Annotated in this window: 47 protein-coding genes and 2 tRNA genes (2 of these 49 running past the window's edge); 27 read left to right on the top strand and 22 right to left on the bottom strand. The window is 59.7% G+C overall.

Features of this window, described 5'->3' with window-relative positions:
- Positions 1 to 479, top strand: partial view of a tyrosine-type recombinase/integrase gene (locus tag XX99_RS20445; RefSeq protein ID WP_050061270.1) — the end only. Its footprint begins 628 nt before the window's first position; 479 of the gene's 1,107 nt are visible here — the last part of the coding sequence; its start codon lies off the left edge, out of view; its stop codon occupies positions 477 to 479.
- A 68-nt stretch (positions 480 to 547) separates the two neighbouring features.
- Here XX99_RS20445 and XX99_RS20440 read toward each other — a convergent pair.
- Positions 548 to 622 (bottom strand) — tRNA-Phe (locus XX99_RS20440).
- 284 nt (positions 623 to 906) lie between these two features.
- Between XX99_RS20440 and XX99_RS20435 the strand changes: the two genes are divergently transcribed.
- Both XX99_RS20435 and XX99_RS20430 read left to right on the top strand, forming a co-directional pair.
- Positions 907 to 2,541: an adenosine deaminase family protein gene (locus XX99_RS20435; protein ID WP_082125779.1), complete on the top strand. Its 1,635-nt coding sequence runs from the start codon at positions 907 to 909 to the stop codon at positions 2,539 to 2,541.
- Between the two features lie 113 nt (positions 2,542 to 2,654).
- Complete coding sequence (locus tag XX99_RS20430; protein WP_050061269.1) at positions 2,655 to 3,932, top strand: glycosyltransferase; 1,278 nt, start codon at positions 2,655 to 2,657, stop codon at positions 3,930 to 3,932.
- Positions 3,933 to 4,029: 97 nt separating this feature from the next.
- Here the strand turns inward: XX99_RS20430 and XX99_RS20425 are convergent, their stop codons facing one another.
- Complete coding sequence (locus XX99_RS20425) at positions 4,030 to 4,230, bottom strand: cold-shock protein (RefSeq protein ID WP_050061268.1); 201 nt, start codon at positions 4,228 to 4,230, stop codon at positions 4,030 to 4,032.
- A 374-nt stretch (positions 4,231 to 4,604) separates the two neighbouring features.
- Here XX99_RS20425 and XX99_RS20420 point away from each other — a divergent pair, with 374 nt between their 5' ends.
- The 11 genes from XX99_RS20420 to XX99_RS20370 all read left to right on the top strand — a co-directional run bounded on the left by XX99_RS20420 (position 4,605) and on the right by XX99_RS20370 (position 22,029).
- Positions 4,605 to 5,840 (top strand): pyridoxal phosphate-dependent decarboxylase family protein, encoded by a 1,236-nt coding sequence (locus XX99_RS20420; RefSeq protein WP_231581533.1) that lies wholly within the window; start codon positions 4,605 to 4,607, stop codon positions 5,838 to 5,840.
- Positions 5,841 to 5,851: 11 nt separating this feature from the next.
- On the top strand, positions 5,852 to 6,784 hold the full coding sequence (locus XX99_RS20415) for an aldose epimerase family protein (protein ID WP_050061266.1): 933 nt from the start codon (positions 5,852 to 5,854) through the stop codon (positions 6,782 to 6,784).
- 33 nt (positions 6,785 to 6,817) lie between these two features.
- Complete coding sequence (galK, locus tag XX99_RS20410; RefSeq protein WP_050061265.1) at positions 6,818 to 7,975, top strand: galactokinase; 1,158 nt, start codon at positions 6,818 to 6,820, stop codon at positions 7,973 to 7,975.
- Between the two features lie 343 nt (positions 7,976 to 8,318).
- Positions 8,319 to 10,088, top strand: coding sequence for an alpha-glucan family phosphorylase (glgP, locus tag XX99_RS20405; protein ID WP_050061264.1), 1,770 nt, complete (start codon positions 8,319 to 8,321; stop codon positions 10,086 to 10,088).
- Between the two features lie 163 nt (positions 10,089 to 10,251).
- Positions 10,252 to 11,709, top strand: a complete 1,458-nt coding sequence (locus tag XX99_RS20400) for a UbiA family prenyltransferase (protein WP_231581532.1) — start codon at positions 10,252 to 10,254, stop codon at positions 11,707 to 11,709.
- 51 nt (positions 11,710 to 11,760) lie between these two features.
- Complete coding sequence (locus tag XX99_RS20395; RefSeq protein WP_050061263.1) at positions 11,761 to 13,095, top strand: FAD-binding oxidoreductase; 1,335 nt, start codon at positions 11,761 to 11,763, stop codon at positions 13,093 to 13,095.
- A complete protein-coding gene (locus XX99_RS20390) occupies positions 13,088 to 13,846 on the top strand; it encodes an SDR family oxidoreductase (RefSeq protein WP_050061262.1) in 759 nt (252 codons plus the stop codon). Before XX99_RS20395 ends, XX99_RS20390 begins: the two co-directional genes overlap by 8 nt.
- A gap of 369 nt (positions 13,847 to 14,215) precedes the next feature.
- The gene (locus XX99_RS20385; protein WP_050061261.1) at positions 14,216 to 17,497 is read left to right on the top strand and encodes an efflux RND transporter permease subunit; all 3,282 of its coding nucleotides are present in this window, start codon (positions 14,216 to 14,218) and stop codon (positions 17,495 to 17,497) included.
- A gap of 5 nt (positions 17,498 to 17,502) precedes the next feature.
- Positions 17,503 to 18,768, top strand: coding sequence for an efflux RND transporter periplasmic adaptor subunit (locus XX99_RS20380; protein ID WP_050061260.1), 1,266 nt, complete (start codon positions 17,503 to 17,505; stop codon positions 18,766 to 18,768).
- Positions 18,769 to 18,770: 2 nt separating this feature from the next.
- On the top strand, positions 18,771 to 20,246 hold the full coding sequence (locus XX99_RS20375) for an efflux transporter outer membrane subunit (RefSeq protein WP_050061259.1): 1,476 nt from the start codon (positions 18,771 to 18,773) through the stop codon (positions 20,244 to 20,246).
- Positions 20,247 to 20,496: 250 nt separating this feature from the next.
- On the top strand, positions 20,497 to 22,029 hold the full coding sequence (locus tag XX99_RS20370) for a DUF6798 domain-containing protein (protein ID WP_050061258.1): 1,533 nt from the start codon (positions 20,497 to 20,499) through the stop codon (positions 22,027 to 22,029).
- A gap of 236 nt (positions 22,030 to 22,265) precedes the next feature.
- Here XX99_RS20370 and XX99_RS20365 read toward each other — a convergent pair whose 3' ends face one another.
- Positions 22,266 to 23,258 carry an Ig-like domain-containing protein gene (locus tag XX99_RS20365; protein WP_050061257.1) on the bottom strand — a complete coding sequence of 331 codons (993 nt, stop codon included), beginning with the start codon at positions 23,256 to 23,258 and terminating at the stop codon, positions 22,266 to 22,268.
- A gap of 189 nt (positions 23,259 to 23,447) precedes the next feature.
- On the opposite strand from XX99_RS20365, the gene XX99_RS20360 reads away from it, so the two are divergent.
- The gene (locus XX99_RS20360) at positions 23,448 to 24,665 is read left to right on the top strand and encodes a glycine C-acetyltransferase (protein ID WP_050061256.1); all 1,218 of its coding nucleotides are present in this window, start codon (positions 23,448 to 23,450) and stop codon (positions 24,663 to 24,665) included.
- Between the two features lie 72 nt (positions 24,666 to 24,737).
- Here XX99_RS20360 and XX99_RS27400 read toward each other — a convergent pair whose 3' ends face one another.
- The 6 genes from XX99_RS27400 to XX99_RS20335 all read right to left on the bottom strand — a co-directional run bounded on the left by XX99_RS27400 (position 24,738) and on the right by XX99_RS20335 (position 29,636).
- Complete coding sequence (locus XX99_RS27400) at positions 24,738 to 24,962, bottom strand: hypothetical protein (protein WP_184085245.1); 225 nt, start codon at positions 24,960 to 24,962, stop codon at positions 24,738 to 24,740.
- Positions 24,963 to 25,002: 40 nt separating this feature from the next.
- The gene (locus XX99_RS20355) at positions 25,003 to 26,298 is read right to left on the bottom strand and encodes a dihydroorotase (RefSeq protein ID WP_050061255.1); all 1,296 of its coding nucleotides are present in this window, start codon (positions 26,296 to 26,298) and stop codon (positions 25,003 to 25,005) included.
- Positions 26,298 to 27,368, bottom strand: coding sequence for an aspartate carbamoyltransferase catalytic subunit (locus tag XX99_RS20350; protein ID WP_082125778.1), 1,071 nt, complete (start codon positions 27,366 to 27,368; stop codon positions 26,298 to 26,300). The genes XX99_RS20355 and XX99_RS20350 overlap by 1 nt, the downstream gene beginning before the upstream one ends.
- An 83-nt stretch (positions 27,369 to 27,451) precedes the next feature.
- A complete protein-coding gene (gene pyrR, locus XX99_RS20345) occupies positions 27,452 to 28,021 on the bottom strand; it encodes a bifunctional pyr operon transcriptional regulator/uracil phosphoribosyltransferase PyrR (protein ID WP_050061405.1) in 570 nt (189 codons plus the stop codon).
- 175 nt (positions 28,022 to 28,196) lie between these two features.
- Positions 28,197 to 28,865: a zinc-ribbon domain-containing protein gene (locus tag XX99_RS20340; RefSeq protein WP_050061254.1), complete on the bottom strand. Its 669-nt coding sequence runs from the start codon at positions 28,863 to 28,865 to the stop codon at positions 28,197 to 28,199.
- A 168-nt stretch (positions 28,866 to 29,033) separates the two neighbouring features.
- Complete coding sequence (locus XX99_RS20335; protein ID WP_156186106.1) at positions 29,034 to 29,636, bottom strand: hypothetical protein; 603 nt, start codon at positions 29,634 to 29,636, stop codon at positions 29,034 to 29,036.
- A gap of 254 nt (positions 29,637 to 29,890) precedes the next feature.
- Between XX99_RS20335 and XX99_RS20330 the strand changes: the two genes are divergently transcribed.
- Both XX99_RS20330 and XX99_RS20325 read left to right on the top strand, forming a co-directional pair.
- Positions 29,891 to 30,400 (top strand): MerR family transcriptional regulator, encoded by a 510-nt coding sequence (locus tag XX99_RS20330; RefSeq protein WP_231581531.1) that lies wholly within the window; start codon positions 29,891 to 29,893, stop codon positions 30,398 to 30,400.
- Between the two features lie 104 nt (positions 30,401 to 30,504).
- Positions 30,505 to 32,226: an alkaline phosphatase family protein gene (locus XX99_RS20325; RefSeq protein ID WP_050061251.1), complete on the top strand. Its 1,722-nt coding sequence runs from the start codon at positions 30,505 to 30,507 to the stop codon at positions 32,224 to 32,226.
- 94 nt (positions 32,227 to 32,320) lie between these two features.
- Here the strand turns inward: XX99_RS20325 and XX99_RS20320 are convergent, their stop codons facing one another.
- The 4 genes from XX99_RS20320 to XX99_RS20310 all read right to left on the bottom strand — a co-directional run bounded on the left by XX99_RS20320 (position 32,321) and on the right by XX99_RS20310 (position 38,860).
- The gene (locus XX99_RS20320; RefSeq protein ID WP_050061250.1) at positions 32,321 to 32,608 is read right to left on the bottom strand and encodes a hypothetical protein; all 288 of its coding nucleotides are present in this window, start codon (positions 32,606 to 32,608) and stop codon (positions 32,321 to 32,323) included.
- Between the two features lie 244 nt (positions 32,609 to 32,852).
- Positions 32,853 to 34,832 (bottom strand): tRNA uridine-5-carboxymethylaminomethyl(34) synthesis enzyme MnmG, encoded by a 1,980-nt coding sequence (mnmG, locus tag XX99_RS20315; RefSeq protein WP_050061249.1) that lies wholly within the window; start codon positions 34,830 to 34,832, stop codon positions 32,853 to 32,855.
- 79 nt (positions 34,833 to 34,911) lie between these two features.
- Entirely contained in the window at positions 34,912 to 35,076 is a 165-nt protein-coding gene (locus tag XX99_RS27395) for a hypothetical protein (protein WP_156186105.1), read from the bottom strand.
- Between the two features lie 241 nt (positions 35,077 to 35,317).
- On the bottom strand, positions 35,318 to 38,860 hold the full coding sequence (locus tag XX99_RS20310) for a TonB-dependent receptor (protein WP_050061248.1): 3,543 nt from the start codon (positions 38,858 to 38,860) through the stop codon (positions 35,318 to 35,320).
- A gap of 227 nt (positions 38,861 to 39,087) precedes the next feature.
- Here XX99_RS20310 and obgE point away from each other — a divergent pair, with 227 nt between their 5' ends.
- From obgE to XX99_RS20285, 4 genes are all read left to right on the top strand, one after another.
- A complete protein-coding gene (gene obgE, locus XX99_RS20305; RefSeq protein WP_050061247.1) occupies positions 39,088 to 40,137 on the top strand; it encodes a GTPase ObgE in 1,050 nt (349 codons plus the stop codon).
- A 246-nt stretch (positions 40,138 to 40,383) separates the two neighbouring features.
- Positions 40,384 to 40,983, top strand: coding sequence for a PadR family transcriptional regulator (locus XX99_RS20300; RefSeq protein ID WP_082125776.1), 600 nt, complete (start codon positions 40,384 to 40,386; stop codon positions 40,981 to 40,983).
- Entirely contained in the window at positions 40,980 to 41,213 is a 234-nt protein-coding gene (locus tag XX99_RS20295; protein ID WP_050061246.1) for a hypothetical protein, read from the top strand. The genes XX99_RS20300 and XX99_RS20295 overlap by 4 nt, the downstream gene beginning before the upstream one ends.
- A gap of 423 nt (positions 41,214 to 41,636) precedes the next feature.
- Positions 41,637 to 42,065, top strand: a complete 429-nt coding sequence (locus tag XX99_RS20285; protein ID WP_050061244.1) for an OsmC family protein — start codon at positions 41,637 to 41,639, stop codon at positions 42,063 to 42,065.
- 77 nt (positions 42,066 to 42,142) lie between these two features.
- On the opposite strand, the gene XX99_RS20280 is transcribed toward XX99_RS20285, so the two are convergent.
- Positions 42,143 to 42,376 (bottom strand): hypothetical protein, encoded by a 234-nt coding sequence (locus tag XX99_RS20280; protein ID WP_050061243.1) that lies wholly within the window; start codon positions 42,374 to 42,376, stop codon positions 42,143 to 42,145.
- 196 nt (positions 42,377 to 42,572) lie between these two features.
- On the opposite strand from XX99_RS20280, the gene XX99_RS20275 reads away from it, so the two are divergent.
- Positions 42,573 to 42,659: transfer RNA gene (locus tag XX99_RS20275), tRNA-Leu, on the top strand.
- A gap of 142 nt (positions 42,660 to 42,801) precedes the next feature.
- Here the strand turns inward: XX99_RS20275 and XX99_RS20270 are convergent.
- The 3 genes from XX99_RS20270 to XX99_RS20260 all read right to left on the bottom strand — a co-directional run bounded on the left by XX99_RS20270 (position 42,802) and on the right by XX99_RS20260 (position 48,067).
- Positions 42,802 to 45,282 carry a glycoside hydrolase family 2 TIM barrel-domain containing protein gene (locus tag XX99_RS20270; RefSeq protein WP_050061242.1) on the bottom strand — a complete coding sequence of 827 codons (2,481 nt, stop codon included), beginning with the start codon at positions 45,280 to 45,282 and terminating at the stop codon, positions 42,802 to 42,804.
- A gap of 71 nt (positions 45,283 to 45,353) precedes the next feature.
- A complete protein-coding gene (locus XX99_RS20265; RefSeq protein ID WP_231581530.1) occupies positions 45,354 to 46,436 on the bottom strand; it encodes an alginate lyase family protein in 1,083 nt (360 codons plus the stop codon).
- A gap of 197 nt (positions 46,437 to 46,633) precedes the next feature.
- Entirely contained in the window at positions 46,634 to 48,067 is a 1,434-nt protein-coding gene (locus tag XX99_RS20260; protein WP_231581529.1) for an MFS transporter, read from the bottom strand.
- Between the two features lie 127 nt (positions 48,068 to 48,194).
- Here XX99_RS20260 and XX99_RS20255 point away from each other — a divergent pair, with 127 nt between their 5' ends.
- The 5 genes from XX99_RS20255 to ruvX all read left to right on the top strand — a co-directional run bounded on the left by XX99_RS20255 (position 48,195) and on the right by ruvX (position 55,098).
- Positions 48,195 to 49,121 (top strand): alpha/beta fold hydrolase, encoded by a 927-nt coding sequence (locus XX99_RS20255; protein WP_082125775.1) that lies wholly within the window; start codon positions 48,195 to 48,197, stop codon positions 49,119 to 49,121.
- 102 nt (positions 49,122 to 49,223) lie between these two features.
- Positions 49,224 to 51,170 (top strand): hydantoinase/oxoprolinase family protein, encoded by a 1,947-nt coding sequence (locus XX99_RS20250; RefSeq protein WP_050061240.1) that lies wholly within the window; start codon positions 49,224 to 49,226, stop codon positions 51,168 to 51,170.
- Positions 51,167 to 52,750 carry a hydantoinase B/oxoprolinase family protein gene (locus XX99_RS20245; RefSeq protein ID WP_050061239.1) on the top strand — a complete coding sequence of 528 codons (1,584 nt, stop codon included), beginning with the start codon at positions 51,167 to 51,169 and terminating at the stop codon, positions 52,748 to 52,750. The genes XX99_RS20250 and XX99_RS20245 overlap by 4 nt, the downstream gene beginning before the upstream one ends.
- A gap of 43 nt (positions 52,751 to 52,793) precedes the next feature.
- Positions 52,794 to 54,662 (top strand): glycoside hydrolase family 35 protein, encoded by a 1,869-nt coding sequence (locus XX99_RS20240; RefSeq protein WP_050061238.1) that lies wholly within the window; start codon positions 52,794 to 52,796, stop codon positions 54,660 to 54,662.
- Positions 54,655 to 55,098 (top strand): Holliday junction resolvase RuvX, encoded by a 444-nt coding sequence (gene ruvX, locus XX99_RS20235; RefSeq protein WP_082125774.1) that lies wholly within the window; start codon positions 54,655 to 54,657, stop codon positions 55,096 to 55,098. The genes XX99_RS20240 and ruvX overlap by 8 nt, the downstream gene beginning before the upstream one ends.
- Before the next feature lie 80 nt (positions 55,099 to 55,178).
- Here the strand turns inward: ruvX and rplI are convergent, their stop codons facing one another.
- From rplI to XX99_RS20210, 5 genes are all read right to left on the bottom strand, one after another.
- Positions 55,179 to 55,637, bottom strand: coding sequence for a 50S ribosomal protein L9 (gene rplI, locus XX99_RS20230; RefSeq protein WP_050061236.1), 459 nt, complete (start codon positions 55,635 to 55,637; stop codon positions 55,179 to 55,181).
- A gap of 136 nt (positions 55,638 to 55,773) precedes the next feature.
- Positions 55,774 to 56,124: a 30S ribosomal protein S18 gene (gene rpsR, locus XX99_RS20225; protein ID WP_050061235.1), complete on the bottom strand. Its 351-nt coding sequence runs from the start codon at positions 56,122 to 56,124 to the stop codon at positions 55,774 to 55,776.
- Positions 56,125 to 56,220: 96 nt separating this feature from the next.
- Positions 56,221 to 56,682 (bottom strand): 30S ribosomal protein S6, encoded by a 462-nt coding sequence (rpsF, locus tag XX99_RS20220; RefSeq protein ID WP_050061234.1) that lies wholly within the window; start codon positions 56,680 to 56,682, stop codon positions 56,221 to 56,223.
- 74 nt (positions 56,683 to 56,756) lie between these two features.
- Entirely contained in the window at positions 56,757 to 57,401 is a 645-nt protein-coding gene (pth, locus tag XX99_RS20215) for an aminoacyl-tRNA hydrolase (RefSeq protein ID WP_260315470.1), read from the bottom strand.
- Between the two features lie 3 nt (positions 57,402 to 57,404).
- On the bottom strand, positions 57,405 to 57,671 hold the 3' portion of the coding sequence (locus tag XX99_RS20210; protein WP_050061232.1) for a 50S ribosomal protein L25. 420 nt of this gene lie beyond the right edge of the window; 267 of the gene's 687 nt are visible here — the last part of the coding sequence; its start codon lies off the right edge, out of view; it ends in the stop codon at positions 57,405 to 57,407.

Here is a 57,671-nt window from a genome sequence, read left to right as displayed (position 1 = left end):
GAATGCGTGCGTCGGAGATATTCGGGCTTTTGTGGTCGGATGTGATGTACAGCGAGGGCCTGTTGGCGGTAACGGCAAAACTGAAGGGCGGCAAGATGCGTTACGTCCCGATGTCGCCGGAGCTGGCCGCTGAGTTGCGACGCTATCCCGTCGTGATCAATGAGGATCGGATTTTTCCGCCGAAACCGGGAGCAACGAGTGGAAGGCAGCGATTGGAAGGAAGTTTTGAAGACCTGCTCGAAAGGGCAGGAATTCGGGATTTCAGGTTCCATGATCTGCGCCACACCTTCGCATCCTGGTACATGATGAACGGCGGCGATCTCTATGAACTCGCGAAAATCCTCGGCCATGCAAACATCAAGATGACCGAACGCTATGCAAAGCTGGGGCGGCAGCACATCGCCAGAACCGGCAACACGGCGAGGGAAATCTGGAAGCTGCTTGCGAAAGAAGAAAGCGTGCAAGCGCACATCGGCTGACGATGTACGTTATTTGTACGTTGACCTAAACCATCAACTCTTTGAATGCCGCTAAGTTATTTAGAATGTGGTGGCCAGAGACGGGATCGAACCGCCGACGCCGGCCTTTTCAGGGCCGCGCTCTACCACTGAGCTATCTGGCCTTGGGTGAACCAAGGGCGATCCGGGATCGATCGCGGGCGGGTAGTTCTGATGCTGCTGCGGCTCGGAACCCTTGGCGGTACCGGCTACTACGTCGCGTCAAACTGCCTCACGTAGTATAGCAAAAATACAAGGGTGCGCAGCGGGGTGCGCTGCCGAAGAATCCCTATCGCACCACACACGGCCCGAGCTGGGAAATCACCCCGCCCCAGCGCCTTTAAGACACTGTGAAAGCTCAACTATGCCATACACTTGGGGGAAGACTCTCGCACGGAGATGGCCTTCTATGCTCGCTGCCAAACTTCAGATCCGCGGCCTCTGCGCAACCGCTCTTTTATTCGGCGCCGCCTCTCTCCCGTTTGCCTTTCCCTTGTCGGCCTCTGCGGGCGTTAAGGCAGCGGCTCCCGCCGTTAAGTCCGCCGAGCCGACGGAAGCGCGCGCCTCGCAGGCCTTCGAAGAGGCCCGCAAACAAGGACCGCTCACCCTGCGCGCCTTCCTCTATCGCATGCCCAAGGGCGCCGACCTGCACAATCACCTCTCCGGCGCGATCTACGCCGAGACCTGGATTCGCGATGCAGGCGAAGATCATCTTTGCGTCGACACCAAGACTCTCTCCTTCGTAGCCCCCGAAAACGCAAAATCACGCAACGAAGAGAACAGCAAGCACTTCGAGCCTGTTTGTAAAGAAGGCCAGGTCGATGCGGCAACGGTTCCACAGAACCAGCACCTGTATGACGCCCTGATCGATGCTTTTTCCATGCGCACCTTTGTCCCCAGAACCGCCGATTCCGGGCACGACCACTTCTTCGACACCTTCGGCGAATTCGGTGGAACCCGCAAAAGCCACATGGGCGAGTGGCTGGACGAAGTCGCGACCCGGGCGGCCGCGCAGAACGAACAATATCTGGAGTTGATGCACACGCCGGATTTCAAGGAAGCGGCCGCGCTGGCGGCGAAGATCGGTTACAACTCCGACTTCGCTCAATATCGCCAGCAGCTTGTCGATGGCGGAATTCGGAGCAGCATCTCAGCCGCAAGCGCAGAGCTTGATACCGCAGAGGCCGATCGCCGAGTGCGCGAGCACTGCGGCCAGTTAGACGAACAGCCGGCCTGCAAGGTCAAGATCCGCTACGTTTACCAGATACTCCGTGCGCTTCCACCCGAGGTGGTTTTCGCACAAATCGTTCTCGGCTTTGAAAGCATAGCCGCCGATCCACGATTTGTCGGGCTGAATCTCGTGCAGCCGGAAGACGCTTATGTCGCGATGCGCGACTACAGCCTGCACATGCGGATGCTCGATGCAGTACACGGCTCTTACCCCGGCTCTCATATCAGTCTTCACGCCGGGGAACTCGCGCCGGGCATGGTTCCACCCGACGGTCTCACCTTTCACATCCGCCTCGCCGTCGAACAGGGCGAGGCGGAGCGCATCGGCCACGGCGTCGACATTATGTATGAGGACCATCCCTACGATCTGCTCAAGGAGATGGCCGCCAAACACGTCATGGTCGAAGTCAATCTCACCAGCAACGACGTGATCCTCAACATCAAAGGGGAGGACCATCCCTTTGAGATCTATCGCAGATACGGCGTGCCCGTCGCACTATCGACCGACGACGAGGGCGTCTCGCGCATCGACCTCACTCACGAATATGTACGCGCAGCAGTTACCTATCCACTCAGCTATCGCGACTTCAAAAAGATGGTGCGCACCAGCCTCGAACATAGTTTTCTGCACGGAGCCAGCCTCTGGCAGCAGGCAGTTCCGGAGACCTTGGACAAGCCGGTTGAAGCGTGTGCCGGGCAGCTAGGGAAGGAAACTCCGGCCGGTGCATGTGCGGAATTGATCTCGCAAAGCGAAAAAGCGCAGCAACAGTGGGAACTTGAACACAGGTTTCACACATTTGAGGCAAGCTTCTGATAGAGCATCTCTCCCGCGATACAACCTGGAGAGATGCCAGCGCAGCTTGTCTGCTGTAAAGAGCTGCTGTCGACAAATCTTGTAAGAACGCGGCAACAGGAAAAATCTTCTCGATGCGCATCGTCTTCTCCACTTTTGGGACATTCGGCGATATCAATCCGCTCATTGCTCTCAGCCTGGAGCTCAAACGGCGGGGTCACACTCCCGTCATCGCCGCCCCGGGCATGTTTCGCGAAAAGATAGAACCGCTCGGCATCGACTTCGCCGCCGTTCGCCCCGATCAGGACCCCAACGACAAGCGCATGGTGGAGATGATCTGGGATATCAAGAAGGGAACGGAGCGCGGCCTGCGCGAGTTTCTCTTTCCCGCCATCCGCGACAGCTACAAAGATCTGCTGGCTACGGTCGAAGCCCATGGCGGAGCCGACCTCCTGGTCACGGGCGAGTTGGCCTACGCCGGTCCAATTGTTGCTGAAAAGACCGGCATCCCCTGGGCTTCGTATGTGCTCGCGCCGCTCTCCTTCTTCTCGGGATACGATCCTCCGGTGCTGCCCCCCTATCCCACGCTGTCCAAGGTTCAATCGCTGGTGCCCGGCGTGGGCCATCTCGTTCCCCGCTTTGCGCGCCTGGTCACGCGTCATTGGCCGGCGCCGATATATGCGCTGCGCAAAGATCTCGGCCTGCCTCGCGGCAAAGATCCCATCTTTGACGCCAAGCACTCTGAACTTCTGGTTCTGGCGCTGTTCTCGCGCGTTCTCGGCGATCCGCAACCGGATTGGCCGGCCAGCACACGCATTACTGGTTTCGCGTTCTACGATGGCGACGCCGGCAACGTCGGTCTCGCGCCCGACCTCGAAGAATTTCTCGCAAGCGGACCTCCGCCGCTGGTCTTCACGCTAGGATCTGCAGCGGTCATGGCTGCTGGCGATTTCTATGAGGTCAGTGCCGCGACCGCCGACCTGCTCGGGCAGCGAGCCGTCCTGCTCACCGGCAGCGATCCGCAGAACCGACCCAAGCGTGCGCTGTCGAAGAACATCTGTATCGCTCGCTATGCGCCTTACTCGCGGATCTTCCCGCGCGCCTCGGTCATCATCCATCAGGGCGGAGTGGGCACCACCGCGCAGGGGCTCAAAGCCGGCCGTCCCATGCTGGTGATGCCCTACAGCCACGATCAGCCGGACAACGCCCGTCGCGTGCGTCATCTCGGCGTGGCAAAGGTCATTCAACGCAAGGAATACCGGCCGGAAGCGGCCGCGCAGAAGATACAAAAGTTGTTGGAAGACGCAGCTTACACCGAACGCGCCGCAGAGGTGGCACGTGTGATCGCGGAAGAAGATGGTGTGCGCACGGCATGCGATGCCCTGGAGAGAGCAGCCCGCACAAAACTTTAGCTATCTCGCGTACGTCAAAGGCGAGCGAGCGCCCGCCCCTGCCGGTCGATCTTGCTTACGTTTTTCTTGCTACCGTTTTTTTAACTGTCTGCGTCAATTAGAGAGGCTGGACATCCGATGCTTGCCAGCCTTTCGGCCCCTTAACGACGTTAAACTGCACTGCCTGCCCTTCTTGCAAACTCTTAAAGCCATTCGAATTGATGGCAGAGAAATGCACGAAGACATCCTCCCCGTTCTGGCGGGAGATGAAGCCGTAGCCCTTAGCGTCGTTAAACCACTTCACAGTACCTTGTTCCATCTGATGCTTATTCCTGGAGTGAATTGCGCTGGAGTGAATCGGAGACAAAACTGGCTGTGTCTTGCGACAGGGCAGACTACTTTTTCCCGGTTCGAAACTAACGCGACAGTAGTTTAGCAGACTTTACAAGCCCTCCGGCAAGCATCGCGATTCCCCACATCCCTCTATAAATAAAGGTAATCGCCACCGGCACAATTTCACACCGGTTCCTTATCTATCCAATTTGCGCGCGCTTCTCTATCCTGTCTGCAGATATGCCAGAAGACGTCGCGCTCCACCTCCTGTCCGCCGCTCTACCTCGACTCAGAAGCGAATTCTCAGCTCTACCAAAGGCTCCCTTCGACGGCGGCACACTTGCAGAAAATCTGGAGGCCATGTCCTCCGTGTTGACCGAGGTATCGGGGCGCATGGGTGACAACTATCCCTATTTTCATCCTCTCTATGCCGGCCAGATGCTCAAGCCGCCGCATCCCATTGCGCGCGCCGCTTATGCCATGGCCATGGGCATCAATCCCAATAACCATGCGCTCGACGGAGGACGCGCCAGCTCTCACATGGAGATCGAAGCCGTCCGTGAGATCGCCGCGATGTTCGGATGGGAAGAATATCTGGGGCACCTCACCAGCGGAGGCACCTTCGCCAATCTCGAAGCGCTCTGGGTAGCCGGCCTGCTCGCTCCCAGCAAAACCATCGCCGCGTCCGAGCAGTCCCACTACACGCACAGCCGCATCAGCGCGGTACTCAAGCTGCCCTTCCAGAAGATTCCCGTCGACGCACTTGGGCGAATGGATATTGCTGCGCTCGAATCCGCGCTACAACAAGGCGAGATTGGCACAGTCGTGGTGACGCTTGGGACGACAGCTCTGGGGGCCGTCGACCCTTTGAGCGAGATTCTCGATCTGCGCCGGAAATATAACTTTCGCATTCACGTCGATGCCGCCTATGGAGGCTATTTCAAGCTGGCCTCGAACCTCGACGAAGACGCGGCGCGAGCCTTCGCGCGAATCTCCGAGACGGACTCCATCGTCGTCGATCCGCATAAGCACGGCTTGCAGCCCTACGGCTGCGGATGCATCCTCTTTCGCGATCCTGCAGTCGGCCGGTTCTACAAGCATGACTCGCCTTATACCTACTTCACCTCGAGCGATCTGCATCTGGGCGAGATCAGCCTGGAGTGCTCCCGCGCAGGCGCATCTGCGGTTGCGCTCTGGGCCACGCAGCAGCTTCTGCCGCTGGTTCGCGCGGGCAACTTTGCCGGCGGTCTCGAGCGCTCACGGCTCGCGGCGCAGTCTCTTTCTGCCAGGCTCGAAGCCGATCCGCGCTTCATCACCGGCCCTCGTCCCCAATTGGATATCGTGGTCTGGGCTATCCAGACGCCCAGCTTGGAAGAGTCTTCGCATCGCGCCCAGAAAATCTTCGACCGGGCCGCGCAGCAGGATTTGCATCTGGCTTTGGTACAGTTGCCGGTAGCATTCTTTGGGACGGAACATTGGCCGGGCAGAGACGAATCCGAATCCGTCACATGTCTGCGCTCCGTTCTCATGAAACCGGAGCACGAGGCCTGGATCGGCGAAATCTGGCGTCGTCTTCTCATCGCTGCTGAAAATTAGTTGAGGAACAAATGGGCAACGAAATCGAACGCGTCCTTTTGAAAACGGATACATTGGCAGCCGTCATACTGCCGGCGATGGGTGGAAAGATCGCTTCCCTGCAAAAAAACGGGATCGAACTCTTCCAGCAGCCGCTCCGCCCCTATGCGCTCCGAACCCTGACCATCGGCTTCGAGGAAAGCGATGCCAGCGGATTCGACGAATGCCTGCCCTCCGTCGCCGCATGCCGTATTGAGACCGCCTCAGGCGCCGCCGAGATTCCAGACCATGGAGAATTCTGGAGGCTGATTCACACGGCGGAATCGCTCTCGCCGGCAACCGTCCGCCTGACTGCAATTGGCTCGGCGCTTCCGATCCGCTTTGAGCGCAACATTCATCTCGACGGGGATACGGTGCGCATCGACTACTCAGTTACGAACACGGGCGAGCACGCCATTCCTTATGTCTGGTCCGCCCATCCGCTCTTCGCTGTCGATCCCGGAGATGTCCTCACTCTGCCGCCGTCCGTAAAACAGGTCACCGTCGAGGGCTCGGCACGCAACCGGCTCGGCACGAACGGAACGGTTCATCCATGGCCGTCTACGACCCTAACCGATGGAGCCGCGGCCGCGCTCAACATCGCGAAAGACGCCAGCGAAGAGATCGGCGACAAGCTATTCGCCGAGGCGCCGGTGGAAGGCTGGTGTCTGCTCGAGCGCAAGACCGCCAATCTGCGCATCCGCATCGATTTTGATCCTGCAAAGCTCCCCTTTCTCGGTCTCTGGCTCTGCTACGGAGGCTGGCCTGACGGCCAAGCTGAGAAGCAGAACTGCATCGCCATCGAGCCCTGCACAGCGCTGGGGGATTCTTTGGAGTTGGCCATCAAGAACGGGCATAGCCGCACTTTAATTCCGGGTCAGGTCGACTCTTGGGGGATGACAATTACGACGAGTGTTGTATCGTAAGGGCCGGGATCTAACTTCTCAAGGCGTGATGAAATGCGAGATGTAAACGCTACCAAAGACTTGCACGCGCAGCGCTTCCACCAGGCTCCCGCGATGTTCGCCGCCCCCGGCCGGGTCAATCTTATCGGCGAACACACCGATTATGCCCAGGGCTTCGTGATGCCTGCAGCCATAGATTTCGCCACGCTGGCGGCCATCAGCCCGCGCGATGATGGCTCGATCATCATTGCTTCGGAAAATTTCCACGAAGAAGTCACCCATAAACTCACTGCCCTGCCTAAAGAAGCTGCGCATCACTGGAGCGACTACCCGCTTGGCGTCCTGAATATCCTTCGCAGTGTAGGAGTCGAGCTCCCCGGCTTCAGCCTCACCCTCAGCGGAGACGTTCCGCTCAATGCCGGACTCAGCTCTTCTGCTTCGGTCGAGGTCGCGACCATCGTCGCCGTGCTTAGCCTTACTGCGGCAGAGATCCCTCTACCGGAGATGGCCAAGCTATGCCAGCGCGCGGAGAATGAATTCGTCGGCGCCTCCACCGGCATCATGGATCAGTTCATCGCCTGCTGCGGTGCCGAGGACCACGCGCTTCTGCTGGACTGCCGCAGCCTGTCCTTCCGGCTGGCTCCGATTCCGCCCGACATCAGCATCGTCATCTCCAACTCCATGGTCAAGCACTCTCACGCCGGCGGCGAATACAACATCCGCCGCGCCGAGGTGGAACAGGGCACGCAGATCATTCACCGACACCGGCCCGAAGTCGGCTTCCTGCGCGATGCCACCCTCGAAGACCTGAAGCAGTGGGGATCGGAGATGCCGCCTAGCGTGCTTAAGCGCACCCGCCACATCATCACCGAAGACCTTCGCACCGTGGCCGCTGCCGACGCTCTCGAAGCCGGCGATCTCAAGACTCTCGGCCGCCTCATGTACGAGGCGCATGCCAGCTACCGCGACGACTTCGAAGCCAGCTGCAAAGAGGCCGACATCCTGGTGAAATTGGCAGCCAAAGAGCCCGGCTGCATCGGAGCACGGCTCACCGGAGGCGGATTCGGAGGCTGCACCGTGAATCTCGTCGAACGGGAATACACCGCCGGCTTCATCGAAAGCCTGCGCAAGGGTTATCGCGAGGCCACAGGCATCGAAGCCGACATCTATAACTGTCACGCTTCGGCGGGAGCCCACCGCATCGGTAACTGAATGGCGAAGTACCGAACGGTGATTGCAAGGCCCGATCATGCCGCGAAAGTAGTAGTTCCTGCTCCGGCAGATCCGCGTTTTTTCATTCTGTGCTCCAGAGCCGCTTGGTAAAATCACGAAATTGCACCTTGGCTCGCCAAATGGAACCGTATTCCTCCGGGAATACCGACGAGGGCCAGCCCGTTGTATTGGTAGGATGCGACGACAATACGCTCGATCCGTCGCTGGTTGATCGGTCCGATCGGAGCATCCGGTCGTGATCTGAACTTTTTGTGCATGTCCTGAATGCGCAAGGACTGGATATGCACGTTTTAGTAAAGGTTTGCGGAGATTGAAAACAAGCATGCGCCACGCTCAATTGCAACAAATTGCTGCACTCGATAACTCGGAAGATCGCGGTATCGTCGCCTATTTTTCGATGGAAATTGCCGTTGAGCCCACCATGCCCACCTACAGCGGTGGCCTCGGGGTGCTGGCTGGCGACACGCTCCGGGCCGCAGCGGATATGGGCCTGCCTCTGGCCGCAATAACCCTGGCTCATCGTCAGGGGTATTTTCGCCAGCACCTGGACGCCAGCGGCATCCAGACAGAAGAGTCGCAGCCCTGGGACATTGAAGCTCTGCTAACGCCGCAGTCACCCACCGTCACAGTGAAGATTGAAGGCCGACCGGTGGTGATCCGGGCCTGGCGTCATGACGTGATCGGCGTGACTGGTCACACCATCCCCATCTATTTCCTCGACACAAATGTTGAGCAGAACGACCCGCGCGACCGCGAGCTGACCGATCACCTCTACGGAGGCGACGGAGACTATCGCCTGCGCCAGGAAGTAGTGCTCGGGATCGGCGGAGCGCGCATGCTCGAAGCGCTGGAATATCGGCCGGTCGTTTACCACATGAATGAAGGCCATGCCGCGCTGCTGACCATTGCGCTGCTCGAAAAACAGCTCTTCGGCTCGCCCCTAGAAGCGGCCGACGAGAAGACCGTGGAATCGGTTCGCAGGCGCTGCGTCTTCACCACGCACACTCCGGTCCCGGCGGGTCATGACCGTTTTTCCGCCGAGCAATCCAATCGGATTCTCGGCGTCGAACGCACCAAGGTCTTCGAGCGCCTGGGCTGCTTCCACGATGACCTGCTCAACATGACCTACATCGCGCTGCGCTTTGCCCGCTACGTCAATGGCGTGGCCATGCAGCACGGCAAGGTCTCGCGGGAGATGTTCCCCGACTACAAGATTGACGCCATCACCAACGGCGTCCATGCTGCAACCTGGACCGCGCCGTCCTTCCAGTCCACCTTCGATCGCCATATGCCGCGCTGGCGGCAGGATAACCTCTCCCTGCGCTATGCCATTGATATCCCGGAAGCGGAGATCGAACAGGCTCATCAGGACGCAAAAAGCGTTCTGATCGCGGCCGTCAAGGAGCGCACCGGCGTCGAACTCCGTCCCAATATCTTCACCCTCGGCTTCGCCCGCCGCGCAGCCACCTATAAGCGCTGCGACCTGCTGTTCACCGATCCCGAACGCCTCGTCAAAGCAGCCCACGACTTCGGCGGCCTGCAGATTCTCTACAGCGGCAAGGCGCATCCCGCCGATGAGCCGGGCAAGGCCAAGATCCGCCGCGTCATCGAGCTAGCACAAGAGCTGGACTCTGCCGATCTGACCATCGTTTATCTCGAAAATTACGAGTGGATTCTGGGCGCGCTGCTGACTGGCGGCGTCGACCTCTGGCTCAACACGCCGAAGCGCCCCTACGAAGCCTCCGGCACCAGCGGAATGAAGGCTGCGCTCAACGGCGTCCCCAGCCTGAGCATCCTCGACGGCTGGTGGATTGAAGGCTGGATCGAAGGCGTCACCGGATGGGCCATCGCCGACCATGACGACGACGCGGGCGAAGCGGGCTCTCTCTACGATCATCTCGAACAGGTCATTCTGCCCCTTTACTACCACCAGCCGGAGCAGTGGAAACGCATCATGCGCTCGACCATCGCGCTCAACGGCTCGTTCTTCAACACTCAACGCATGATCGAGCAGTACGTTCTGAACGCATACTTCCCCGAGCAGCGCATGGACCACTCGGCTGCCGCATTGGAGCCGATTCTGGCTCGTTAAGAGCCCAGATCTCTATGCTGACCGTCGCCACCTTCGGAGCCTTGCAAGAATTGATCACCGGATCACACGGCCTGAAGGGAGTTCTGCGGCCTGGGAACAGCCGGCGGGATGACGGTCGGCGCATCTCGGCCTCGGCAACTGCAGCGCAAAGGGAGCTCCGAGCGTGAGCCAGACCCTGTTGGAAGAAAAAGTTCCGACCGCTTCGCAGCGCGCCCTGTGCGTCGATCTCGACGGCACACTAGTCAAGAGCGACACCCTGGTCGACTCCCTTCTGCTGCTGGTTCGCACCAACCCCCTAGCCGCCCTACGCGTCCCATTCTGGCTGAAGGGCGGCAAGGCCGCACTGAAGGCTCGCGTCTGCTCTCAAGTGCAGCTCGATGCCGCACATCTTCCCTACAATCGCGGATTGCTCGAGTTCCTGATCCTGCAGCACAGCCAGGGCCGCAAGCTGTACCTCACTACCGGCGCGGACGGCAGCCTCGCCCGGCAAATCGCCACTCACCTCGGCATCTTCGAAGACGTACTGGCAAGCGACGGTGCAACCAACCTCACCGGGCACAACAAGCTGCAAAGCCTGCAGCAGCGCTTTGCCGGGGAGGGCTTCGACTACATCGGCAACGCCCGGCCCGATCTGCCCCTGCTCAGTCACTCCGGCGAAGCCATGGTCGCCAACCCCGATCATGCGCTGCAGGGCCTGCTAAAAAAGCACAACGTTCCGGTAGCGCATCGCTTCGACGACCGCGCTCCCTTTTCGAAGACCTTCCTGAAGACCATCCGGCTGCACCAGTGGGCGAAGAATGTGCTCATCTTTGTCCCGGTGCTGCTGGCTCACGCATTGCGACTCTCGCTCATCGGCGACGCCGTCGTGGCCTTCCTCTGCTTTAGCCTTTGCGCCTCGGCCACGTACATCGTCAATGACCTGCTGGATATCGAGGCCGACCGCCATCACCCGAAAAAGCGGAACCGTCCCTTCGCAGCCGGGGATCTGTCTCCGGCTGCCGGAGTCGCCATCTCGCTTTCCTTCCTGCTCCTGGCCTTTGCCGGAGCCGCTCTGCTGCCGCGTGGATTTGTCGGATGGCTCTTTACCTATCTCATCACCACGCTCTGCTATTCGCTCTACCTCAAGAGAGTGGTGCTGGTCGACGTCATCCTGCTCTCCGGCCTCTATACCCTGCGCATGCTCGCCGGAGGAGCGGCGACCCATGTTGCCTTCTCGCCCTGGCTGGCCGCGCTCTCCGTCTTTCTTTTCCTCTCGCTGGCCATGGTCAAGCGCTTCAGCGAGTTGCAGAATATCCGCGCTCAAGGCAATGTGCTCTCGAATGGCCGGGGCTATCTGCTGGTCGATATCGAGCAGCTGCGCAGCTTCGGCACCGCCAGCGCCTACGCGGCGGTAGTCGTCTTCGCGCTCTACATCAACGGAAAAGACGTTGTGGAGCTCTATCATCACCCCACCCGGATGTGGCTGATGACCCCGCTGATGATCCTGTGGCTCAGTCGCGTCTGGCTCCTGGCCTCGCGCGGCGAACTCAACGAGGACCCCGTCATCTTCGCCGTCACCGACCGCATGAGCCTGCTCATCGGAGCAGCGATCGCGATCATTGCCGTCCTCGCCGCCTTTTAAGCGCCTGTCATTCCATCCGTGTAACCTCAATACAGGAATAGGAATACACCCATGGCGCGATCCAACCCACGACCTCGCTTCGAAAGCTGGGGCAGATATCCCACGCTGGATGCGAAGCTGGTCCCACTGAACTGGACCACCGATTTTCCCCTGCGCAATCCGCCCTCGACTCCTCAGCTGCCGGTAGGCGCGGGGCGCAGCTACGGCGACGTCTGCCTCCTCGAGAACGGAACTCTGCTGCAGACCCGGGGGATGGATCGTCTGCTTGCCTTCGATCCCGCAACCGGCATTCTGCGCTGCGAAGCCGGCGCGACCCTCGCCGAAATTCTGGATTTCGCCGTTCCCCGCGGCTTCTTTCTGCCGGTTACCCCGGGAACGAAATATGTGACTGTCGGCGGGGCCATCGCCAATGACATCCACGGCAAGAACCACCATCTGGCGGGCAGCTTCGGCTGCCATGTCCTGCGCTTCGAGCTGATTCGCTCCGACGGCTCGCGCTTCCTTTGCAGCCCCACCGAAAATCAGGAGTGGTTCGCGGCCACCGTCGGCGGCATGGGATTGACCGGCCTCATCGCATGGGCCGAAATCCGGCTGCGCCCCATCGTCTCCCGCAAGATCGACTATCAGGGCGACAAATTCGTAGGTATCGACGAGTTTCTGGCGCTCTCGCAGAGCGCAACCGCCGAATATACGGTGGCCTGGATCGACTGCGTCTCGACCGGCAAGAATTTTGCCCGCGGCATCTTCATGCAGGGTGACCACGTTGCGGAACCGGGACCGCTCGAAAAAAGCAGCGAGCCTTGGCTGACCTTCCCCGTCGACCTGCCGGAGTTCGCACTCAACCGGTTCACCATGTCCGCCTTCAACACCGCCTACTATCACAAGCAGCTTTCCAAGCAGAAGAGGACCAAGGTCGATTACGAACCGTTCTTCTATCCACTCGACAGCGTCCTCCATTGGAACCGCATGTACGGGAAGAACGGCCTGGTGCAGTTCCAGAATGTGCTTCCCCACGCCTCCGGACGAGAGGGGATGCTGCAAATCCTCAAAGCCATCACCCGCTCCGGGCTGGCCTCGTTCCTGGCGGTCATCAAGTTCTTCGGCGAGACTCCTTCCGTGGGAACGATGTCCTTCCCCATGCCCGGCATTATGCTGGCGCTCGATTTCCCCATTCGCCCCGAGGTCAGCTTCGATCTCCTGGAGCGGCTGGCCGAGATCACCCTCGAACACGGAGGACGAATGTACTCTGCCAAGGATGCGCGCATGACGGCGGAGCAGTTTCAAGCCTTCTATCCGCAGTGGCAGGATTTCTCGCGCTACATCGACCCATCCTTCGATTCGGCCTTCTGGCAGCGGGTGACGGGACGGAGACCGATCGATGGTTGAAAACCGCGCCCTTCCCTCGAAAATTCTTGCTCTCGGCGCGACCTCCGCAATTGCCGAAGCCACGCTCCGGCTCTTCGCGGCCCGCGGCGCAAGCTTCTTTCTCGTGGCGCGCAACGCCGACAAGCTGGAAGCCGTCGCCGCCGATCTCACCACCCGAGGCGCAGCCGGTGTCACCACCCACATTATGGATCTCGACGACACGGCCGCTCATCCCGCCATGCTCGGCCAAGCTGTCGAAGCGCTCGGCACGATCGAGTTGGCATTGCTCGCCCACGGTGTGCTTGGCGACCAGGCTGAGGCAGAAGCCAGCTATCCCGCCGCCGAAGCTGTCCTCGGAACCAATTTCATGGCGCCCGTTTCGATGATCACCTGGCTGGCAAACTACTTCGAAACTACCGGCCAGGGTACTCTCGCCGTCATCTCCTCTGTCGCCGGCGACCGGGGACGCAAGAGCAATTACGTTTACGGAGCATCCAAGGGCGCGCTCAACATCTTCCTCGATGGAGTGCGCAATCGCATTGATCGCAGCGGAGTGCAGGTGCTCACCATCAAGCCCGGCTTCGTAGCCACTCCGATGACCGCGCATCTGCCTCCGAATGCCCTCTTTGCCCATCCAACGGCGGTCGCCCGGGGCATCTTCAGGGCTATCGAAAAGCGTAAAGATATCGTTTATGTCCCGGCATTTTGGGCCGTCATCATGCTGATCATTCGCTCAATACCAGAGCGCATTTTCAAAAAAATGAATCTTTGAATAAGATCCAGTACCGGTAACAATTACTTCTCTGTTCGGAATCGCCGGACATGGTACTCGCATCACTTAAATGCCTGGGTAGAGGCTCTTTGGTCTGGAGTCTTTCCCTGCATCTTGATCGTCTAGTGAATACGTCAAGCTGGCTTTAGGTCCGATGATGGTGCTTGCATTAAGCTACTTACTTTAAGAGACGGGAGAGTGGCATAAAGGTATCGGCGTTTAGGTTTCGACCGCGTTACCGTGCCATTCCTGTTAGCGAACCGCTCTTCACGTACTTTCCATCGTCGTCGCGAATTTGAACATGGCGCTGCCCGCCGGTGATTACCGGTAAGTGTCTCCGCCAAACGTCTTGGGAGAAACTGAAACGATATGTGGATAGTCCGCCTCGCACTGCGAAGGCCTTACACATTTGCCGTTCTTGCCCTGCTGTTGATGGTCCTCGGCCCTCTGGCTGTCGTGAACACCCCGACCGATATCTTTCCCAACATCGATATCCCGGTCGTCTCCGTTGTCTGGCAGTACACCGGCCTGTCGCCGAACCAGATGGCGAACCGCATCGTGTACCAGAGCGAGCGCACGATGACGACCACCGTCAACAATATCGAGCACATCGAATCGCAATCGATGAACGGTATTGGGGTCATCAAGATTTTCTTCCAGCCCCACGTGGATATCGGCAACGCCGTCGCCCAGGTCACGGCCGTCAGTCAGACTCAGCTGCGCCAGCTTCCCCAGGGCACCACGCCGCCGCTCATCATTCAGTACTCGGCCTCCAGCGTGCCTATCATTCAAGTAGGACTTTCTGGCCAGGGGCTGACCGAGTCGCAGCTCAACGACCTCGGCCTCAACTTCATCCGCACCCAGATGGTCACAGTGCAGGGAGCCGGCGTTCCCTATCCCTATGGCGGTAAGCAGCGCCAGGTGCAAGTGGATATCGACCTGCCCAAGCTCCAGGCCAAGGGTCTTTCTCCCTCGGATATCGTCACCACCATCAACGCGCAGAATGTCATTCTGCCCTCCGGAACCGCCAAGATCGGCCCCTTCGAGTACCTGGTCGAAACCAACAGCGCTCCGGATAAAGTCGCCGAGCTGAATGATTTGCCCATCCGCTCCGTGAACGGCGCAATGGTCTACGTTCGCGACGTGGCACACGTGCGCGACGGCTTCCCGCCGCAGACCAACATCGTTCGCGTCGACGGCCAGCGCGCCTCTCTGCTCTCGGTCATCAAGACCGGAGATTCCTCGACGCTATCAATCGTCGAAGGCGTGCGCGCCAAGCTCGATACGCTCAAAAATCAACTGCCCCCAGCCCTCAGGATGCAGCCGCTCGGCGATCAATCGATCTTCGTCCGGGCTTCAATCAGCGGCGTGGTGCGCGAGGCGATCATCGCTGCCTGCCTCACCGCAATCATGATCTTGGTCTTCCTCGGCAGCTGGCGCAGCACGGTCATTATCGCCGTCTCCATCCCGCTCTCGATTCTGTCTTCGTTACTCGTCCTGAGCGCGCTCGGCGAGACCATCAACATCATGACCCTCGGCGGACTCGCGCTGGCCGTCGGCATCCTGGTCGACGACGCCACCGTCGAAATCGAGAATATCAATCGTAATCTCGAAGAAGGCAAGGCCATCGAGCAGGCCATTCTCGATGGAGCCGCGCAGATTGCGGTCCCCGCGCTGGTCGCGACCATCTCCATCTGCATCGTCTTCGTGCCCATGTTCTTCCTCAGCGGCGTAGCACGCTACCTTTTCGTGCCGCTTGCTGAGGCTGTCTGCTTCGCCATGCTCGCGTCCTATCTCCTCTCGCGAACCGTTGTGCCCACCATGGCCAAGTACCTGCTACAGGAGCATGACGAAGAAGCTGAGCACCGCAAGAAAACCAGCCGCAATCCCCTGGTCCGTTTCCAGCAGGGCTTTGAGCACTACTTCGAGAAATTCCGCGGCGGTTATCGCCGCATTCTGGAGCTATGCCTCGCGCACGCTGCCGTATTTCTGACCTCTTTCCTGATCTTCGCCGTCGTCTCCGCCGTGTTTCTCTATCCGTTCCTTGGTCAGGACTTCTTCCCCTCCGTCGACAGCGGCCAGTTCAAGATTCACGTCCGCGCCCACACCGGCACGCGTATTGAAGATGTTGCCGATCTCTGCGACCAGATCGATAACACCATCCGCGAGACCATCCCCAAGAACGAAGTCGAAACCATCATCGACAACATCGGACTTCCCTACAGCGGTCTGAATACTTCGTACTCCAACTCGGGAGCCATCAGCTCCGCCGACGCCGATGTCTCCGTGCAACTCTCCGAAAAACACGGCCCCACCGACGCCTACGTGCAGAAGCTGCGCAACATCCTCAACCACCGCTTTCCCGGTGTCACCTTCTACACTCTGCCGGTAGACATGGTGACGCAGATCCTCAACTTCGGCCTTCCCGCACCTATCGACGTCCAAATCGTCGGCAGGGACATGTACGGCAACCGTGCCGTGGCCGAACAACTACTGAACAAGATCAAGCATGTTCCGGGCATCGCTGACCTGCGTATCCAGCAGCCCTTCGACAATCCCGAGCTGATGGTGAATGTGGACCGCACCAAGGCCAGCCAGCTGGGGATGCGGCAGACCGACGTTGCGGGTGGCCTGCTCACTGCAACCAGCGGCAGCTTCCAGACCGCTCCAAACTTCTGGCTAGATCCAAGCACCGGCGTCAGCTACAACATTGCCGTTCAGTCCCCCCAATATCTGCTCGACAACCTGCAGGACGTCAACAACATTCCGCTTACCCCGGCCAACAGCAATAGCTCAACACTTTCGGCCGCCCCTTCGCCGAATGGTGTGGTAGCGACACCGGCCAGCGTGCCGATGGGCGGCCAGCCGGTGCAGATTCTGGGCAACGTGGCGTCGATTACTCCACTGACTGAACCCGGCACCGTAACCCACTACAACATCGCGCCGGTCATCGATATCTATGGCAACGTCGTCAACACCGACCTTGCCAGCGTCGCCACGCAAATCGACAAAATCCTCGACGGAGCCAAGAAGCAGCTGCCGCGCGGTTCGCAGATCGTCGTTCGCGGCCAGGTTTTGACCATGCGCAAGTCGTTCATCGGCTTGATTGGCGGGCTGGTCTTCTCGATCCTGCTGGTCTACCTGTTGATTGTGGTCAACTTCCAGTCCTGGCTCGATCCGTTCATTATCATCTCGGCTCTCCCGGCTGCCATCTCGGGTATTATCTGGTTTCTATTTCTCACGCATACCCGCCTCAGCGTTCCGGCGCTTACCGGAGCCATCATGTGCATGGGCGTTGCCACCTCGAACTCGATTCTGGTCATCAGCTTCGCTCGTGAGCAGCTTGAAGAGACCGTAGGCGATGCGCATGCGGCCGCCCTGAGCGCGGGCTTCGTCCGCTTCCGCCCCGTCCTGATGACTGCTCTCGCTATGATCATCGGCATGGTGCCGATGGCTCTCGGTCTCGGTGACGGCGGCGAGCAGAATGCCCCCCTGGGACGCGCCGTTATCGGCGGCCTGCTATTTGCCACCGTATCCACTCTGTTCTTTGTGCCAACCTTTTTCAGCGTCTTGCACGGCCGGATCGAACGGCGTCGCCGCGAACGCGAAGCACGCCACAAACACGGCCAGATTGCCGCGTCGGAGAACTAAAACTCATGAGCCAACAGCCAAATTCGGAAAAACAGAGCAAGCAGGCAGGGCAGCCCACCACCCCCCACGGCGGTCACGGTCCGGCGCAGGAGGAACGTCCGCCTATTTCCGGCGGCAAGGCGCTGGTGTTGTTGTTGGTTGTGGTCGTCGTCGCTGTCATCCTGGCCGTCACCGGCATCGTCCCTCGTCTCCGTGCGCGGACCACGCTCCAGCAGCAGACCGACGCTCTGTCCGCACCCGATGTGCTCGTTCAGAAGCCTACCCAGGGACAGCCTACCCAGGAACTGATTCTTCCCGGCACAACCCAGGCTTACACCGATTCGCCCATCTACGCCCGCACGAACGGCTATCTCAAGAAATGGTACTTCGACATCGGCGCGCACGTGAAGCAGGGACAACTGCTTGCCGTGATCGAAAGCCCGGAGGTCGACCAGCAGCTCGCCCAGGCCAAGCAGGACCTGGCTACAGCTCAGGCCAACGCCTCCTACGCTCAGACACAGGCTGCGCGCTACCAGGGCTTGCTCAAAGACAACGCCGTTGCCCAGCAGGACACTGACAACTTCACCACCCAGGCCAATTCGACCACCACGCAGGTCAAGTCCGCCGAGGCCAACGTTGCGCGGGTCGAACAGTTAGTCGGCTTCGAAAATATCTACGCACCATTCGATGGCATCATCACCGCCCGCAACGTCGACACCGGAACCCTCATCAATTCCGGCGCCGGAAACGCCAACAGCGGCGAGCTCTTTCACCTGGTGGCGCAAAACACTCTGCGTATTTATGTAAACGTGCCCCAGACCTACGCCTACTCCACAGTCCCCGGAGTCGCCGCCCAGCTCACACTTACCGAGAAGCAAGGCAGCACCTTCGAAGGTAAGATCGTCCGCACCGCCAAGGCCATCGACCCCACATCACGCACCCTTCTGGTCGAAGTCGATGTGGACAACCGCAAGGGCGAGCTCTATCCCGGGGCCTACATGCAGGTTCACTTCAAGCTGAATAATGCGCATCCATCGACCATCATCCCTGTTTCGACGCTTATGTTCCGCTCCGAGGGCCTGCGCGTTGCCGTCGTGAATAACAACATCGCCAAACTGGTGCCCATCAACATCGGGCGCGATGATGGCAGGTCGGTTGAGGTCTCGTCCGGGCTTCAGGACTCCGACGAAGTCATCCAGAACCCACCCGACTCCCTGATCGATGGCGAGCAGGTACATATCGTCCAGCCTCGCAAGGCAGGCGAAGCGCAACAACCAGGCGGAGGCAAGTGAGAATGAAGCCGATCCGCCTAATCTTCTTGGCCCTCCTGCCGGCCACGGCCGCGGTTCTGATCTCCGGCTGCACGGTGGGGCCGAACTACCAGCGTCCCGCTGCGCTCGCCGGTCCGGGAGCGCCCGCGCTTCCCACTGCTTACAAGGAAATCCCTCCGCCGAATCCCCCTAACGGGACCTGGAAACCGGCGCAGCCATCCGACGCCGCCTTGCGCGGCAAGTGGTGGGAGATCTACAACGATCCTCAGCTCACTGGGCTGGAAGATAAGGTCGCGGTTTCCAATCAGACGCTCAAAGCCGCCTATGAGCAATATCTGCAGGCGCGCGATCAGGTCCGCATAGCCCGGGCAAATTACTATCCAACCGTAAGCGCCGGGCCTAGCGTCTCCCGTCAGAAGACCTCTGCCAATCAGCCCAGCATTGCCGTAGGCCGTACCTATAGCGCCTACGCCATCGAGGGACAGGTTTCATGGGAGCCCGATCTCTGGGGACAGATCCGGCGCACCGTCGAACAGGCGCGCGCCAATGCCCAGGCCAGTGCCGCCGACCTCGCCAACGTCGAGCTCAGCCTCCGCTCCGAATTGGCGGAAGACTACTTCGAACTGCTCGGCCTCGACACCCAGAAGCGGCTCCTCGATAACACAGTGACAGCCGATACCGACTTCCTGAAGCTTACCCAGGTCCGCTTTAAAGGCGGAGTCGCCACCGATGTGGACGTCGCGCAGGCGGAGACTCAGCTGGAAACAGTACGGGCGCAGGATATCGATGTTGGCGTCGCCCGCGCCCAGTTCGAACACGCTATCGCCACGCTCATTGGGACGCCGGCATCGAGCTTCTCGCTCTCGTTTACACCGCTCGACCTGCCCTTGCCCACCATCCCCTCCGGAGTGCCTTCGGAGCTGCTCGAGCGCCGGCCGGACATCGCCGGCGCGGAGCGGCGCACGGACGCAGCCAACGCCCAGATCGGCATTGCTATCTCCGCTTACTATCCCAATGTTCAGCTTGGAGGCGCCGGCGGCTTTTCCAGCGATATGGCCGGAACCTGGGTCCAGGGCCCCAGCTCGCTCTGGTCCCTGGGTGGTTCGGCCGTCGAGCTGCTCTTCGACGCGGGCCGGCGGCACGCGATCACCGACCAGGCTCGCGAAGCATACGAGGGGCAAACGGCCAATTATCGTCAGAGCGTGCTCAATGCCTTCCAGGAAGTGGAAGACAACCTCGCAGCCCTTCGCATCCTGCAGGACGAGTCGGTCACCCAGGCGGCGGCCGTCAATTCCGCCCGCCGCTCTCTCCAGATCAGCACCAACCGCTACAAGGGCGGGGTGACGACCTATCTCGAGGTTCTGACCGCGCAGACCACCCAGCTCGCCGACGAACGTACCCAGGCTGATATAACCACGCGCCAGTTTGCTGCCAGCGTCCAGCTCATTAAGGCGCTTGGTGGGGGATGGGATACGTCGCAACTGCCGAAGTTTAACTAACCTGTTATGAACGATCTGACGCGTTTTGCCCTCGAAAACGCGCAATAAGCCCCAGCCGGTCTCGACTTGTTCTTGAGGGGTGCCTGCCGCAGGCACCCCCTGGAAAAAATCTTTCCAGTTTATCCAACCATTAGGTTGTCGCCTGTATTCTGCGTCTTAGGGAGTAATTTGAGCGTCGCTCTTAAGGGAACATGAGCAGCGCCAAGCAACGTCATTACTCTGCCGAAAGGAACCTTTCGAGGCCCGCGCATTGACAACCCCCGACCTTGTAGCCCACCGGCCGCTTTCTTCAACCCGAACCATCGTCATCAGCCAGAGCGCTCTGCTTTGGATCGCGGTCCTCACCCCCATCGCCCTGTTCGTGCACGGATACCATCCCTTTGCCGACGATGCTGGCATCTACGTCTCCGGAATCCGGAAGCTGGCCGATCCGGGCCTTTACCGTCCTGACGCGCCCTTCGTCCTGGCTCATACCCATCTCTCTCTCTTTGCGCATGTCGCGGCCTTGACCCTGCGCATCACTCGTCTGCCGCTTGAGTTCATACTCTTCGCCACCCACCTGGCCTCGATCTTTCTTTACCTTCTGGCCTGCTGGACTCTCGCTGAGCGGGTCTTTCCCCTGCTCACGCAGCGCTGGTGCGCCGTCGCTTTGGCGGCCGCGTGCTTCACGCTGCCGGTGGCGGGCACTTCCCTTGCCCTCATGGATCCGTATGTGACGGCCCGCTCGTTTTCGACTCCGATTGCGTTGCTGGCGCTGGCCTCCGCTATCGATCGCCGATGGTCGCGGTGCGTGGTCCTGCTGCTGGCAGGGGCGATCCTTCATCCCCTCATGACGGCATATGCCGCCGCATTCATCCTGCTCTTCTTCCTGGTCGACTTCGGAATCCCTCGCGCAGCGTTTCTGGTCTGCATGCATGCCGTCACCGCCGCTGCATTGGTCTATTTCCTGACCCGTCACCTCCCCGAAATGCCGGCGTACCGGGAAGCAGTGCTCAGCCGCCGTTATCTTATTCCCGGACGCTGGACCGCGATGGAGGATCTCGGCCTGGGCATGCCTATGATTCTTTTTGCCTTGGCCGTGAGCCGGCAAAAAACGAATCCGCTGCTGCGCAAGCTCAGCCTCTGTGCATGCCTCCTAGGAATATCGGCGACGCTGATTGCGTTCGTCTTCATTCATCCGGCTGGATCGCTCGTGCTCGCCCGCCTCGAACCGCTGCGCGCCTTCCACATGATTTATGCCGTCGGAGCCATTCTCCTCGGCGGTCTGCTGGGCAGCGTATTCTTCTCCTCCCATCACGGCCTTCGTGCCCGGGGAATGGCGCTCGCCCTGCTCTCGGTGGTGGCCGCTGTCTCCTATCTCGCCCAGCGTGGCGCCTACCCTGCGTCCGCGCATGTGGAGCTGCCCGGCAGCTATCCGAAGAATCCCTGGCAGCAGGCCTTCCTCTGGATCCGCGCCAATACTCCGTCCGACGCCGTCTTCGCCGCCAATCCCGACCTGGTTTTCATCACTGGAGAAGACGCTCAGGGCTTTCGCGCGACCGCCGAACGCAGTCTGCTCGCCGACGACAAGGATGAAGGCGTCGTGGTGGTCTTTCCCTACCTTGCAGGAGTGTGGGCGAAGCAGCGCGATCCGCAGGAAGGAATCGACACCATGACGGATGCCGAGCGCATTGCCAGGCTTCGCCCCGCCGGGGCCGACTGGGTGCTGCTGGCCCGATCCGCCGAGACGTCGATGCCTTGCCCCTATCGCAACAGCGTGGCGCAGGTCTGCCGCCTGCAGTAAGGCCGGATTCTAGACTCTTAGAGCGACTATGCAATTGGCCTATTGAACCAAGACCGGATGTGATCCTGCGCAAGCACGCTCGGTTGCAATACAGGCGGTTGGCGCACAGTCGCACATTTGGCATTCGCCCGGGCAGGCGGGCATCCGGCCGACCGGCAAAACCCCGCACCAGCATCCGGTTTAACGCAAAAGAAAAAGGCCACCGCAGGATCGGCGGCCTTTTTCTTTTGCCGGTTTTAATTAACGGTAAGCGTCAGGTTGATGGTGTGGCTAGTGACACTGGTTCCATCGTTTCCATACGCGGCTAGCGTCATGGTGTAAGTCCCCGCCGCGATGCCGGGGTTGGCCGCCGGAGGCTTGTTCAGGTAATCATAGCGAACATTGCAGGCGCTTAGCCCGAAACCGCTCGCAGCCAACAACGCGACAAATCCCAGCGCTCGCAATCCGGCCCAGCCGGAGCGCTTCCGCAGGGCGCCGATGCCGAGCAGCGCAAGTATCCCCGGCAAAACCACGGCATACGCGACATGCCCTGAAGAGTTGCGCTGCTGCTCCGACGGATGAACGAGCAGCGTCGTCTTCCCAGCGGCGCCCTGCGTCTGAATCTGCAGGGTGCTGGTGGCAACTGCTCCGTTGGCCGGAATCACAGTCGTCGGGCTGAAAACGCAGGTCGAAGGAGCTGGGTTGCCAGAGCAAGACAGCGTCACCATCTCGGAAAAACCATTGATCGGGGTGATCGAAATCACCGTCGTTCCAAAGCCGCCCGGGCTGACGGTCAACGAGCTAGGAGTTGCCGTCACCGTGAAGTCGGGCACCGCGGGCGCAGCAGTCGCCTGCGCCGTGACGGCCGCGGACGAGGAAGCGTAGTTTGCACTGCCCTGGTAAACCGCGGTAATGCTATTTGCCGCTGGAGGAAGAGAGTCCACCGTCAGGGTTGCCGCTCCGTTCTCAACCACCGCGGAGCCGATCGAGCCCTTGGCCGACTCGAAGCTCACCGTGCCGGTGTTGACGGGACTTCCCGAGACGTCGGCAACCTTGGCCGTGAATACCGTCTGCGGTGAATCGGATGCACTCTGTTGTGCTGTCGAGAGCTGGATGCGCGTCGCAATTTGCGCCCAGGCGTTTGCCCCTGTGCACGTCCAGGTTGAGATCATCAATGCTGCCAACGCCAGGCCCGCGCCCTTGATTCCGGTTCGCGTGCAATTGCCATGCCTCAACCACTGCAAATTCATTCTTCGGATTCTCTGCTCTCTCTCAAAACGTCCGGCCAAAGGTTAGACGCGGCCAGACATTCATTGTATCTGAGCGCAAGCTCCGGCGATCAACTCAGACTGCGTCCGGGCGACCCCGCCTTGCAGCTCATCCCCCCGGCCAAGGTACGATGACAGGTTGGTACTTTCTTTGACGAAGGCGGTTACGTTATGGCATCTACGCTCTCTTCACGGCCCCAGCTTCAGCACCTGACCGCGCAGCTCGACGAGCTCAGGCAAAAGGGAACCCATTTCCGTCTTCGCGTCCTCGACGATATGCAGGCGCCGATCTGCACCTACGATGGCAAACAGGTCATCAACCTCGCGTCGAATAATTATCTCGGCCTGACCGCAGATCCGAGGCTCCGCGAAGCAGCCATCCAGGCCACCAGGGACTACGGCGTCGGCTCGGGAGCCGTCCGCACCATCGCCGGCACCATGAAGATCCACATGGAGCTGGAGGAGAAGATCGCCCGCTTCAAGAATGTCGAGGCCTGCGTGGTCTTCCAGAGCGGCTTTACCGCCAACGCCGGCACCGTCTCCTCCATCCTCGGCAAAGAGGACTTCATCATCTCCGACGAGCTGAACCACGCCAGCATCATCGACGGCGCGCGCCTCTCCCGCGCCAAGATCAAGGTCTTCCGCCACAAGGATGCGGCCCACGCTGAAGAGCTGCTGAAAGAGATCCAGAACGAGCCCGGACGCAAGCTCATCATCACCGACGGCGTCTTCTCGATGGACGGAGATATCGGCCCGGTGGACAAGCTTTGCGACCTGGCCGAGAAGTACGGAGCCATCATGATGGTCGACGACGCTCACGCCTCCGGAGTGCTGGGAAAGAACGGCCGCGGATCGATCGATCACTTCCACTGCCACGGCCGCGTGGATATCCAGGTCGGTACACTCTCGAAGGCCATCGGCGCACTGGGCGGCTATGTCTGCGGATCAAAGGATCTGATCGATTTCCTCTATCACCGCGCCCGGCCGTTCCTCTTCTCGACCTCGCATCCGCCGTCCGTCACCGCGACCTGCATCGCCGCCTTCGACATCCTCGAGCAGGAGCCAGAGCGCATCGACCGCCTCTGGGAGAACACCCGCTATTTCAAGCAGGAGCTGGCGCGCCTGGGCTTCGATATCGGCGGAGTATCTACGCCTGCCAGCGAGACCCCGATCACGCCCATCATTGTCGGCGACGGCCGCCGCACCATGGATTTTTCACGCGCCCTCTTCGACAACGGCCTCATGGCCACTGGAATAGCCTTCCCCACCGTTCCCGAAGGCAAAGCCCGCATCCGCACTATTATGACCAGCGAACATACCCGCGGGCAGATCGATCAGGCTTTGGACATTCTGGACAAAACCGCGCGCAAGCTCGGCATTCTCGTCTAATCACTCACTTCGGGTGCCCCACATCTCGATTTTGAGATATGGGAGACAACAGAGGCCTGCCTTGGCTCACCATCAATACAAAGAGCTGACAACGATCAGCCCGATCCCGCACATGGTCCACCGCTCGCTGTGCGGCAGCACCGACGCCACGATCAGCAGGCCCACGCCCACCGCAAACGCTGCCCGGGTTAAAGGATTGTCTTCTTCGTCCTGCAGCTGGGTTGAAATCGCCGATATAAAATTTTTCATATTGCCGTCCTCACTGAAACAAGGATGGCATCCGCCCAGCAGCGGCATAAGAATCAATTGTCACGAATCGAGGCTGACAAACGTCAGGTCAGCTGCGCCGATAGACGACTCGACCCTCGCTGATAGTTGTCAGCACCTGCCCCGTCATTTCCCAGCCGTCGAAGGGCGTGTTCTTCGACTTGGATCGCGAATCGATTGCCTTGAAGACCCACTTCTTCGCCGGATCGAAGATTACGACATCGGCGAAAGCGCCCACCGCCAGCGAGCCGCGCCCCTTCAGGCAGAGCACATTCGCCGGCTGCGTGCTCAGCAGAGAGATCACGCGGCCAAGAGGCATCCGGTGGCGTCCATGCAACACGGAAATCGAGAGTCCTAACGCCGATTCGAGTCCGGTAATCCCATTGGGCGCGCGCTCGAACTCCTGCTCTTTCTCGTGCGCCGCATGCGGAGCGTGATCCGTGGCAATCGCATCCACTGCGCCTTCGAGAATTCCTTCGATCATCGCCGCGCGGTCGGCCTCCGCGCGCAGCGGCGGATTCATCTTGGCCCGCGTGTCGTATTGGCTCACCGCTTCTTCGGTCAAAATAAAGTGATGCGGAGCGACTTCGCAGGTCACGCGCAAGCCATTGCGCCGTGCCCGCTTCACCGCATCCAGCGCTGCCTTCGTCGAAAGATGGGCCACATGCAAATGCGCCCGCGCATCCTTCACCTGCGCCAGCAGCCGCAGATCGCGCTCCACCAATCCTGACTCGGCCTCGATGGGCATGCCGCGCAGCCCCAGCTTGAAAGCCAACGCGCCGGCATTCATCGAGCATCCGCCGGTGAGCCGCGTATCCTCCGCGTGCTGGATGACCGGAAGATTCATGCGAGCCGCTGTAGTGAGAGCCTCGCGCATGATGGCATCGCCGAGAATCGGCTTGCCATCGTCGGTGACGGCAACCGCTCCGGCCGCCTTGAGCGAGCCATATTCTGTTAACGCGTCGCCCATCGATCCTCGAGTTGCCGCCGCAATGGGAAATACGCGAATCGAGGCGCCGCGCTCCGGAGCAAGGATCCACCGCGTGGTCTCCGGAGAATCGTTCACCGGCACCGTATTCGGCATGGCACAGACGGTGGTAAAGCCGCCGGCAGCCGCAGCAGCGGTGCCGCTGGCAATCGTCTCTTTGTATCCCTGTCCCGGCTCGCGCAGATGTACGTGAATATCGACCAGCCCCGGCGCAACCACCAGCCCTTTGGCATCGATGATTTCAGCCCCGGCGTGCTTGATCTTGCCGGGCGCATCCACCGCCGACACGCGGCCTTCGTTCAGCAAAATGTCGCGCGGCGCATCCACGCCACTCGATGGATCGATCAGATGTCCGCCCCGAATGAGAATCGCTGCCATTACCGTCCCTTACCCTTCCCGGTTTTGGCAGCTTCGCCCACCGCGCGCAAAACAAGCGCCATGCGGATCGCAACCCCGTTTTTCACCTGCTGCTCGATTCCCGACTGCGGACCGTCCGCCACTTCACTCGTGATCTCAAGCCCGCGAATCATCGGCCCGGGATGCATGATTACCGCCTTGGGCGCGTGCGCCGCAATGCGCTCCGCATTCGCCTGATAGCGCGACGTGTATTGTTCGAGATCCACAGACAATCCCGCCAGCCGCTCTTTCTGAATGCGCAGCATCATTACCACCTGCGACTGCTCCAGCGCCTTGTCGAAGTCACGCTCGATCGATACATTGTGGCTCATCCCCGCAGCCGTCTCCGGCAATAGCGGTGTTGGCCCGCACAGCAGCACGCGTGCGCCCAGGCGCGGCAGCAGCAGCGCATTCGACCGCGCTACGCGGCTGTGAAAGATGTCGCCGCAGATCGTGACCGTCACGCCGTCCAGCAATTTGTCTGAGACTTTCCCATTCTTCTCCAGTCGCTGCAGAATGGTGCGCAGGTCGAGCAACGCCTGCGAGGGATGCTCGTGCATGCCATCTCCGGCATTCAGCACCGGCAGGCCCGTCTCCTGCGCCAGCAGGTAAGGCGAGCCGGAGAATGGACTGCGCAGGATGATGCACTCCGCACCGAGAGCGCGCAGCGTGATGCCGGTATCCTTCAGCGACTCGCCCTTTTCGATGCTCGAAGACTGTGCGCTTACCAGCGATGTGTCCGCACCCAGAGCCTTCGCGGCCAGCTCGAACGAAGTCCGTGTGCGCGTGCTCGATTCGTAAAACAGCAGCGACACGCGCCGCTTGAAAAGCCGTTCCGCGCGCCGTATGGCAGGCTCAGCCTCCAGCTCATCCGCCGATTCGAGAATGGAAGCGACGTCTTCGAGAGACAGATCGGAGATCGAGAGCAACGAGCCGGGATGAATCGAAGCGGAATGGATGATCGCGGGAACCTCCGCATGCTTAACCGATGGAGCAGGGACGGCTTTGGCGCGCACAGCGGCGGGTTTGCGGTTTTCAGTCAACGTAGACATGAGGCAGCATCGGTCCTTTAGGGTCGGAAGACCCGGGCCATCAAAAGGGCCGTTTCTATTCGGCCCCAACAACACATCGCGAATTAATCCGTGCGTTCGACGAGAATCACCTGCTCGTCGTTGTCGATCTCGCGTAGCTTTACTTCGATAATCTCGCGGCTCGTGGTCTGCACCTTGCGCCCGACGAAGCTGGCTTCGATCGGCAGCTCGCGATGACCGCGATCGATCAGCACCAGCAGCTGCACGCGGCGCGGACGGCCATGATCGAAGAGCGCATCGAGCGCGGCGCGAATGGTGCGTCCTGTATACAGCACATCGTCCATCAGGATTACGTTGCGGTCCGTCACGTCGAAACCCAGAGAGCCCGGCGTAACCACCGGCCGCGTGCCATGGGTGGATAGATCGTCGCGATAGAAGCTGATGTCGAGCACGCCGGTATCGATCTTGCGCTTCTCGATGCCGCCGATCAGCGTCGCCAGGCGTTCTGCAATGGGCACGCCGCGGCGCTTGATCCCCACCAGGCCCAGGTTGTCGGCGCCATCGTTCTTTTCGATAATCTCGTGAGCCAGACGAACGAGTGTGCGCTCGATCTCCGAGGCCGACATGATTCGGCCCTTCTCTCGCAATTGAGGTGCAGGTTTATTTTCGGACATAGATGGCTCTTGCCGGATGATACGGTCCTGGCGGCAGGTGGGCAAGTCCGCCGCTTCGGGGATCTCAAACAGGCTGTGGGAAATCGTCCTCTGAACGAAAAGTGGCCCCGCCTGCTTGGATGCCGGCAAGGGTGTTCCTATCTGGGCAACTAACAGGAATGAAGCGGAAAAAAGGTTACGAGCTGCGTTCGGCGCGGTTGCCGAGCGACGCGATCCTGGCGCCGATTGCGCCGCCAGCCGCGGAGAACAACAGCATCGCAATCGCCGAGCCCACTGCTCCCATCAGGGCGATGGCCGCCGCTCCGTCGGGAGTAAGCCAGAAATGGACGAACCAGGGCATGACCGCAGCCGCCTCGGGATTCGAACGGCTCAGTTGTTCCGTCAGCTGCTGCCCAACCTGGTGAAAACGGCCATCGATCACGCCGCCGTCGTGCAGCCAGTAGCGTTGCACCACCAAAGTCAGGCCGTCAAAGGCTGTGCTTGCAAAAGCCGCCATCACACCCAGCAGAGCGCCGATGCGCCAGCCGGTGCCGCTCGCCGGGGGACGGCCGGTCCGGCGGCGATAGATGGATACCGTCGCGATTCCACCGCCGATAACCCACAACGCACCGAAATCCAGGAGTGAAGTAAGCACGCCAACCGGAATCGCTACCAGCACCGCCGAGGCGATGACATCTTTCCAGAGAACCGTGCTGGGATCGCGGCCTATCGATTGGCTCGAAAGCGGGCCTGCCTGAGTAACTTCGTCTGAAGGCTCATAGCGTAGCTGAGGCGCACCGCAATGCGGGCAGAACAATTCCGAGGAATTGATGGCTGTACCGCAGCGATGGCAAATCGAGTCCACACTTTGACCCTATCTCAGCGCGCCCGGGAGCGCAATGCGCATAGCCAGGGCAGTCCCAGCGCCACAAAACGAAAATAACCTCGACGGTTCCGCGGAATTAACGCGGCAGTCTTAGGTCGATGGTGATCTTCAATGCGGGAGCGTTTCAATTGCTCATGCAAGACCGTTTCAATTGCTGTCTTTCGAACTCTCGTCGAGCCCCGTCGGCAGCTGCAGCTCCACCAGAGAAAAGCGCGTGCCCGAGGTATCGCTCTTCTGCACCGCGAAAATGTGCTGATGACGCTTGGAACCGGCCTTCAGCGACGTCATCGACCCGTCGTCGGAGATCTTCACCTGCGCGCTGCTCTTATCGTCGGAGCAGTCCAGGCCTTCATGCGTGACCGTCGGACTACCCACCGCGTGGTTGCCCTCGCATTCCACCACATCGCCATACCGGCCAAGTGCTTTCTGATAGAAGGCGACCACCTTGTCCTGGGGATCGGAGGTCTTGTACGTCACTACCTTCACGCGCAGCTGCCACTCGCCGAAACCCATGTGCACATCGGCGGCCTTGTCTCCGTCTTTATCGGCGGCTATTTGAGCGCCGGGATAAGCAGGCAGGCCAACGTCGGCAGCCGCTGTCTTATCGGTGCGGACATGCAGCCCACCTAGCGGCGTATCGATCTTCACATTCTTGTCTTTGCCGTCATCGTTCTTATCCACCTGAATCCGGCAGCCGGCTGTGGCCAATAGAACCAAGGCTGCAATCGTTGCAATTCCACGTTTCCCCATTCCGCCAATCTCCTGCCCCGCAAAATCTTCTGCACGAGGATACGCCAAGCCGCCTTCACCCGTTCCAATCATTTCGCAGCGCATTCGGCTCCGAGCCGACCGGCTCCATATCCGCCGAATCCTCCGTGTCTCCACATAACCCTTGCAGAATGTATCTGTCGTTGGCCTATACTTTGGAGAAAGCGGCTGGTCGGAAACGAGACATGGGCTGCCGCAAGCCGGTCTCTTGATTGCAACGATCGAGCTATATCCGATTGAGCTCTACCCAGGTGCAGATGGCGAAACACGCGTCCCCGCGGCAAGGCGATTCCGAATCCCCCATACCCGACAAGCTCTATTTCCGCATCGGAGAAGTGGCCAAGCTGTGCGGCATCGAAGCCTATGTGCTGCGCTTCTGGGAGTCGGAGTTTCCGCAGCTGCGCATCAACAAAAGCGGCACCGGGCAGCGTCTCTATCGCAAGCGGGATGTAGAGCTGGTGATGCGCATCAAGCGACTTCTGTACTCCGAGGGATACACCATCTCCGGAGCGCGCCAGGTTTTCGCCTCCGAAGTCAAAGAGCCTAAAAAAAAGGCGCAAGCCGAGCTGCCTCTGAAGCAAGGTAGCGAAAAAACCACGGAAGCCAAGCTGACAAAACTCCGCTCCGAGCTCAAAGAAATCCTCGGCATGCTCTCCGCACCACCTGCAAAGACTGGCCGTCCCACGGCCCCCCAGCGCGAGCCCAGATCGCCGCGCGAAAGCGGTCCCAGCCTCTTCGATCGCTAACCTGCCTGATCCCAACGGCAGCATCCGGTGATTCGCAAAGAATTTATAGAAAAGTAACCCCAGCGTATTACTGCGGGGACTGATACTCCTCGTGGAGGTTTGACATGAGGGTACTCACGCTCGGAATGCTTGGGGCAGCGGCAGCATTGACGCTGGCGTCCGCAAACGCCGCAATGGCAGCAAATGGCAACGAGGTAGGCTCGGAACAGGTCAAGCATGTGCTGCTGATAAGCGTCGACGGCATGCACGCGGTCGATTTCTACAACTGCAGCCATGGCATCGCTGGCGTGAATGGCGGCGAGCCATATTGCCCGAATCTGGCTTCCCTGGGCCATACGGCGATCAACTACTTAGCCGCTTCGTCCGCCAAGCCTTCCGACTCTTTTCCTGGAATCGCCGCACTCGTCACCGGGGGCTCTCCAAAGTCGACCGGCCTCTACTACGACGTAGCCTACGATCGCTCGCTTGATGGCCCGGAAATCGCCACCGGCACCGGATTGGCCGCGGCAACCTGCACCCCTTACGCCATCCCCGACGGCACCACCACCGACAACGATCAGGGCATCGACATCGACGACACCAAGCTGAACGGCGGAGCGCCCGGCGCCTCGCTCACCGACGGCGGCATCGCCTCCATCGACCGAAGAAAGCTGTCACGCGACCCGGCAAACGGATGCGCGCCTGTCTATCCCTGGAATTTTGTCCGCACCAACACCATCTTTGGCGTCGTGCATAAAGCCGGCGGATACACGGCCTGGATCGACAAGCACCCCTCTTACGCAATGGTCAGCGGCCCTGGCGGTAATGGGCTGAACGACTACTACGCGCCGGAAGTAGACTCCACCGTCGTGGCGCTACCCGGCGTCAAGACCTCCGAAGGCGCTTCCTGCGCCACCATCCGCGATACCAGTGGCGCCTCTTCCTGGACTGCCAGCTTTCAGAACATCCAGTGCTATGACGCGCTAAGGGTCAATGCTCTGCTCAACCAGATCGCCGGAAAAAACCACAATGGCGCGTCAGCCGAGACACCCACCGTCTTCGGCATGAATTTCCAGGCCCTCTACGCGGGTGAAATTCTGGTCGAGCCCGGTGTCGGCAATGGCGGCTACAAAAATGCTGCCGGTCTGCCCGGCGGGGAGCTGCTCAAAGAGATCGAGTTCGTCGACGCCTCCATCGGCGACATCGTCGGAGCCCTGAAGGATCGCGGCATCTACGACGACACGCTCATCATCGTCACCGCCAAGCATGGCGAGTCGCCGATCGATCCCGCTCTCTATCAGGCGGACACCACCAATACACCGGCTACTCTGCTCGGAAGTGCGATCCCGTTTTCCGAATCGCCGCTAAACCCCACCGGGATCGGCGCTACGGAAGACGATGTCTCAGTGCTCTGGTTGAAAAAGGGCGCAAGCGTCGACGCGGCCGTGAGCCTGCTCGAGAAAAATGGACCAGCCATCGGCCTGGGTCAGCTTTACTACGGTCCGTCCCTGGCTCTTAACTTCAACGTGGGAGGCACCGGGCCCGGGGAGGATCCACGCACACCCGACATCATCGTCACCCCGAACGTCGGCGTCACCTACGTGGGAGGATCAAGCGTTCTGGGAGACCACGGAGGCTTCGCACATGACGACACCAATGTCGTTCTGTTTGTCGAGCACCCTCGCTTCAGAGCCCAGACCGTGTCTTCTCCTACAGCAACCGCTCAGATCGCGCCGACCATCCTCAAGGCGCTGGGTCTCGATCCGAAAGCGCTGGACGCGGTGAGAGCGGAAGGCACGGCGGTATTGCCCGAGGTGGACGAGCAACTCGCGAAGGATCGCTGGTAGGAATTTCCGCCCTTAACTGAAAACCGGCTGGCCACGAATCGGGGCCAGCCGGTTTAAAAACCTGGCAAAGATGTCACGCAACAAGTCGGAATAGTTATCTCATCGACCCGGCGTGAATCTCGTGCTCCATCCCATCGTTGGTTTCGATCGTGCCGGTGGTCATAAACCGCTCCATGGCCTTCATCGCGCAGCCCTGACCGCACAGGTGATACATCTCGGAGTTGCGGCTCTCTCCCGCATTCCAGGGAAGCAGGGTGAAGCGCAGGCTCGGCTGGCCTTCTTCAAAGCACGGCACATCGCCCAGGATCACCATCCACCAGTGATTCGCTTCGCCTTTCTTTTTCCCGCAGATATCACATGTAAACGAAACATCCCAAGTCATTCCCGGCCTCCACCAAACGCACCACCCGCATTTGCCGCGGGAGTGCACCAATCCTGATCTATTACAGCCGATTTCCGGCCGCCATGCACTACCAATGTGGGGGATGGACTTGCAATTTAATAAAGCCTGCCCAACGTACTGTGGATATCAGCGCAGACTATTACCGATAACTTAGCTAAGTCAGTTACTTGCCGGCCAGAAGGATCTCAGAAGGATACAAGCAGTGGCTGCTGCGAGAGAATTTTCAGGGCCGGGTTCCGGCCAGACGCTTCCCTTGTATCTCGATGTAAACATTGACGAGCGTTAGCGCCGCAGGAGTAACTCCGGGAATGCGGCTGGCCTGGCCGATGGTCGCAGGCCGTACGCGCACCAGCTTCTCCTGCATTTCGCGCGAGAGTCCGCTCACCGAACCGTAGTCGAACCACGCGGGAATCGCGCGCTCTTCCGCCTTCTTCAGCTTCTCGATCGACTTCTTCTGCTGATCGAGATAGCCCGAATACTTGATCTCCGTCTCCACGGACTTGATCTCGTTACGGATCTGCGCCGGCAAACCGCCGTCTGCCGTTCTATCCAGCCACGAGGAAAAAATCTCATCGGACGACGCTGCAAGCTCCTCGCGGAGCAAGGGGAAGATCGCTTCAATCGTAACCTCGGGACGCTTCAGCATCTGCGCATATGATTGGCCGGTAATGCTGCCCAGCGAAACGGCCTCCGGCAGCAGCAAGGCAATCCGTTCCGGATTTATCTTCCGCGTCGCCAGCAGTTTTTCGAGAGCCACGGCGCGAGCCTGCTTGGCCTCGTATTCCGTCCACGCTTCATCGCCGATAAGCCCCAGCCGTCGTCCATGCGGCGTCATACGCCGGTCGGCGTTATCGATGCGCAGGTGCAGGCGGAACTCGGCACGCGAAGTGAACATGCGATAAGGCTCGTTCGTGCCCTTGCTGATCAGGTCGTCGATCAGAATGCCGGTATAGGCCTCGGTGCGGTCGAGCGTGAATGGTGCGCGGCCTTGGACCATCAGTGCGGCATTGATCCCAGCCATGATGCCCTGGCACGCGGCCTCTTCATAGCCTGAAGTGCCATTGATCTGTCCCGCCAGATACAGCCCGTGAAACTTCTTCACGCGCAGCGAACGGTCCAGCTCGGTGGGATCGATTGCGTCGTACTCGATTGCATAACCCGGCCGCAGCATCTCGGCCTTTTCAAGGCCAGGAATCGAGCGGACGATCTCAGCCTGCACATCCATCGGCAGCGAGGTCGACATGCCGTTCACGTAGACCTCGTGCGTGTTCAGCCCTTCCGGCTCGAGAAAAAATTGGTGTTGCTCCTTATCCGGAAACTTCACCACCTTGTCTTCGATGGACGGGCAATAGCGTGGGCCAGTGGCCTGAATCTGCCCCGAATACATGGGCGAGCGCAGAACATTTTCGCGAATGATGCGCAGCGTCTCCGGCGTCGTATAGGCGATGTGGCAGGAGATCTGCCGCTGCGGAATTTCGCGCGTGCGAAAGCTGAACGGCGTAGGATCGGCATCGCCCGGCTGCTCTTCAAAGCGGCTCCAGTCGATGGTGCGCCCATCCAGCCGCGGCGGTGTACCCGTCTTCAGACGGCAGCCTCGCAGCCCGAGACCCTTCAGCGCCTCGCCCAGCAAAACCGCAGCCGGCTCGCCGCTGCGTCCTGCAGGATAATTTTCCTCGCCGCAGTGGATCAGGCCATTCAGAAATGTTCCGGTGGTAATGATCGTCGCTTTGGCGTAGATGGTCCGGCCATCGCGCAGCTTGAGACCGGTGATGACGGCTTGATCTTCTGAGCCCTGGGCTTTGTGCCCTGTGCCCTGAATCACATCGATGACTTCGGCCTGCTTGATGTAGAGGTTCGGCTGCGACTCCAGCACCTCGCGCATCTTGACGCGATACTGCTGCTTATCGCACTGCGCGCGCGGCGACCACACAGCGGGTCCGCGCGAAGTATTCAGCAGGCGAAACTGGATGCCTACTGCATCCGCTACTTCGCCCATGATGCCGCCCAGCGCGTCGACCTCGCGCACCAGATGGCCTTTGGCGATGCCGCCGATCGCAGGATTGCAGGACATCTGCGCGATCAGGTCCAGGTTCAGGGTGAACAGAGCGGTGCGCAGGCCCATGCGCGCCGAAGCCATCGCAGCCTCGCAGCCGGCGTGCCCCGCGCCCACGACCACGACATCGTACTGTTCGGTGAAAGCCATCCCAGCTTCTATTTTAGCTTGTCGGCCAAAAAGAAGAGCGGCGGCCGAGGCCGCCGCTCATGGTGCAGGCGAAGCATTTTTAGAACTGCAGGCGAAGCCCCAACTGCAGTTGGCGGATGTTGTAAGCAAAGTTGCTGTTGTCCGTCGCCGTTGTCTGGCCGAAGGGCGTGGAGTAGGGCAGCAGCTCATTCACCTTCGCGCCGTTGAGGGTTGTATTGCTCACGGTGTAGGCGTTCGCATTCACGGTGGTGACGTTCTGGCTGTTGGCCAGGTTAAACGCCTTTTCCTTCGAGCGAAGAGCTGCCTACAAAACTATTCGAGCCCCCGCCCACAAGTAGACCCGGCTGATCTTTTCGCACACGATTTTTACTGGGAGGTAAATCGAGAGCATCCCGTTTTAGTACGCGATCGCTTGACACTGCAGCATTGACGCGCCCTCACGCTTGGGTCATTCGTTGCCGCTGCATAGTTTGTGCCGAAATTGACTAAAAGACGAACTTGATGCCGGCCTGTATCTGCCTCTGATGATACAAGAACGAGCTATTGGAGTTGGTGACACCACCGAATGCTGCAGTGGCGCTGGGCACAGCCTCTTCGACCGTTCCGCCGGTGGCGTTTGTCGTCGTAGTCGTCGTCATTCCGCTTTGATAACTCAACGTCGCCGTGTTCGCATGGGCGGGATCGTTCGTCACCCGATATCCAATTGTCTGAATGGCAGTTACATTTTGATGGTTGAGCAGATTGAAAGCCTCTCCGATCAATTCCAGCGACAGCCGCTCATTCAACCGCGTGCTCTTCGCAAAGCGCACATCGAGATTGGCGACAGCCGGATAGCGAAAGGTATTGCGGCCCACTGGCGCAATCAGATCTTCGCCGCCGGAGCCGTTCAGGCTCGCGCCTAATCCGGAAATAGGGACATTGCCGTCGGTGATCACACCATTCGGTTGAGTCACTGCCTTCAGGCAGTTTGGGCCGCCATTCGGGCCGCCCGCAGCCAGCCAATCATAGTAAGAGCAGGATGGCGCAGGAATCGAACCTAGCGTCCGCATGGTGTAAGGAAGCCCTGTGCGCCACTCCCCCGTCGCCGCGAGCGTAAATCCGTTGAACATCCTGCCCGCCAGCCCGCGCAACCGCCACGGCTCATGCGCAATGATTCCGCCGGATACACGCTGGCGCACATCGAAGTTCGACGTGCCATGCTCCAACCTCAAATCTGCAGGATCGTAGACATCGTTATGGTCGGCAAAGGTCGACTCGTTCTGGTTGTCGTCGATTGCGTGCGAGTAAGTGTACCCGGCATTGATCGTTATTCCATGCGCGGTGCGATGCGTCAGTCGCATCACCGCCGCGTGATACGCCGCATTTGTCTCACTAAGAATATCGGTGACCGCTCCGTACTTCGGATGGAGCCGCTGATAGTAAAAGCGGTTGATCGCATAATAGGGCGTTGTGAATTCGGCATTTTGCGCGCTGTTCTTCTTGAGGGGTCCAAGATTTCCCGGACTGCCCGGATCATCGAGGTTGTAGAAGAGTGTCGCCACAGCGTTCCGATCGATATTCGTGTCGATGAATTGCGGCAGCTCGCGTGCGAACGATCCCATATAGCTGACGGTCAACACCATTCGATGCCAGAGCTCGTGTTGTAGGGACAGCTCGGCCTCATCGATCTGCGGATTCTGAAATCGCTTGTCGAAATAAACAGCGCTTGGTCCAACGGCATTCTGTCCTGTCGCAGTGGGATTGACATACGGTGCCTCATTGCTGGCGAAGACATGCGGAAAGGGCAGCGCGCCGGCATCCAATGGACGAAAGTAATAAGTGCGGGCGGACTTAGCCGAGCCCGTCGAAGTGAGCGCGCTGAATACCGTTGCATTTGGAATTCGTCCGTAATAGATTCCGTATCCGCCGCGCAGGATGGTGCGTCCAGTGCCCAGGAAATCCCATGCGAAACCGGCGCGCGGTCCAAAGTTATTGCGATCATGCGGCAGAAAACCGGTCCGCGGAATATCCGGATTGACCAACGCCTTATTGGTGTCGGGCAGGTCTTCATATTCGTAGCGAACACCCAGCGACAAAGTGAAACGGCGAACAATCTTCCAGTCGTCGGCCACAAACGCCGCGTAGTCTTCGGTCTGAAACTGCCAGATCGATGGCCCCACTGCCTGCTCAAAATGCGAGTAGCACGGATAGCTCCCTACAGCTGTCGTTGTGCCATCGCAGCGATTCGGGGCCAGCATGTCGGAGGCGAAGTTAAGCAGGCTGGAGTACGAATACGCGCCGTTCTGATTGTTCAAGCCGCTGATCGCATCCTCGACATGGTTGTAGTCATATCCAAACTTGATCGCATGCCGGTGATGAATCCAGGTCATCGCGTCGACGAACTGCTGGCGTGTCTCCGCTGGATACTGCGGCTTATTCAGAGTGCCTAACGTGCCGAAGGTAAAGCCCGAGCTGCGGTCGACAGAGATCTGTGGAGCGAGCCCATAGCTGTTTTGAGTAAACTGCTTTTCGAAATTCGTAGCTGCGGAAGCCGACTGCGACAATACATCGCGGCTGTACTGGTAACGCGCGTTGTTGAGCAGATTCGGCGTTACGAAATACTCCCATCGCGCGATCGCCGCATCCTCGCTCGACATGCTGTTGCCGAAGCTTCCCACGCCATCGGTTTCAGTTGCGCCATTGAGTACGCCGTTGGTCGCAGTTCTCCTCATACGGTTGTACTGCGCGATGAAGTGGATGCGGTTGTTTGGCCGCCACTCGATCTTGGGAAACAGAATCGTCTGGTGCGTCGTCCGCGGCACGCTGCCTAAAATTCCACTCAACTCGTGCAGCACCGTGTCGTACGCGCAAGAGGCGAGGCCAGTCTCGTCTCCAGGCGCGACAGTCCCGCGGCAAGTCGACACAATGGGGTTCTGACTGCTCGCGATGCGCGCGCCGAGGGTTTGCAGGGTCTGTCCCGATGGAGCGGCAAAAAACACCTGCGGCTCATTGGCCCGTGCAACTGCCGGGAAGTTGCGCTCATGCTGGTCGTATGCGAAGAACCAGAACAGCTTGTCGTGGCGAATGGGACCGCCTGCGGATGCTCCCCACTGCAATCGCTGATCGGGCGCCTTGTAAGGAGACTCCACATAGGTGACCGGCTTGCCGTTGAGGTAAAGCACCGGCTGCCCGCTCGAAGTCGTTGTGGTTCCGGCCGGCTCTGCCTGAAGAATTTTGCTGAAGGCATTCTCAGATCCCCAGGCCGCGTCGCGGTCGTAGAATGCCGCCTGTCCATGCAGCCGGTTGGCCCCGCTCTTGGTGATGGTGTTGATCTCGCCGCCCGCGGCGCGCCCGTACTCGGCGGAAAAATTCGACGAATTCACCTGAAACTCGCTTACCGCCATCTGGCTGGTCGCGTAGCCATTGCCGCCCGAGCCGCGCTCCCGAGCGTGAAAGGCGAGATTGTTCTCGGCTCCATCCAGCGCGATGCTGTTCATCAGCGGACTCAGTCCGCGAAAACTCAAGGCGTTGTCGCTGCTGCTGTCTGGTGCCACTCCGCTGGCCAATGCCACCAGGCTCGACCACTGCCGGTTGCTGGTGGGAAGGTTCTCCACCTGTTGCTGATCGATGTTGCTGCTCACTGCAGGCGACGAATCATCCTGCGGGAGCTGCGTTTCCGTCTTCACCAGCCGGTGCGTCACGGCCATCTCCAGCTTCACCGTCATCAGCGTCACACGGCCGACCTCCACAGCAACGCTGTTCGACCTCCATGGCGCGAATCCCGGTGCGTTCACGCGCACCGCATAGTTTCCCGGCGCCACCTCTGCAAAGCGGAAATTTCCCTTGTGGTCGCTGAGCATTTGTATCTCGCTGCCATTCGCCGTATTTCGGAGCGTGATCAGAGCAGGAAAGAGACGGCCGCCGGCGTCTTTGACGAGGCCGGCAATGGAGCCGCCGGTGTCCGACTGCGAAAGGCTGGGGATGCTGATGGAGATCAGCAGAAGAAAAGAGCACCAGTGCGAGCGCGAGATACGATGGGGGTCATTCACGCCAAGCCTCTTCTCCAACTTCGGCAATCGTCTCAGCGGAGCCAGCAAATGGCACAGGGAAGGTCACGCAGACGCCGGTAAAGGCCCGCATACGAGCACCGGCACGCGTTTCGCGAGGCCGGCAGAGCATTTGGACAGCTCGCGGGGAACGATCTGTGCCGAATCTTCCGGAATTGCCTGGAATTGGTGAGAGCAGAGTACGCGATTCGATAAACTAGAAGAGCAAAATGTTTATCGATGAAGCGAAAATTCGAGTAAAGGCCGGTGACGGAGGTAATGGCTGCATGGCCTTCCGCCGCGAGAAGTTTGTTCCTCGCGGTGGTCCCTCCGGCGGCGACGGCGGCCACGGCGGCGATGTGATCATGGAATCGACACAGCGCCACAACACATTGATGTACTTCCGGTTCAATCCGGAGCACAAGGGGGAGCGCGGCGAGCACGGCATGGGCTCCAACTGCAGCGGCCGCGAAGGCAAAGACGTCATCCTCAAGGTGCCGGTTGGCACCTTGCTCTATGACGCCGATACCGGCGAGCTGGTGCACGACTTCGCGCATCCCGACGAACGCATCGTCGTTGCCAAGGCGGGGCGCGGAGGACGCGGCAATCAGCACTTCGCCACGTCGACGCATCAGGCTCCACGCGAACACGAGCTCGGCAAGCCGGGTGAAGAGCGGAATTATCGCCTTGAGCTCAAAGTCCTGGCCGATGTCGGCCTGGTGGGCTATCCGAATGCCGGAAAGTCGACGCTGATCTCTCGCATCTCGGCGGCCAAGCCCAAGATCGCCGATTATCCGTTCACCACGCTGCAGCCGAATCTCGGAGTGGTCTCGATCGGCGAGGCTCCGCACGAGCAAAGCTTCGTGGTCGCGGATATCCCCGGCCTCATCGAAGGCGCGCACCTTGGCGCAGGCCTCGGAGTGCAGTTCCTGCGGCACATCGAGCGCACCCGCCTGCTGGTGCATCTGGTGGACGTTTCGGACGCGAGCGGCAGGACCGATGCCGTCGAGGACTTCAAGGTGATCGTGAGTGAGCTCGCCAGCTTCGGCCACGGCCTCGCCGAGAAGCCGATGATCGTTGTAGCCTCGAAGACCGATGCGGCCAATCCCGACAAGCTAAAGAAGCTTAAGGCTATGGCCAAGCGGAAGAAACTTCCCTTTTACGAGATTTCCGCTGTCACCGGAGCCGGCATCGAAGCGTTGAAATACGCCATCGGGGAACGCGTCCACGAGCTGCGGGAGACGACTGCCGAGGTCGCCCTGGAAGCCCCCGCCCACTAACGGCAACAAGCATCCAAAGGCCAGCGTCATGCGACTTCGCTTGACGCTCGGCCGCTCCGTTTCTCCATCTCTTTCATCCCTAAACCGGCCAAAACCAGGCGGATGCCACGGTCAGGGGCAGGCGCGTCTCACGCCAATTGAAAAAAACAGGCGAGGAAATCATTCAAAACTCGATCTTTTCTTGAATCCCGATACTTCTAAGATGTATCTTACGATATATCTTAGAAGTATCGGAGAATATCGATTATGTTTGGAAAACATCATGAAAGGCACGCCGAGGACGATTACTGTGGCCGCAGGCATTTTCGCGGCAAAGGGGGATTCTGGTCGGAGATCGGCGAAGGATGGGGACGGCACGGCCGCCACCGCTTCGGTGGCGATCTGGGAGGACGCCTCTTCGACAACGGCGAGCTACGGCTGGTCATCCTGAGCTTCATTGGCGAGAAGCCCAGCCACGGCTACGAGATCATCAAGGGCATCGAGGAGCAGATGGGCGGCGTTTACGTTCCCAGCCCGGGCGTCGTCTATCCCACGCTGAGCCTGCTCGAAGACGAGGGCTTCGCCACCGTTGATCTACAGGGCGGCAAGAAGCTTTACACCATCACGGATGCCGGCCGCGCCGAGCTGCAGAGCAACAAAACCCGGATCGATCAGCTGCTGGGCCGGATCAAGGAAGTAGGCAAGGCCTTCGGCAGCGGACGCACCCCGCAGGTGATGCGGGCGATGCACAACTTTAAACTGGCTCTTAAAATGCGCTTCGCTCAAGGCAATCTGACCCCGGATCAGATCAACCAGGTCGCGGAGATCATCGACAGGGCGGCACAGGAGATCGAGTCGATCGGATGAACGAACCCATCAATCGCGGTCAATCACACGGGCTTGGCCAATCGAAGGGGGAGACTGCGCTGTCGCCTGCTGGCGCTGGGCGTCTTCCCCTTCCGAGTGCAACCACGCCGCCACACGCAACGGAAGAGAGCCGCCTCAAAGAGCTGGAAGCCGCGAACGCGAGGCTTCTGAAGCTGGTGGGAGAGTTGCTTGTAGTGAATCAGCAATTGCGGGAGCGCAGCGCTTCGTAGCTTGAACGATACCGCACCGCAACGACGCTCAGTAGTAGTCGGCGCAGCTCAGATAGTAACCGCATTTGTTACAGATCAACTTGCAGCGCCGCGAATACAGCCGGCTGGAGCAGGTGGGACAGTAAACGGAATGGTGCTCGGCGGCAGATTCGCCCGCACGATCTGGCTCCGCTTCGGCGTTGGATCGGCTTTCAAGCCTGGTCTGCTCTGGAGATCCGGCGTCCACTGGAAAAGCTTATCGCACCTTTCAGTGCGTCGAAGAACTTCTTCTCCAAAATGTTCATGAACCTGTAAGCCACGCAGGAGCGTCCATTCGACGAGAGACTCGCGTTTGGTTATGCTCAAAGCGCGGCAATGATCCGCATATTTCAGCATCCCAACTCAGTATCGACCCACCTACATTTCTCAAAGAGAAGGAGTTTTATGGAGCGCACAGCTAGCGCGGTTTGGCATGGCGGATTGAAAGACGGCAAGGGCGTGATTTCCACCCAAAGCGGAGTTCTGAAGGAGACGCAATATTCGTTCAGCACCCGGTTTGAAAATGGCATTGGCACCAACCCCGAAGAGTTGATCGCTGCGGCTCATGCCGGATGCTTCACCATGGCTCTGAGCGCTCAGCTGGGACAGGCGAACCTCACCCCGGAATCGTTGGAGACGACTGCGAAGCTGAAGTTTGACAAGACGGATGCCGGTTTCACCATCACGGCAATTCATCTCACCACGCGAGCCAAGGTTCCCGGCGCAAGCGAAGCGGCATTCGAAACGGCTGCCGAGAACGCCAAGGCTGGCTGCCCCATCTCCCGGTTATTCAAGGGAAATACGGAAATTACTCTGGACGCGAAGCTGACGTAATCCAATAGCAACGTAATCCAGCGTGACAGGGCGCTGCGATGAGCCGTCGCAGCGCCCGTTTTGTTTTATGATCCCGTCTAACTGTTTTTGTGGACGTAATCGCGCAGATCGCGATTGATCTTAGCTGCCTGCTGTACTCCCTGATCGAGCATCTGCCGCCATTGACGGCCGTTCTCGTCAAGCGGAAGTAACCCGATCAAATAGCTGGTCTGGATGATGATCTCGAGCGCATTGCTGAGATCGTGGGAGAAGACGCGGATCTTTTCGGCCTGCTCCAATGGGATGGAGGCGGATCCGGTGGCGTCAGTCATAGATCATTACCACTCCTGGAGGCCAGAATGAAGTGCATCCATAATCAGATGTCGCTTCACATGGCAGAGTCGCACGAATTGGGGTGATCGGTCCACAGTTAGGGAGGAAAGTGATATCAATTTGACACTATCGCACAGCTTTGTAAAACTAAGACCTGCTGCCAGTCCAGCCTTTTGCGCTGGACATCACATGCGTGCCGAAGTGGCGGAATTGGCAGACGCGCATGGTTCAGGTCCATGTACTCGCAAGGGTGTGGGGGTTCGAGTCCCTTCTTCGGCACCAAATATTCAGCATCAATGGTTTAGACGGCCGTAGCGGGCCGTTTTGCTATTTCGACCGCTCAATAATTTCTGCGGCCTCCCGCCTGCATCGTGAAGAACGCTTTCGTTCCAAGGAAATTCCTCTGCAGGCTCGCGTCATTCCCTCATTTACTTGGAATTTTCAAGAAAGCAGTTTCGACTCCGGGTGAGGTCACGCTTACGAACACCGCCTGCTGATATTGAAGGCTGATTTCCGCACGCCCGTTGTACATCTGGACGACTCGGGAGCCGGTGGGCGTCCCGAGATTGTCGATCAGCGTGGCGTCCCCCGCGGAGGAGAACCGTACTACCGCCCGCGAATCCAGACAGCGCACGCCTGCGGCATCCACCATAGCCGCTTCTACAGTAGCCGTCATATTGTCGCGATGGTCTTTGAGTATAAGAGTGAGCTTCACTGGTGGCCCCCACTTCCGTGTCTCGTAAACGAAGCTGACGGTGTCGGTGAGCGTCCCACTTACGCCATGAGCAACCGCATGCAGCTCATTCGGGCCTTCGCGAAATGGAATGTCCCAGCGCAGACCCGCGGCCGGAAAATCCTGGCTGTCTCGCTTTTTCGTACCCCTCGAGATGCCGTTCAGGAAAAGTTCTACATTGCGGCAATTCGAATACACGCGGACTCTCCGCTGCTGCCCGGCGCTGCCCCAGCGCACCGGCCAGTTATGACCGTAGATGCGCACCATCGGCTTCTCCGCCCAGTATGACTGGAAGACGTAATAGCCTTCCTTTGGTGTCATGTCGCGTGTGAGCAAACCCTTCTGGTTAACCCGCGGAATGGGATTGTCGGTTCGCAATGGCGTGGTGAAATCTTTAAAGATCCACTGCGCCGATCCGGTGATCCAGGGAAGCTCTTCGAGCGTCTTCAGGTACCAGTCGAAGAGATCGCAGGCGTAGGACTCGCTCCACTCGCCGTCTTTGGCCACGCGCACCGCGCCACCGGTGAGCTTGTAATCGAATCCCTTCTCTCCTGTACCTTTTCCCGTCAAGACGCGTCCCAGCGCCGGGTCAGGATCTTCGGCATGGCGGCCGGCGTGGCTGTCGGCGCCCCATTCTGCGTGAAAGAGATGCGGCACGGTGGGCCGCGCTTTCTCGAGCGCCGCACGGTACTCGGTATAGCTGCCGCTATACCAGCCGGCCCAGATGGATGGCGAATAGACATCCGGAATATCGCGTGCGAAGTCACAGCGACGGAAGGACGTCATGCGCGAGGGGTCGAGCTTATGTGCCAGATCGCGCAGCTCCGTCATGTAACGTCGAATCGCCTGATGATCCTCACCGTTCAACTCTCCGGGCCAGTCATCTTCATTGCCGAGGCCCCACATCAAAACGGAGGGATGGTTGCGGTGCTGGTCGATCATGGTGCGAAACTGCTCGCGTCCCCGCTCCTGGAAAAGTTCGCTGCCCACGCCGCTGCGACACCAGGGAAGCTCCTCCCATACGAAGATTCCGAGCTCGTCACACAGATCGAGAACGAGTCTCGATTGCTGATAGTGGGCCAGCCGGACAAAGTTTGCGCCCATGTCTTTCATCAACTGCATCTCTTGCCGGATCAAATCATCCGGCATCGCAGCCGCGTAGCGCGCATGGTCTTCGTGACGTTGTGTCCCCCGCAATTCAAGCCGCTCGCCGTTCAGGTAGAACGGGCCATAATCCTCCCAGCGCGTGTGCCGTATACCGAAGCGATGCGAACTGCTGGAAATTCCGTTCGCCGATCTTAGCTGCACATCGCAGAGGTAAAGGCCGGGAGAGCGCGGCGACCATAGTTCAGGACTTGGCAGCTCGAATTGTGCAAGCTGCGTCTCGCCTTGCCAAACATTCTTCTCGACCGCCTGATGGGCGATGCGGCGGCTTTGCGAATCATAGATCGAAATTTCTAACTGCAGCGGACCAGCTTGTATTCCCGGCGCATAGAGACTCGCACTCACGCTCACCATCGCGGAGTTGCCCAGCTCGAATGCGACATCTGTATGCACGGCATCGAGCGACACAGCCGGCACATAGATCACATGAACATGCCGGTACAGGCCTCCGTAAAGCGTGAAGTCGCTCAGGTCCGACGGCATGCGATCGATGTCCCGCCCGTTGTCGCAGAGAATCGCCAGAGGAATCTCTTTCATCCCGCGACAGGCGTCGGTGATATCGACTGTGAATTCGCTATAACCGCCGACATGCCTGCCTACCTGCTGCGTGCCGATGTAGATCTCGGAGCTCTGTCCTGCGCCTTCGCAATGAAGCAGCGTCCGTCCCTGGGGATAGGGGTTGCCGACGCCGAGTTTGATTCGATACCAGCCCACGCCGCGGTAAGCCGGCACGTCAGGATCGCAGGCATCGTAGTGATTGAAGCAATGCGGAAGCGTAACCGGCTCCCAAGCTACAAGCTCTTCGCTGTGCCAGACCTGAAAGCGCGGATCGAGCGGGCCGCGATAGAACTCCCATCCCGTGTCGAGACGTTGCTGGGTTGGCTCTTGCACTGTATCAGCAGCGGGCGCAGAGCCTAGCACAGACGCTAGGCCAGGTCTTGTGCCCCACGCTCCCAACGCGCATGCCGCTCCGCTGCCCTTCACAAACGAACGCCGGGAAATCTCCATTCAGCTCCTTAAACAATATTTCGCTACACGATACGGTATGGATTTTCCGTGAGAGATCCTCGCGCCTCGCCTCACACCCACAACAGCGGCTGGCGAATCGGATAGTTGCGAATGATCTCTCTGTCGGTTGGATCGGGATTCAGCGTCTTCCAAAGAGCGACGTACTCCTCGCGATGGCAGGCAATTCCAGCGAAGAGCAGCCCCGGCGACCTCACCGGCAGAGAGTCGAAGTGCTCTACATCTTTCTTGTAGGGCCACGCTGCTTTGTCCCTGAGGTAGGGATAGAGAAACGCGGCCGCCTTGCAGAGACCTCGACCATCGGCCAGCGCGAACGTGGTGAGATCTGTGCCAGCGCCTTTCAGTGACTGCGCGAGTCCTGCCATCACATCGAAGTTGAAGATCGAATAACTATATGGCTTGGTGCGGACCAGTTCCTGCGGAAATGATCCGTCGATGCCGAGTTGATTGGGCAGCAGCGCATCTTCAAACCACTTTCGGATATCGTTGCGGGTGCCCTCATCTCCAATCAGACGGGCGAACTCTGAAGCCTGCAGCGCCCAGCAGGTCGCGTGGTTGTTTAGGGCCGCGCGTTCCTTCTGCCCATTGGGGCTGGTCTTCAACCAATCGAGATACTCGCGAAACCACTCGTTCACCGCTTGCGCTTCCTCGGCAGAGAGCGCCTCCGGTCCCAGGAAACTCGCGGCGCGTGCGACATCCACCAGGTGAAGCGTGTCGATGATGCCATAGCTGCGGCCCGTTGAAACGCCATGCACGCCTTGCGCATATTCGAGGTTCGGATTCATCCGTGTGGCCGGCGTTACGAACCAGGCGCGGAGATAGTCGCCGGCACGTTTGGCGTAGCGACGGTCTTTAGCCAGAAGCCACGCCGCTGTGAGTGCGGGCATTCTGATCGACAGATCGACCATGACTTTGCGATGCTCGTTGAAGTTGTCGGGATTGCTCTGTCCATCGCGGTTCACGTATGGGCCATCTGGGTTCTTAGGGTCTGGCCAGAAATAATCCGCCTGGGAAAAGAAGTCGTGTGGTCCTCCGGGGCTCTTCGGCGAGCGGAAGGCCGTGATCGTGACCGGTTCCATCGGGAGGTATTCTTTCGTGGCCTGCAAGATCCGGCCGCGATCTGTGCGGGCAACCATCCGGTAAGCCGCCGAAGCCGGTGCTGCCCATAGATGCCGACTCGATGTCGCAATGACTGCTCCGCCGGCCGCAATACAAAAATTTCTGCGTGTAACAACCATCAAATTCGAGCCTCGCAGAAATAATAGTCTGTGGACCGCGCAAACAAGCCGCGCGGTCCGGTAGATATAACCGCGAGCGAAACACGCTCCACTGCCTACTTTGTCCCTGGCGCCACGCCGCCCAACGAGGAGACCACCTTGTTTGTGGTGGCGAGAGCCCAGGGCGTGGTGGAGATCCAACCCGCGAGGAGTATGACGACGCCGCTTGCGGTCATCAGCCACCAGATGGGATGCGTGGCCTGCGTGAAATCCGTATTGTGCGTTCGACTCGCGCTGACCACTGTACCGGCGACGGCGACACCCAGGGCAGCGCCGACCTGACGGCTTGTGGAGGCGATAGCAGCAGCTACGCCCGCCTGCGACAGCGGCATTCCCGCAACGGCGTTGTTGCTGATCGCGGGATTGACCATGCCAAGTCCAATGCCGAAGAGCGCATAGGCCAGCAGCAGGAGAGGCTTCGGAGTAGCCGTGCTAAGGCCAGTAAGTATTAGCGTACTCAGTATGAAGCCGAGCCCTGCAATCATGACGGAGAAGCGAGGGCCGTAACTGCCGACCATTCGGCCGGAGAGCGGCGAACAGATGGTCATCATCACCGCCAGGGGAAGCGTATAGAGACCCGAGTGAAAAGCCGAGAATCCACGCGCCTGTTGGAGATAGAGAGCATTGAGAAAGAGGAAGCCGGCGAAGGATGCGAAGGCGAATAGGCCGAGAAGTGCTGCGCTGCTGAACGGCACGCTGCGGAAGAACCGCAGGTCGATCAGCGGATCATTCCGGCGCGGCTCATAAAGGAGAAACGCTCCGAGTGAAATCGCGGCAATGACGAAAAGGCCGAGAATTGAAGCGGAGGCCCAACCGGAGCGCGGGCCTTCGATTACGGCATAGGTAAGCGAAGTGAGGCCGACGAACACCAGGGCTTGGCCGACAGGATCGAACGCACGAGCCCGCGGCGCCTTCGACTCAGGCACGAATCTCGCGGCGAGAAGCAACGCAGCAACACCGATGGGCAGGTTGATCCAGAAGATGGCGCGCCAGCCGACGGCCTGCGTCAATGCGCCGCCAATGATGGGACCCAGCGCCAGAGAGAGGCCTGCGACCGCTCCCCAGATGCCGATCGCGCGGGTTCGATCTTTTGGCTGCGGGAATACATTGGCAATGATGGAGAGCGCTACCGGGTTGAGCATCGAGGCGCCCAGGCCCTGCATCGCTCGAAAGAGAATGAGTTGGCCGATGCTGTGCGCGAGGCTGCACGCCAGCGACCCCGCGCAAAAGAGGGTCAGGCCGATCTGAAAGACCGTTCTGCGTCCGTAACGATCCGACATGGAGCCGGAGAACATGAGAAGACTGGCGACAACCAGCGTGTAAGCGTCGAGAACCCACTGAAGCCCGGAGAGGTTCGCGTGGAGATCCTGCTGAATGGCAGGCAGCGCGACATTGACGATGGTGACGTCCATTCCCACCAGCAGCAGGCTCATGCAGCAAATGGCTAGAACTAGATTGGCATGGACAGGCGCAGAGGTATCGGTGGGCAATGCGGAACTCCAAAGTTGAGGGGACCTCAACTTCTTCCCCAAGCTAGTATGTACTTCGATGATCAAAATTGGCGACGCGTTAAGATCAAGGTCGAACAGACTTCCTCGACCGGAAATGGAATTACAGATGTCGAAAATTTTTTTTGCGCCAGTGCGGCTTGCCCTTCTTTGCATGTTTGCCATACCGGCAATCGCCCAGCCAATCGTTCCGCAGACGGGAACGATCCATACGCGGGATGTCGATCTCGCGTATGAAGTCTATGGCTCTCCCACAGCCGAGACGCCGGTGATGGCGATCAACGGTGGGCCCGGGCTTTCGCATGTTTACATGATTCAGAACGACGTTTGGACTCGCCTTGCGAAGGGACGGCAGGTCGTCTTCTACGATCAGCGCGGAACCGGCAAGTCCAAAGCTGTCCGCTCCGGCGCTCCGCAGTCGGTAGACGCGCAGGTTGCCGACCTTGAAGCTGTCCGCGCACATTTCGGCTTTGAGAAAGTCGACCTCGTCGGCGATTCCTTCGGCGGATTTCTGTCGATGGCCTATGCCGCGGCCCATCCTGAGCACGTTCATAAACTCATCCTCAGCGATTCCGCTCCGCCCGCGCTCAAGGACATCGTGCATCTGCTGCCCCAGGTCTTTCCGGATATCGAAGAACAGGACGCGGAACTCGCGAAGAAGCTCGGCAATACGGACGAGGCGGCGCAAGAGATGCTGCGCAATCACTTCCGCATGATCTTCTACAGTGAAGACCTGCTGCATACTTATCTGGCGAACATCAAAGACCTTGGCTACACCCCGGCTGTCGGAGCCGCCGTGGGAGAAGCCGCATCCACGGCGGATTTCACCGCCGAACTGCCGAAATTCAAGTTTCCGACTCTGGTCATTACCGGGCGCTATGACATGAATGTCGCGCCGCTCACAGCGTGGAGAATGTACAAAGCCATTCCCAATGCCAAGCTGGTCATCTTTGCGAAGAGCGGACATCTTCCGTCGTACGAAGAGCCAGATAAATATGTGCAGGTCGTGGATACATTTCTCCGGTCGCATGAATGACCGTTGCCAGCCGGCCTGCGATGCCATCGCTTTGACTCGCCGGAGGGCGAATTTCGGGCGTGTCCGTTGCGCTACACTGGCAATCGAACAGCCCAGTTGCCCATGCGCATAGCGATCGATACAGGTGGAACCTTCACGGACTGCGTTTTCCTCGTAGAAGGCAAGCTTCAGGTCCTGAAAATATTCTCTACACCCGGCGATCCAGGCCGGGCTGTTCTCGAAGCTCTGCGCCAGGTCGGAGCACAGCGGCATTCAGCCGTGCGGCATGGAACGACGGTCGGCACCAATGCAATGATCGAGCGCAAGGGCGCGCGCGTTGCCTTCGTCACCACAGCAGGCTTTGAAGACACCATCGCCATCGGACGACAGGCTCGCCCGAAACTCTACGACTGGTTCCAGCCGGCGCCCGATTGTCTTGCGCCTGGCGAGCTTCGCTTCGGCATCGAAGAACGTACGACGGCGGAGGGAGAAATCCTGAAGCGGCCCGATGCAGTTTCGCTCGCACGATTAGCGGAGAAGATTGCGAGCTCCGGAGCCGAATCGATTGCACTGTCCCTGCTCTTCTCCTTCGCGAATCCTGATAACGAGTGCGAAGTAGCTGCCACGCTCGAAAGCCTCGGCCTGCCGCTCTCTATCTCTCATCGCATCCTGCCTGAATTTCGAGAGTATGAACGCGCCTCGACGGTCGTCGCCAATGCTTTCCTCGCGCGCGTAGTAGGCGACTACATGCAGCAGCTGTCGGCAAGCGTGGATCAAGAATTTCTGAGCACCGTCGACGTCATGCAGTCCTCCGGCGGCATCATTCCTGCCGCGCTTGCCGCGCAGGAGCCGGTGCGGACTGTGCTCTCCGGCCCTGCCGGTGGAGTGATGGGAGCGTATCGGCTGGCCACGCTGGGGGGCTTCGACCGCATCATCGGATTCGATATGGGCGGCACCTCGACCGATGTCTGCCTCGTCGACGCACATCGCGGCGGCCCTCAACTCAGCAACGAGTCGAGGATCGCAGGCATTCCCATTGGCGTTCCCATGCTCGATATCCATACCGCGGGAGCGGGTGGAGGCTCGCTGGCGCGCTTCGATGCTGGCGGACTGCTGCGCGTCGGACCGGAGTCGGCAGGTGCGTCGCCAGGACCGATATGCTTCGGGCGCGGAGAGCGAGCGACAGTGACCGATGCCAACTTGATTCTCGGCCGTCTCGATTCTGAGAGCTTTCTCGGCGGCGCTGTGAAGCTCGATCGCGAGCGAACACGCCTGTTCATGGAGAAGGGCAAAGGATCAATCGAAACTGTTGAAGCTTTTGCCGCCGGAATTCTGCGTCTTGTCGAAACATCGATGGAGAAGGCGATCCGCGTGATATCCGTCGAGCGCGGCTATGATCCGCGCGATTTCACCCTCGTCGCTTTCGGTGGTGGCGGACCATTGCATGCCTGCTCCTTGGCGCGCGCACTCAGCATTCCTCGCGTAGTGGTTCCCACGATGCCCGGAGCTCTCTCCGCAGTCGGCATTTTGCTTGCCGACGCGGTTCGCGATTTCTCACGGACCGTCATGCTGCCGGCCGATGCTGAATTGGAAGATCTGTTCGTCGAGCTTGAAGACCGCAGCCGTGGAGAGCTGGAAGGCGTCTTCATGCGCACCGTCGATCTGCGTTATCGCGGCCAGGGTTATGAACTCAACATTCCTTTCGGCGAAGACATGCTTTCCGCGTTTCATCTCCTGCATCAGCAGCGCTATGGCTTCGCCAGCGAGCAGCGGCCGGTGGAGATCGTCAACATACGCGTGCGCGTCGTCGCAGCATCGGAGCCGCTCCATCCGCCTCGGCATGAGTTGAAAGAAGGAGATGGAAATCAGGCGATCAGCTCGGCACGCGACGTATTTTTTGACGGAGAATTACTCTCCACTCGCATCTATAACCGGCAGGCTTTGCGTCCTGGAGATGCGTTTAGCGGTCCCGCTATCGTCACCGAATACAGCTCCGCAACCGTAGTTCCTCCAGGAGATCGCCTGCAGGTCGACGCTCTCGAAAACCTGGTGATCGAGGTGCGAGGATGAAGAAATCCCTTTCCATTTCCGATCCCATCGCTCTCGCCATCTTTCAAAGCGGCATCCATTCCATCGCCGAAGAGATGGGCGCAGCTCTGCGGCGCACTGCCATCTCGCCCAACATCAAAGAGCGCCGCGATTACTCCTGCGCCATCTTCGACGCACAACGCCGCGTCATCGCTATGGGCGATCACATGCCCGTGCATCTCGGCTCCATGCCGATGTCGGTAAAGATCGCCGCCGAGTCGCTGCCGCTGCAGCCCGGTGACATGGCCATGCTGAATGATCCTTACGCAGGCGGCACCCATCTTCCCGACATTACGCTGGTGCTGCCGGTCTTCATCGAAAAACACAGCAGTCCTTTCTTCTACGTTGCCGCGCGAGCGCACCACGCAGATGTAGGAGGCATGTTCGCCGGATCCATGGGACCTGCCCGTGAAATTTATCAGGAAGGCATTCGCATTCCTCCCGTTCGCATCATGCGCGGCGGCGAGATCGATCGCGAGATGCTCTCGTTGATTTTGCACAATGTACGAACGCCTGAAGAAAGAGAAGGCGACCTCGCGGCACAGATTGGCGCATGCCGACTGGGGGAGCGACGACTGCGTGAGATCGTGGAGAAATACGGGCTCGACGATGTGTCGGCACTTGCCGAGGCATTGCTGAGCTATAGCGATCGGCTCATGCGAGCGGAGTTGCAGAAGCTGACCGCAGGGACATTCCACGCCGAAGACTTCCTGGATGATGACGGAGTGAGCGACGAGCCGCTGCGCATCGCGGTTGCGATCACCATCGCTCCCGAGGCGGGCTCGCTCACCATCGACTTCAGCGGCAGCTCACCCCAGGCCGCAGGCAGCATCAACGCGGTGTACGCGATCACCTGGTCGGCCTGCTTCTATGTACTCCGCTGCCTGTTGGCTGAAGATGCGCCGGCCACCGCGGGCCTCATGAATTCCATTACCGTTCTCGCGCCTGAAGGAACCATCGTCAATGCGCGGCCACCCGCCGCTGTCGCCGGAGGCAATGTCGAGACCTCGCAGCGCATTGTGGATGTGCTGCTTCGCGCATTAGCTCAGGCTGCTCCGCAGAGGATCCCTGCTGCCAGCGCAGGGACGATGAGCAACCTGACTATCGGAGGCATCGATCCACGCACCGGCCAGACTTTCACCTACTACGAGACGACTGCAGGAGGCATGGGTGCGCGGCTTGGGCTCGATGGCATCTCCGGGATTCACACGCACATGACGAATTCTCTGAATACGCCCGTCGAGGCTCTCGAATACGCTTATCCGTTTCGAGTGCGTTCGTATGGCTATCGGCAAGGTTCCGGTGGAGATGGACAATACCGCGGCGGCGATGGATTGGTGCGGGAGATCGAGCTGCTCACGGATTCGCAGGTCACGCTGCTCTCCGACCGCCGTAAGTTTCCGCCGTATGGACTGGCTGGAGGCCAGCCAGGAGCAGGTAGTCGAGCGCTGTTGATCGAGAGCGGGAAAGATCCGGTCGAGCTTCCTTCCAAATGCAGCGTTCATGCTGCGAAGGGCGCGCGCATTCGAATCGAAACGCCAGGCGGCGGCGGATGGGGCTAGGTTCGCAGCTGAAACCGAAGTTTTCCTATAAGCTTTCAACGCAATGAAGAAAATACTTCGAAGCGCGTTGCATATTCTGCTGCTTGCTGCCGGTGTTGGTCTTGGTTCCACGCATTGCTTTGCGCGGACAGCCGGTCACGGACATTCGTTCACCGTCGATCAAGGCCAATTTCTGCTCGATGGCAGGCCCTTCCAGATCATCTCCGGCGAGATGCACTATGCGCGTGTGCCGCGCGCCTACTGGCGGGATCGCTTGCGCATGGCCAAGGCCATGGGGCTCAACTCGATCACGACTTATGTCTTCTGGAACGAGCATGAGCCGAAGCCGGGCGTCTTCGATTTCTCCGGGGACAACGACGTTGCCGAGTTCATCCGCGAGGCGCAGCAGGAAGGTCTGTATGTGATTCTGCGTCCCGGCCCTTACTCGTGCGCGGAGTGGGAGTGGGGCGGCTTTCCGTCGTGGCTGCTCAAAGATCACGGCATGGTCGTTCGCTCCAGCGACCCTAAGTTTGTTGAGGCTGCGCGCGCCTGGCTGCTGCGCCTGGGGCAGGAAGTAGCTCCGCTACAGATCGGTAACGGCGGACCCATCATCGCGGTGCAGGTCGAAAACGAATATGGCTCATACGGCAGCGACCACGCCTACATGGAGGCGATCCATCATATCCTCGTCGATGCCGGCTTCACCAAGGCGCAGCTTTATACCGCCGATGGCGCGGACCAGATTCCCAACGGATCGCTTCCCGAGCTGCCCGCCGTCATCAACTTCGGCACCGGCGATGCAAAGACCGAGTTCCCCAAATTGAAAAAGCTGCGGCCGGATGGTCCCTTCATGTCCGGCGAATACTGGGACGGTTGGTTCGACCACTGGGGTGCTCCGCACGAAGCCAGAAGCGCCAAAGAAGAGGCCGATGAGATCGGCTGGATGCTGCGCCAGGGCTATTCTGTGAGCCTGTATATGTTTCACGGCGGCACCAGCTTCGGATGGATGAACGGCGCGAATTCGAACGGGAAGAATTATGAACCCGACGTCACGAGTTACGACTATGACTCTCCTCTCGACGAGAGCGGACGCGTGACGCCGAAATATGAGCTGCTGCGCACGACCATCGCGCAGGCAACCGGCAAGCAACTGCCGCCGGTTCCTGCAGTGGCGCCCGCGATGCAGGTCGCGCCGTTCTCTTTCACTGAGGGCGTGTCGCTATGGAGTGGGCTGCCGAAGCCCGTGCGCTCCGAGCAGCCGCTCTCGATGGAAGATCTCGATCAGGCGTATGGATACATCCTCTATCGCACTACGATTACGGGGCCGGTAGCCGGCGATCTGACCATCGCAACCCTGCACGATTACACGCAGGTCTACCTGAACGGCAAGCTAGCCGGAACGATCGATCGCAGGCTCGATCAGCACACGCTGGCTATCGATGTTCCTGCAGAGCAAACGCAGCTCGATATCCTTGTCGAAAATACGGCGCGTGTAAATTTCGGCCACACCCTTCCAACCGAGCGCGCCGGCATTGTGGGAGACGTTCTTCTTGCGGGAAAGCCGATCCCAGGTTGGCAAAACTACTCGCTGCCCATGTTGACTCCAGACAAGCTTTCCTTTTCCGGCGACGGGTGCAGCGGCGCGTGCTTCTATCGTGCATCCTTCACCGTCGGCAAACCGGCGGATACATTCCTCGATACCAGCGCCTTCACAAAAGGCGAAGTGTGGGTCAATGGCCGGCCGCTGGGGCGCGTCTGGAGTGTGGGACCACAGAAGGCGCTCTATCTTCCCGGACCATGGCTGCATCAAGGGAAAAACGAGGTCGTTGTCTTCGACCTGAATGGCGAGACGGGGAGGACGATGCAGGGGCTGGATCATCCAGTGTTGAATGGCGCGATAAAGAAGGCCCCGCTGAGTGGCGGCGATGAGTAACTCCGTGCCGAAGGGGCGCGTGATGGGGCTGGATGTAGGAAAGGCGCGCGTGGGTGTCGCGCTCTCCGACCCGCTCGGCTACACCGCGCAACCCCTGATGACCATCTGGCGAAAAAATCCGGGCGAAGATATGCGCAACCTGCTGCGGCTGATCCGGAAGCACGAGGTGGTGGAGATCGTGGTTGGAAATCCACTGCACCTTTCCGGGGATGTCAGCCCATGGGCGGCGAAGGTGCAGGCACTGGCTGCCGTATTGCGAGAGCGCTCCGGTCTGCCGGTGCACCTGTGGGACGAGCGCCTCAGTTCCGTCGCAGCGCATGAGATTCTCGACGAAGCCGGACACGACCCGCGGGACCGTAAGCAGGTCATAGACCAGGTCGCCGCGACAGTAATTCTCAGGGGATGGATGGAGGCGCAGGAGCGATCGGGCAAGTAGAGCTGCACTTCTAGTAAGAAACGGGGAATAAGAAAGCGGGACGCCTTGAGAGACGTCCCGCTTTTTGTTTGAACTCAGTACTACTGGGCGGCTGCTTCTTCGCCCTTGACGGTCACGGCGACGTGCGCCGTAACTTCGCGGTGAAGCTTGACCGGCACGTGGAACTCGCCCACCTGCTTGAGTGGCTCTTCGAGCTGCACCTTGCGGCGGTCGATGTTGAAGCCCTTCTGCTCCAGCTGCTGCGCGATGTCGACCGAGGTGACCGAGCCGAAGAGGTGTTCGTTCTCACCGACTCTGCGCTCGAAGACCAGCGTGACATTGTTGAGCTGCGCGACGAGTGCTTCTGCCTCCGACTTCTCCTTAGCGGAGCGGCGGACAGCGGATGCCTTCATCTGGTCGATGACCGCTTTGTTGGCGGCGTTCGCTTCCATGGCCAGCTTTTTCGGAAGCAGGTAGTTGCGGCCGTAGCCGTCGGCTACCTTCACCACGTCACCGCGATGGCCGAGGTTGTTGACGTCTTCTTTCAGAATAACTTCCATTGCAAATCTCCTTAAAGGCAGGGAGTAGGGGACAGGGAACAGGGTTTAGCAAACACAAACCTGCACACTCGTCCGCCTGGCTCACTGCGCTTGCATACGCGGCTATCGATCCAATCTGCCGCGCTCGATCCAAAACCTAGAAGCGCGCTGCAAACGGCAGCAGAGCGATGTTGCGAGCCTGCTTGATGGCCCGGGTCAGACGGCGCTGGTGCGTGGTGCAGACACCGGTCAGACGACGGGGAACGATCTTACCGCGCTCGGCGACGAAGCCCTGCAGCAAGCGAACATCGCGGTAAGGGATCGCATCGATCTTCTCGGTGCAGAACTTGCAGACCTTCTTGCGGCGGAAAAACTTGCGTCCGCCGGGACCACCAGGTCCACCGGGCCCGCCGGAGCGCGGGCCGCCCGGGCGGGGTCCGCTGGAGTGGGGTCCGCTGGAGTGCGATCCAGATTCGGGAGCGCGTTGGGGTGTTGTTTCGTCAGCCATGTATTTCCTCTATCCTTCTCCGCGAGCTCGTCGAGAGTGCGCGGTTTCCATCGGGGCCGGCTATCGCCGAACCATATCTCGTTTGCAATTCTGCTACTAGGCGCTTGCCTGTGTAGCCTCGGCTGGTGCTTCCGCAGTCTCAACCGGAGCGGCAACTGCAGGAGCAGGAGCAGCGGCGGCAGGGGCAGGAGCAACAGGAGCAGGCACCTGCGCGCTCAGCTTCTTGCGCGTGGCGCGAATGGCCTTGATCTTGTTCAGGCGCTTCTCTTCCTCATCCATGCGCACGGTGATGAACTTGATCACCGGTTCAGAGACGCGCAGACGGCGCTCGAGCTCGGCCACCAGCTTGCCATCGGCATCGACGGTGAGCAGCACATAGTTGCCGTCGTTGAACTTGCGGACGGTGTAGGCGAGCTTGCGACGGCCCAGCTTTTCGGTGGAGCGAAGATTTCCGCCACCATTGATAATCGTCTGCTCAAAGCCGGCGATCAGCTTGTCCACGTCAGCGTCCTCGATATCGGGACGGACGATAAACATTACTTCATAGAAACGATCCATACTCTGCTTCTCTTTTCTTTGGGCGCGGCGGCAATTCGCAACCGTGACCGGACAAATTTCTGCTTCTGCTGCTTTTATTCCGCCGGGCCGTTTTGCTCGCGCCCGTCTTTCTTAAAACCGTTAAACTCGTTCATCGCGGCCTTGACTCCCTGCGCCGCCACCATCTCCACTGCCCGCTCCACCCGATCGAGAACCTCGTCGAGCGTAGCTAAATCCGCTTTACGCAGCGGCGTCAGCAGGTAATCCTTGCCGCGCCGAAATGCGCTTTCCGGAGTTGCATCCGGTCCAACGCCGATCCGGATGCGCGCCCAATCGTCAGACCGCAATGCACCGGAGATCGACTTGGCCCCATTGTGCCCCGCCGCCGAACCGCGCTCGCGTACCCGCATCGCGTCAAGGGGCAGAGCCAGCTCGTCGTACAGCACGAGCAGATTGCGGAGCGGATCGACTTCAAACTCCTCGACCAGCGCCGCCACCGAGAGACCACTCAGGTTCATGAAGGTCTCCGGCTTGGCCAGAATCACTTCGCGGCCGGCAATCCGGATCTTTGCTGTGAGAGCCCTGCATCGCCGATTGGCCACCTGTACCCGGTAGTCATCGGCGATTCGGTCTACAGCGAGAAAGCCCGCATTGTGCGGCGTGAACTGGTACTCAATTCCGGGATTCCCGAGACCGACCACCAGCAGCACGCCTGAACTTGTGCTCTCAGCCGTTGCCAACGCTTACTTCTTTGCGCCCTTATCCGCGGCGCCTTCCGCTGTCTCAGCCTTACCCTTCTTTACGACCACGGGCTCGGCAGGACCTCCGGCAGCCAGCGCATCCGCCGTCGGAGCCGCCTCTTCCTTGATCGAGATCACGTGGGCGACGGTCGTATCCTCATCGCTCAGGAACTTCAGCTTGTCGCCATGGGGCAGATCGGCAACGCGCAGCACTGCTCCAAGGGCCAGGTTCGAGACATCGACGTTGATGTGGCTCGGAATATCGCCAGG

The sequence above is a fragment of the Silvibacterium bohemicum genome (genome assembly GCF_001006305.1).
GTDB classification, from domain to species: domain Bacteria; phylum Acidobacteriota; class Terriglobia; order Terriglobales; family Acidobacteriaceae; genus Silvibacterium; species Silvibacterium bohemicum.
The sequence above is the reverse complement of the archived record's forward strand: the minus strand, read 5'-3'. Positions and strand labels throughout refer to the sequence as shown.

Bases quoted from the DNA above. Each gene is read 5' to 3' on its own strand.
- XX99_RS20435 (WP_082125779.1), top strand. From the start codon at position 907: ATGCTCGCTGCCAAACTTCAGATCCGCGGCCTCTGCGCAACCGCTCTT.
- XX99_RS20430 (WP_050061269.1), top strand. From the start codon at position 2,655: ATGCGCATCGTCTTCTCCACTTTTGGGACATTCGGCGATATCAATCCG.
- XX99_RS20425 (WP_050061268.1), bottom strand. From the start codon at position 4,230: ATGGAACAAGGTACTGTGAAGTGGTTTAACGACGCTAAGGGCTACGGC.
- XX99_RS20420 (WP_231581533.1), top strand. From the start codon at position 4,605: ATGTCCTCCGTGTTGACCGAGGTATCGGGGCGCATGGGTGACAACTAT.
- XX99_RS20415 (WP_050061266.1), top strand. From the start codon at position 5,852: ATGGGCAACGAAATCGAACGCGTCCTTTTGAAAACGGATACATTGGCA.
- galK (WP_050061265.1), top strand. From the start codon at position 6,818: ATGCGAGATGTAAACGCTACCAAAGACTTGCACGCGCAGCGCTTCCAC.
- glgP (WP_050061264.1), top strand. From the start codon at position 8,319: ATGCGCCACGCTCAATTGCAACAAATTGCTGCACTCGATAACTCGGAA.
- XX99_RS20395 (WP_050061263.1), top strand. From the start codon at position 11,761: ATGGCGCGATCCAACCCACGACCTCGCTTCGAAAGCTGGGGCAGATAT.
- XX99_RS20390 (WP_050061262.1), top strand. From the start codon at position 13,088: ATGGTTGAAAACCGCGCCCTTCCCTCGAAAATTCTTGCTCTCGGCGCG.
- XX99_RS20385 (WP_050061261.1), top strand. From the start codon at position 14,216: ATGTGGATAGTCCGCCTCGCACTGCGAAGGCCTTACACATTTGCCGTT.
- XX99_RS20380 (WP_050061260.1), top strand. From the start codon at position 17,503: ATGAGCCAACAGCCAAATTCGGAAAAACAGAGCAAGCAGGCAGGGCAG.
- XX99_RS20375 (WP_050061259.1), top strand. From the start codon at position 18,771: ATGAAGCCGATCCGCCTAATCTTCTTGGCCCTCCTGCCGGCCACGGCC.
- XX99_RS20365 (WP_050061257.1), bottom strand. From the start codon at position 23,258: ATGAATTTGCAGTGGTTGAGGCATGGCAATTGCACGCGAACCGGAATC.
- XX99_RS20360 (WP_050061256.1), top strand. From the start codon at position 23,448: ATGGCATCTACGCTCTCTTCACGGCCCCAGCTTCAGCACCTGACCGCG.
- XX99_RS27400 (WP_184085245.1), bottom strand. From the start codon at position 24,962: ATGCCGCTGCTGGGCGGATGCCATCCTTGTTTCAGTGAGGACGGCAAT.
- XX99_RS20355 (WP_050061255.1), bottom strand. From the start codon at position 26,298: ATGGCAGCGATTCTCATTCGGGGCGGACATCTGATCGATCCATCGAGT.
- XX99_RS20350 (WP_082125778.1), bottom strand. From the start codon at position 27,368: ATGTCTACGTTGACTGAAAACCGCAAACCCGCCGCTGTGCGCGCCAAA.
- pyrR (WP_050061405.1), bottom strand. From the start codon at position 28,021: ATGTCCGAAAATAAACCTGCACCTCAATTGCGAGAGAAGGGCCGAATC.
- XX99_RS20335 (WP_156186106.1), bottom strand. From the start codon at position 29,636: ATGGGGAAACGTGGAATTGCAACGATTGCAGCCTTGGTTCTATTGGCC.
- XX99_RS20325 (WP_050061251.1), top strand. From the start codon at position 30,505: ATGAGGGTACTCACGCTCGGAATGCTTGGGGCAGCGGCAGCATTGACG.
- XX99_RS20320 (WP_050061250.1), bottom strand. From the start codon at position 32,608: ATGACTTGGGATGTTTCGTTTACATGTGATATCTGCGGGAAAAAGAAA.
- mnmG (WP_050061249.1), bottom strand. From the start codon at position 34,832: ATGGCTTTCACCGAACAGTACGATGTCGTGGTCGTGGGCGCGGGGCAC.
- obgE (WP_050061247.1), top strand. From the start codon at position 39,088: ATGTTTATCGATGAAGCGAAAATTCGAGTAAAGGCCGGTGACGGAGGT.
- XX99_RS20300 (WP_082125776.1), top strand. From the start codon at position 40,384: ATGTTTGGAAAACATCATGAAAGGCACGCCGAGGACGATTACTGTGGC.
- XX99_RS20295 (WP_050061246.1), top strand. From the start codon at position 40,980: ATGAACGAACCCATCAATCGCGGTCAATCACACGGGCTTGGCCAATCG.
- XX99_RS20285 (WP_050061244.1), top strand. From the start codon at position 41,637: ATGGAGCGCACAGCTAGCGCGGTTTGGCATGGCGGATTGAAAGACGGC.
- XX99_RS20280 (WP_050061243.1), bottom strand. From the start codon at position 42,376: ATGACTGACGCCACCGGATCCGCCTCCATCCCATTGGAGCAGGCCGAA.
- XX99_RS20270 (WP_050061242.1), bottom strand. From the start codon at position 45,282: ATGGAGATTTCCCGGCGTTCGTTTGTGAAGGGCAGCGGAGCGGCATGC.
- XX99_RS20265 (WP_231581530.1), bottom strand. From the start codon at position 46,436: ATGGTTGCCCGCACAGATCGCGGCCGGATCTTGCAGGCCACGAAAGAA.
- XX99_RS20255 (WP_082125775.1), top strand. From the start codon at position 48,195: ATGTCGAAAATTTTTTTTGCGCCAGTGCGGCTTGCCCTTCTTTGCATG.
- XX99_RS20250 (WP_050061240.1), top strand. From the start codon at position 49,224: ATGCGCATAGCGATCGATACAGGTGGAACCTTCACGGACTGCGTTTTC.
- XX99_RS20245 (WP_050061239.1), top strand. From the start codon at position 51,167: ATGAAGAAATCCCTTTCCATTTCCGATCCCATCGCTCTCGCCATCTTT.
- XX99_RS20240 (WP_050061238.1), top strand. From the start codon at position 52,794: ATGAAGAAAATACTTCGAAGCGCGTTGCATATTCTGCTGCTTGCTGCC.
- ruvX (WP_082125774.1), top strand. From the start codon at position 54,655: ATGAGTAACTCCGTGCCGAAGGGGCGCGTGATGGGGCTGGATGTAGGA.
- rplI (WP_050061236.1), bottom strand. From the start codon at position 55,637: ATGGAAGTTATTCTGAAAGAAGACGTCAACAACCTCGGCCATCGCGGT.
- rpsR (WP_050061235.1), bottom strand. From the start codon at position 56,124: ATGGCTGACGAAACAACACCCCAACGCGCTCCCGAATCTGGATCGCAC.
- rpsF (WP_050061234.1), bottom strand. From the start codon at position 56,682: ATGGATCGTTTCTATGAAGTAATGTTTATCGTCCGTCCCGATATCGAG.